Source organism: Roseobacter sp. MH60115 (assembly GCF_015644665.1).
Classification (GTDB): domain Bacteria; phylum Pseudomonadota; class Alphaproteobacteria; order Rhodobacterales; family Rhodobacteraceae; genus Roseobacter.
The window spans coordinates 512497-568927 of sequence record NZ_JADOBQ010000002.1 but is presented as its reverse complement, the minus strand read 5'-3'; the positions used below and the strand labels follow the sequence as shown (position 1 = coordinate 568927).

At 61.1% G+C, this 56431-nt stretch carries 57 protein-coding genes and 1 riboswitch (2 of these 58 running past the window's edge); of the genes, 18 read left to right on the top strand and 39 right to left on the bottom strand.

The annotated features are described in order from the left end of the window. Positions 1-3 carry the 3' end of a DMT family transporter gene (locus ISX84_RS08405; RefSeq protein ID WP_195819887.1) on the top strand. Its footprint begins 975 nt before the window's first position, so only the last 3 of its 978 coding nucleotides appear in the window; its start codon lies off the left edge, out of view; it ends in the stop codon at positions 1-3. Positions 4-19: 16 nt separating this feature from the next. Here the strand turns inward: ISX84_RS08405 and ISX84_RS08400 are convergent, their stop codons facing one another. From ISX84_RS08400 to ISX84_RS08380, 5 genes are read right to left on the bottom strand one after another with little or no spacing between them, the layout of a single operon-like run. Next, positions 20-484, bottom strand: coding sequence for a nuclear transport factor 2 family protein (locus ISX84_RS08400; protein WP_195819886.1), 465 nt, complete (start codon positions 482-484; stop codon positions 20-22). 9 nt (positions 485-493) lie between these two features. Further along, on the bottom strand, positions 494-976 hold the full coding sequence (cynS, locus tag ISX84_RS08395; protein WP_229884180.1) for a cyanase: 483 nt from the start codon (positions 974-976) through the stop codon (positions 494-496). Further along, positions 969-1874 carry an ABC transporter ATP-binding protein gene (locus ISX84_RS08390; protein ID WP_195819885.1) on the bottom strand — a complete coding sequence of 302 codons (906 nt, stop codon included), beginning with the start codon at positions 1872-1874 and terminating at the stop codon, positions 969-971. The genes cynS and ISX84_RS08390 overlap by 8 nt, the downstream gene beginning before the upstream one ends. Before the next feature lie 11 nt (positions 1875-1885). Then, entirely contained in the window at positions 1886-2719 is an 834-nt protein-coding gene (gene ntrB / locus ISX84_RS08385) for a nitrate ABC transporter permease (protein ID WP_195819884.1), read from the bottom strand. Then, positions 2719-4092 (bottom strand): CmpA/NrtA family ABC transporter substrate-binding protein, encoded by a 1374-nt coding sequence (locus ISX84_RS08380; protein ID WP_195819883.1) that lies wholly within the window; start codon positions 4090-4092, stop codon positions 2719-2721. The genes ntrB and ISX84_RS08380 overlap by 1 nt, the downstream gene beginning before the upstream one ends. 202 nt (positions 4093-4294) lie before the next feature. Between ISX84_RS08380 and ISX84_RS08375 the strand changes: the two genes are divergently transcribed. After that, positions 4295-6151, top strand: coding sequence for a sigma-54 interaction domain-containing protein (locus tag ISX84_RS08375; protein ID WP_195819882.1), 1857 nt, complete (start codon positions 4295-4297; stop codon positions 6149-6151). Positions 6152-6182: 31 nt separating this feature from the next. On the opposite strand, the gene ISX84_RS08370 is transcribed toward ISX84_RS08375, so the two are convergent. The 8 genes from ISX84_RS08370 to ISX84_RS08335 all read right to left on the bottom strand — a co-directional run bounded on the left by ISX84_RS08370 (position 6183) and on the right by ISX84_RS08335 (position 13466). Further along, positions 6183-6341, bottom strand: a complete 159-nt coding sequence (locus ISX84_RS08370; RefSeq protein ID WP_195819881.1) for a hypothetical protein — start codon at positions 6339-6341, stop codon at positions 6183-6185. Then, complete coding sequence (locus ISX84_RS08365) at positions 6338-6766, bottom strand: hypothetical protein (protein WP_195819880.1); 429 nt, start codon at positions 6764-6766, stop codon at positions 6338-6340. The genes ISX84_RS08370 and ISX84_RS08365 overlap by 4 nt, the downstream gene beginning before the upstream one ends. Beyond that, positions 6756-8000: an agmatinase family protein gene (locus ISX84_RS08360; protein WP_195819879.1), complete on the bottom strand. Its 1245-nt coding sequence runs from the start codon at positions 7998-8000 to the stop codon at positions 6756-6758. The genes ISX84_RS08365 and ISX84_RS08360 overlap by 11 nt, the downstream gene beginning before the upstream one ends. After that, a complete protein-coding gene (locus ISX84_RS08355) occupies positions 7978-8748 on the bottom strand; it encodes an ABC transporter ATP-binding protein (protein ID WP_195819878.1) in 771 nt (256 codons plus the stop codon). The genes ISX84_RS08360 and ISX84_RS08355 overlap by 23 nt, the downstream gene beginning before the upstream one ends. Beyond that, complete coding sequence (locus ISX84_RS08350; RefSeq protein WP_326838719.1) at positions 8745-9572, bottom strand: ABC transporter permease; 828 nt, start codon at positions 9570-9572, stop codon at positions 8745-8747. Before ISX84_RS08350 ends, ISX84_RS08355 begins: the two co-directional genes overlap by 4 nt. A gap of 25 nt (positions 9573-9597) precedes the next feature. Continuing rightward, a complete protein-coding gene (locus ISX84_RS08345) occupies positions 9598-10641 on the bottom strand; it encodes a putative urea ABC transporter substrate-binding protein (RefSeq protein WP_195819877.1) in 1044 nt (347 codons plus the stop codon). A gap of 79 nt (positions 10642-10720) precedes the next feature. Further along, positions 10721-10825: riboswitch (guanidine-I (ykkC/yxkD leader) on the bottom strand. Between the two features lie 458 nt (positions 10826-11283). Continuing rightward, positions 11284-12246, bottom strand: coding sequence for an NADPH:quinone oxidoreductase family protein (locus ISX84_RS08340; RefSeq protein ID WP_195819876.1), 963 nt, complete (start codon positions 12244-12246; stop codon positions 11284-11286). A gap of 74 nt (positions 12247-12320) precedes the next feature. After that, positions 12321-13466 carry an alpha-D-ribose 1-methylphosphonate 5-triphosphate diphosphatase gene (locus ISX84_RS08335; RefSeq protein ID WP_195819875.1) on the bottom strand — a complete coding sequence of 382 codons (1146 nt, stop codon included), beginning with the start codon at positions 13464-13466 and terminating at the stop codon, positions 12321-12323. Between the two features lie 52 nt (positions 13467-13518). Here ISX84_RS08335 and ISX84_RS08330 point away from each other — a divergent pair, with 52 nt between their 5' ends. Next, the gene (locus tag ISX84_RS08330; RefSeq protein WP_195819874.1) at positions 13519-14184 is read left to right on the top strand and encodes a DUF1045 domain-containing protein; all 666 of its coding nucleotides are present in this window, start codon (positions 13519-13521) and stop codon (positions 14182-14184) included. Here ISX84_RS08330 and phnN read toward each other — a convergent pair. The 4 genes from phnN to ISX84_RS08310 are packed head-to-tail and all read right to left on the bottom strand — an operon-like array spanning position 14163 to position 17037. Further along, positions 14163-14705 (bottom strand): phosphonate metabolism protein/1,5-bisphosphokinase (PRPP-forming) PhnN, encoded by a 543-nt coding sequence (phnN, locus tag ISX84_RS08325; RefSeq protein WP_195819873.1) that lies wholly within the window; start codon positions 14703-14705, stop codon positions 14163-14165. The two genes, ISX84_RS08330 and phnN, sit on opposite strands and share 22 nt — an antisense overlap. A 1-nt stretch (position 14706) precedes the next feature. Further along, entirely contained in the window at positions 14707-15387 is a 681-nt protein-coding gene (phnL, locus tag ISX84_RS08320; RefSeq protein WP_195819872.1) for a phosphonate C-P lyase system protein PhnL, read from the bottom strand. 7 nt (positions 15388-15394) lie between these two features. After that, positions 15395-16177, bottom strand: coding sequence for a phosphonate C-P lyase system protein PhnK (phnK, locus tag ISX84_RS08315; RefSeq protein ID WP_442800620.1), 783 nt, complete (start codon positions 16175-16177; stop codon positions 15395-15397). A 5-nt stretch (positions 16178-16182) separates the two neighbouring features. Beyond that, positions 16183-17037, bottom strand: coding sequence for an alpha-D-ribose 1-methylphosphonate 5-phosphate C-P-lyase PhnJ (locus ISX84_RS08310; protein ID WP_195819870.1), 855 nt, complete (start codon positions 17035-17037; stop codon positions 16183-16185). A gap of 56 nt (positions 17038-17093) precedes the next feature. On the opposite strand from ISX84_RS08310, the gene ISX84_RS08305 reads away from it, so the two are divergent. Next, positions 17094-17288 (top strand): hypothetical protein, encoded by a 195-nt coding sequence (locus tag ISX84_RS08305; protein ID WP_195819869.1) that lies wholly within the window; start codon positions 17094-17096, stop codon positions 17286-17288. A gap of 2 nt (positions 17289-17290) precedes the next feature. On the opposite strand, the gene ISX84_RS08300 is transcribed toward ISX84_RS08305, so the two are convergent. The 3 genes from ISX84_RS08300 to phnG are packed head-to-tail and all read right to left on the bottom strand — an operon-like array spanning position 17291 to position 19391. Continuing rightward, complete coding sequence (locus tag ISX84_RS08300; protein ID WP_195819868.1) at positions 17291-18376, bottom strand: carbon-phosphorus lyase complex subunit PhnI; 1086 nt, start codon at positions 18374-18376, stop codon at positions 17291-17293. Continuing rightward, the gene (gene phnH / locus ISX84_RS08295) at positions 18376-18939 is read right to left on the bottom strand and encodes a phosphonate C-P lyase system protein PhnH (protein ID WP_195819867.1); all 564 of its coding nucleotides are present in this window, start codon (positions 18937-18939) and stop codon (positions 18376-18378) included. The genes ISX84_RS08300 and phnH overlap by 1 nt, the downstream gene beginning before the upstream one ends. After that, on the bottom strand, positions 18939-19391 hold the full coding sequence (gene phnG, locus ISX84_RS08290; protein ID WP_195819866.1) for a phosphonate C-P lyase system protein PhnG: 453 nt from the start codon (positions 19389-19391) through the stop codon (positions 18939-18941). Before phnG ends, phnH begins: the two co-directional genes overlap by 1 nt. A gap of 93 nt (positions 19392-19484) precedes the next feature. Here phnG and phnF point away from each other — a divergent pair, with 93 nt between their 5' ends. Beyond that, positions 19485-20216 (top strand): phosphonate metabolism transcriptional regulator PhnF, encoded by a 732-nt coding sequence (gene phnF, locus ISX84_RS08285; RefSeq protein ID WP_195819865.1) that lies wholly within the window; start codon positions 19485-19487, stop codon positions 20214-20216. 69 nt (positions 20217-20285) lie between these two features. Next, a complete protein-coding gene (locus ISX84_RS08280) occupies positions 20286-21461 on the top strand; it encodes an alpha-D-ribose 1-methylphosphonate 5-triphosphate diphosphatase (protein WP_195819864.1) in 1176 nt (391 codons plus the stop codon). A 3-nt stretch (positions 21462-21464) separates the two neighbouring features. Here ISX84_RS08280 and ISX84_RS08275 read toward each other — a convergent pair whose 3' ends face one another. The 8 genes from ISX84_RS08275 to ISX84_RS08240 form a co-directional block, all read right to left on the bottom strand. After that, positions 21465-22079: a chloramphenicol acetyltransferase gene (locus tag ISX84_RS08275; RefSeq protein WP_195819863.1), complete on the bottom strand. Its 615-nt coding sequence runs from the start codon at positions 22077-22079 to the stop codon at positions 21465-21467. Then, the gene (gene phnE, locus ISX84_RS08270; protein ID WP_195819862.1) at positions 22076-23371 is read right to left on the bottom strand and encodes a phosphonate ABC transporter, permease protein PhnE; all 1296 of its coding nucleotides are present in this window, start codon (positions 23369-23371) and stop codon (positions 22076-22078) included. The genes ISX84_RS08275 and phnE (ISX84_RS08270) overlap by 4 nt, the downstream gene beginning before the upstream one ends. Further along, positions 23368-24198 (bottom strand): phosphonate ABC transporter, permease protein PhnE, encoded by an 831-nt coding sequence (gene phnE / locus ISX84_RS08265; protein WP_442800619.1) that lies wholly within the window; start codon positions 24196-24198, stop codon positions 23368-23370. Before phnE (ISX84_RS08265) ends, phnE (ISX84_RS08270) begins: the two co-directional genes overlap by 4 nt. A 110-nt stretch (positions 24199-24308) precedes the next feature. Continuing rightward, positions 24309-25211, bottom strand: a complete 903-nt coding sequence (phnD, locus tag ISX84_RS08260) for a phosphonate ABC transporter substrate-binding protein (RefSeq protein WP_195819860.1) — start codon at positions 25209-25211, stop codon at positions 24309-24311. A 61-nt stretch (positions 25212-25272) separates the two neighbouring features. After that, the gene (gene phnC / locus ISX84_RS08255; RefSeq protein ID WP_195819859.1) at positions 25273-26103 is read right to left on the bottom strand and encodes a phosphonate ABC transporter ATP-binding protein; all 831 of its coding nucleotides are present in this window, start codon (positions 26101-26103) and stop codon (positions 25273-25275) included. Between the two features lie 193 nt (positions 26104-26296). Continuing rightward, complete coding sequence (locus ISX84_RS08250) at positions 26297-26509, bottom strand: hypothetical protein (protein WP_195819858.1); 213 nt, start codon at positions 26507-26509, stop codon at positions 26297-26299. 131 nt (positions 26510-26640) lie between these two features. Beyond that, on the bottom strand, positions 26641-28803 hold the full coding sequence (locus ISX84_RS08245) for an esterase-like activity of phytase family protein (RefSeq protein WP_195819857.1): 2163 nt from the start codon (positions 28801-28803) through the stop codon (positions 26641-26643). Between the two features lie 86 nt (positions 28804-28889). Next, positions 28890-30485: a GMC family oxidoreductase gene (locus ISX84_RS08240; RefSeq protein WP_195819856.1), complete on the bottom strand. Its 1596-nt coding sequence runs from the start codon at positions 30483-30485 to the stop codon at positions 28890-28892. A 106-nt stretch (positions 30486-30591) separates the two neighbouring features. Between ISX84_RS08240 and ISX84_RS08235 the strand changes: the two genes are divergently transcribed. From ISX84_RS08235 to ISX84_RS08220, 4 genes are all read left to right on the top strand, one after another. Continuing rightward, entirely contained in the window at positions 30592-31824 is a 1233-nt protein-coding gene (locus ISX84_RS08235; protein ID WP_195819855.1) for a TRAP transporter substrate-binding protein, read from the top strand. 204 nt (positions 31825-32028) lie between these two features. Continuing rightward, positions 32029-32700, top strand: a complete 672-nt coding sequence (locus ISX84_RS08230; protein WP_195819854.1) for a TRAP transporter small permease — start codon at positions 32029-32031, stop codon at positions 32698-32700. Next, on the top strand, positions 32700-34055 hold the full coding sequence (locus tag ISX84_RS08225) for a TRAP transporter large permease (RefSeq protein ID WP_195819853.1): 1356 nt from the start codon (positions 32700-32702) through the stop codon (positions 34053-34055). Before ISX84_RS08230 ends, ISX84_RS08225 begins: the two co-directional genes overlap by 1 nt. A 14-nt stretch (positions 34056-34069) precedes the next feature. Continuing rightward, positions 34070-34849: an IclR family transcriptional regulator gene (locus tag ISX84_RS08220; protein WP_195819852.1), complete on the top strand. Its 780-nt coding sequence runs from the start codon at positions 34070-34072 to the stop codon at positions 34847-34849. 10 nt (positions 34850-34859) lie between these two features. On the opposite strand, the gene ISX84_RS08215 is transcribed toward ISX84_RS08220, so the two are convergent. Continuing rightward, positions 34860-36668 (bottom strand): CHASE2 domain-containing protein, encoded by a 1809-nt coding sequence (locus ISX84_RS08215; RefSeq protein WP_195819851.1) that lies wholly within the window; start codon positions 36666-36668, stop codon positions 34860-34862. Continuing rightward, complete coding sequence (locus ISX84_RS08210; protein ID WP_195819850.1) at positions 36665-37183, bottom strand: FecR family protein; 519 nt, start codon at positions 37181-37183, stop codon at positions 36665-36667. Before ISX84_RS08210 ends, ISX84_RS08215 begins: the two co-directional genes overlap by 4 nt. 275 nt (positions 37184-37458) lie before the next feature. Between ISX84_RS08210 and ISX84_RS08205 the strand changes: the two genes are divergently transcribed. Next, a complete protein-coding gene (locus tag ISX84_RS08205) occupies positions 37459-38535 on the top strand; it encodes a DUF2793 domain-containing protein (RefSeq protein WP_195819849.1) in 1077 nt (358 codons plus the stop codon). Positions 38536-38698: 163 nt separating this feature from the next. After that, positions 38699-40294 (top strand): gamma-glutamyltransferase family protein, encoded by a 1596-nt coding sequence (locus ISX84_RS08200; protein ID WP_195819848.1) that lies wholly within the window; start codon positions 38699-38701, stop codon positions 40292-40294. Positions 40295-40302: 8 nt separating this feature from the next. Here the strand turns inward: ISX84_RS08200 and ISX84_RS08195 are convergent, their stop codons facing one another. Genes ISX84_RS08195 through hutI form a run of 5 tightly spaced genes read right to left on the bottom strand, consistent with a single transcriptional unit; the run spans position 40303 to position 46543 of the window. Further along, positions 40303-41343: an aromatic ring-hydroxylating dioxygenase subunit alpha gene (locus tag ISX84_RS08195; protein WP_195819847.1), complete on the bottom strand. Its 1041-nt coding sequence runs from the start codon at positions 41341-41343 to the stop codon at positions 40303-40305. A 4-nt stretch (positions 41344-41347) separates the two neighbouring features. Continuing rightward, complete coding sequence (gene hutU / locus ISX84_RS08190) at positions 41348-43018, bottom strand: urocanate hydratase (RefSeq protein WP_195819846.1); 1671 nt, start codon at positions 43016-43018, stop codon at positions 41348-41350. Further along, the gene (hutG, locus tag ISX84_RS08185; protein ID WP_195819845.1) at positions 43015-43815 is read right to left on the bottom strand and encodes an N-formylglutamate deformylase; all 801 of its coding nucleotides are present in this window, start codon (positions 43813-43815) and stop codon (positions 43015-43017) included. The genes hutU and hutG overlap by 4 nt, the downstream gene beginning before the upstream one ends. Then, positions 43812-45353 (bottom strand): histidine ammonia-lyase, encoded by a 1542-nt coding sequence (gene hutH / locus ISX84_RS08180; protein ID WP_195819844.1) that lies wholly within the window; start codon positions 45351-45353, stop codon positions 43812-43814. Before hutH ends, hutG begins: the two co-directional genes overlap by 4 nt. After that, positions 45350-46543 (bottom strand): imidazolonepropionase, encoded by a 1194-nt coding sequence (gene hutI, locus ISX84_RS08175; RefSeq protein WP_195819843.1) that lies wholly within the window; start codon positions 46541-46543, stop codon positions 45350-45352. Before hutI ends, hutH begins: the two co-directional genes overlap by 4 nt. Before the next feature lie 78 nt (positions 46544-46621). Between hutI and ISX84_RS08170 the strand changes: the two genes are divergently transcribed. The 5 genes from ISX84_RS08170 to gph all read left to right on the top strand — a co-directional run bounded on the left by ISX84_RS08170 (position 46622) and on the right by gph (position 51518). Next, the gene (locus tag ISX84_RS08170; protein WP_195819842.1) at positions 46622-47986 is read left to right on the top strand and encodes a formimidoylglutamate deiminase; all 1365 of its coding nucleotides are present in this window, start codon (positions 46622-46624) and stop codon (positions 47984-47986) included. After that, complete coding sequence (locus ISX84_RS08165) at positions 47983-48684, top strand: GntR family transcriptional regulator (protein WP_195819841.1); 702 nt, start codon at positions 47983-47985, stop codon at positions 48682-48684. Before ISX84_RS08170 ends, ISX84_RS08165 begins: the two co-directional genes overlap by 4 nt. Positions 48685-48960: 276 nt before the next feature. After that, positions 48961-49323 carry a hypothetical protein gene (locus ISX84_RS08160; RefSeq protein WP_195819840.1) on the top strand — a complete coding sequence of 121 codons (363 nt, stop codon included), beginning with the start codon at positions 48961-48963 and terminating at the stop codon, positions 49321-49323. A gap of 63 nt (positions 49324-49386) precedes the next feature. Beyond that, positions 49387-50775 (top strand): PepSY-associated TM helix domain-containing protein, encoded by a 1389-nt coding sequence (locus ISX84_RS08155; protein ID WP_195819839.1) that lies wholly within the window; start codon positions 49387-49389, stop codon positions 50773-50775. 86 nt (positions 50776-50861) lie between these two features. Further along, complete coding sequence (gene gph / locus ISX84_RS08150; protein WP_195819838.1) at positions 50862-51518, top strand: phosphoglycolate phosphatase; 657 nt, start codon at positions 50862-50864, stop codon at positions 51516-51518. 25 nt (positions 51519-51543) lie between these two features. Here gph and ISX84_RS08145 read toward each other — a convergent pair whose 3' ends face one another. The 4 genes from ISX84_RS08145 to ISX84_RS08130 all read right to left on the bottom strand — a co-directional run bounded on the left by ISX84_RS08145 (position 51544) and on the right by ISX84_RS08130 (position 55644). Next, complete coding sequence (locus ISX84_RS08145) at positions 51544-52590, bottom strand: aldose epimerase family protein (RefSeq protein ID WP_195819837.1); 1047 nt, start codon at positions 52588-52590, stop codon at positions 51544-51546. Between the two features lie 119 nt (positions 52591-52709). Next, positions 52710-53720 (bottom strand): cytochrome d ubiquinol oxidase subunit II, encoded by a 1011-nt coding sequence (locus ISX84_RS08140; RefSeq protein WP_195819836.1) that lies wholly within the window; start codon positions 53718-53720, stop codon positions 52710-52712. 2 nt (positions 53721-53722) lie between these two features. Beyond that, positions 53723-55111 carry a cytochrome ubiquinol oxidase subunit I gene (locus tag ISX84_RS08135; protein ID WP_195819835.1) on the bottom strand — a complete coding sequence of 463 codons (1389 nt, stop codon included), beginning with the start codon at positions 55109-55111 and terminating at the stop codon, positions 53723-53725. Positions 55112-55242: 131 nt separating this feature from the next. Beyond that, complete coding sequence (locus ISX84_RS08130; protein WP_195819834.1) at positions 55243-55644, bottom strand: rhodanese-like domain-containing protein; 402 nt, start codon at positions 55642-55644, stop codon at positions 55243-55245. Positions 55645-55735: 91 nt separating this feature from the next. Between ISX84_RS08130 and ISX84_RS08125 the strand changes: the two genes are divergently transcribed. Then, a protein-coding gene (locus ISX84_RS08125; protein WP_326838718.1) for a sulfite exporter TauE/SafE family protein crosses the window boundary here: on the top strand, positions 55736-56431 show its 5' portion. It continues 111 nt past the right edge of the window; 696 of the gene's 807 nt are visible here — the first part of the coding sequence; it begins with the start codon at positions 55736-55738; its stop codon lies beyond the right edge, outside the window.

Genomic DNA, 56431 nt, shown 5'->3' with positions numbered 1-56431 from the left:
TGAGACGACACCCTGACGCTCAGAGGCCCAAGTCAGACAATCCCGGATGCGCGGCGGGACGCGGTCCCTGATCCCAGCGGAACAGTCGCTCAGATTCACGGATCGCCACGTCGTTGATCGAGGCATGCCGTGCAGCCATGTAGCCGCCCGTGTCGAACTCCCAGTTCTCATTGCCATGGGCGCGAAACCACTGCCCGGTTGCATCGCGGTATTCATAGCAAAACCGCACGGCGATGCGATTGTCACCCTGCGCCCAGATCTCCTTGATCAGACGGTACTCCTGTTCGGCTTCCCATTTCGCTGCGAGGAATTGCCGGACCTCATCGCGTCCGTTGATGAATTGGGAGCGATTGCGCCATCGTGTGTCGGGCGTATAGGCCAGCGCCACCTTGTCCGGGTCGCGACTGTTCCAGGCGTCTTCCGCCATGCGGACCTTTGTGACCGCATCGTCATAGGAAAACGGCGGGACTGGCATGCGTGTCATCGCGATCCCCTACCAGCTGTTGTACCCAAGATACTTGCCCGACATCTCGACCTTCACACGGTCGCCCTTCGGGTTTTCGATCCGCGTCACGGACATGTCAAAGTCGATGGCGGACATGATGCCATCGCCAAATTTCTCCTGGATCAGCGCTTTCAACGTCGGTCCGTAGACCCCTACGATTTCATAAAACCGGTAGATACAAGGATCGGTTGGCACCGCCTGCTCCCAGATCTTGGTCGGGCTTTCGGCCAGCACGCTCTCGGCCTCCTGCGGCAGCCCCATCACGCTGACCATCAGCTTTGCCTTATCCGCCGGAAAAGCGTTCATGCCCATGGCGGCGGAATGGGTCCAGACCGGGGACATGCCGATTTTGGCGGCGATGTCTTCCCACGTCAGACCAGCCTGCCTTTTGGCGGAGAGGATCATCGCGGTTACGTCTTCTTTCGTCATCATCTCGGTCATTCCGGGGCCTTTCATAGTCGTCTTAACCATTCACTGCGCTCAAGGCAGGTCGTCTGTCTTCGGGATCGTCTGCGGGCTCGGACTTGTCGATCCGCACGGGCACTGGCCTGTTTGTCTTGCCCGCCTCCGTCGGTTGTCCGGACATCTCCTTGGAGCGCTTGCCCAGGAACTGCACCAGATGGTTGCGGATCGCGTAGTAGTTGGGATGCTCGATGATCTCGGTCCGGTTGCGAGGACGGGGGATGGTGATCTCCACGCTTTCCGCCACGCGCGCAAAGGGGCCGTTTGTCATCAGCAGGATGCGGTCCGCCAGCAGGATCGCCTCATCGATGTCGTGGGTGATCATGAAGACGGTCTGCTCCATCTGCCCCCAGATCTTGAGCAGCTCGTCCTGGATGGTCCCGCGCGTCAGCGCGTCGAGCGCGCCAAAGGGCTCGTCCAGCAGCAAGAGCTTGGGGTGATTGGCAAAGGCGCGCGCAATCGACACACGTTGCCGCATGCCGCCCGACAATTGGCTTGGCTTGCGGTGGATGACATCGCCCTCAAGTCCGACCATCGCCAGAAACTTGGTGGCATGCGCCGCGACCTCCGCCCTGGACCATTCGGGGTGTCGGGCAGCCACGCCGAAGGTCACGTTCTTCAGAGTCGAGAGCCACGGCAGCAGGGAGTAGTTCTGAAACACCACACCGCGATCAAGACTGGGCCCGCGCACCTCGTAGCCGTCCATGGTGACCACGCCGCTTGTCGGCTCTGCAAGACCCGCGAGGATGTTCATGATCGTCGATTTGCCACAGCCCGAATGACCGAGGATCACGACAAATTCGCCTTTCTCAACCCCAAAACTGGCGTTTTCGAAGACGGTCAACTCTCCGCCAGTGCCATCGGGAAAGCGCTGTGTCAGGTTGTCGATGCTCAGGAACGGTTTCATAGGGTTTCTCTTTATTCGATGTAGGTGACGCGGCGCTGCAGGAAGCCGAACATAGCGTCCAGCAACATGCCCACGACACCAATCATGAGGATGGAAAAGATGACCGAGGTGAGATCGAGATTGTTCCACTCGTTCCAGACGTAGTAGCCAATGCCCGTGCCCCCGACCAACATCTCTGCCGCCACGATCACCAGCCAGGCGATGCCGATGGATATGCGCATCCCCGTCACGATGGTGGGGGCGGCGGCGGGCAGGATCACGGTAAAGGCCGTCTTGACCGCTCCCAATTCATGGGTCCGGGCCACATTGACCCAGTCTTCGCGCACAGCGGCCACGCCAAAGGCGGTGTTGATCAGCATCGGCCAGATCGAGCAGATGAAGATCACGAAGATCGCCGAGGCCTCGCTGTCCTGAATGATGAACAGCGCCAGGGGCATCCAGGCGAGCGGCGATATCGGGCGCAGGACCTGAATGAACGGGTTCAGTGCCTTGTAGGCCACCCGCGACATCCCGATGAGGAACCCAAGCGGAATGGCAATCAGCGCGGCCAGAAAATAGCCCGTGAGAACGCGGTAGATCGAATAACCGATCTGGATACCGATACCCTTGTCATTGGGGCCCGCATCATAGAACGGGTTCGACAGCTGTTCCCATGCCTTGGCCAGCACCTGGCTGGGTGGCGGCACCCCCGCCTTGGGCTGCCCTCCACCTGTGAGCAGTTCGTATTCGGTCAACTCGCCCACGGCTTTTTGTGCAGGGATCGACAGTTCCCATACAAAAAGCCCAACCAGCAACAGGAGGACCGACAGCAACGCCGCCCGTTTGTTCTCCGACAGCTTCTCCATCAGTTTGTCTTGATTGCGAAGCTGTCGACGTAGGCCTCTGGTGTGGCGGGATCAAAGGTCTTGCCCATGATCGTATGCGATTTGTAGGTGACGTCCGGAGCGTCGTATCCCAAGTCTTCCATCACCTTCTTCGCGTCCGCGGCGAGGTAGACCTGTTCGGCCACGCCCTTGTAATCGACATCGCCCTCAATATAGCCCCACCGCTTCATCTGCGTCAGGATCCAGACCCCCATCGAATGCCAGGGGAATGGATCGAAATCGATCCGGTCCGGCACCCGCTGCACTTCGCCCAGGCCATCGGCATAGGTGCCTGTCAGCACCTGCTGGATGACGGTAACCGGCTGGTTGAGGTAGTTCGTCGGGGCAATCGCCTCCGATATCTCAACGCGATTGTCCGGGTTTGACGCATATTGGGTCGCGTCGATGATCGATTTCAGCAGGGCACCATAGGTATTCGGCAGTTCAGTCGCAAAAGACAGAGGCGCGGCGAAGGCACAGCATGGATGTCCTTCCCAAATCTCCTTGGTCAGGATGTGGATGAACCCGATGCCTTCAAAGACGGCACGCTGGTTGAAGGGGTCCGGAGACAGGTAGCCATCGAGGTTCCCGGCCCGCAGGTTTGCGACCATCTCAGGGGGTGGCACCACGCGGATCTGAATGTCGACGTCGGGGTCCAGCCCGAATTCCGCCACGTAGTAGCGCAGCAGGAAGTTGTGCATGGAGTATTCAAACGGCACCCCGAAGGTGAAGCCTTTCCATTGCTTCGGGTCCCGTTTGTCGAGATGTTCGTTCGACAGCACGATGGCCTGACCGTTGATGTTCTCGACGGCGGGCATGATGTAGGGTTCAGCGACAGACCCCGCCCCCAGTGTCATCGCCAGGGGCATCGGCGTCAGCATGTGGCTTGCGTCATATTCCCCCGATAGCGACTTGTCGCGGGCAACGGCCCAGCCAGCTGTCTTGATGACCTGCGCGTTCAGGCCGTAGCGTTCGTAGAATCCCAGAGGCTGCGCCATGATGATCGGCGTGGCGCAGGTGATCGGCACGAAACCGATGTTCAGGTCGGTTTTCTCCGGCGGGCCGAGATTATCGAGGATGGCGGCCTTTGCTTCGTTCAGCGGAAAGACCGACGCCAGCGCAGCGGCGGCTGTCGCACCGCCTACCATGCCCATGAAGGACCGGCGGCTGACATCACTCTGGCCAAAGACGGACCGCACGATGGCGCTTTCAACGGCCTGTTCGAGCATGTCGTCGGCGGACATGCCGGATGTCGCCAGATCCTCTAACCCCGTGCAGCTGTCACAAGAGCATCCGCGCCCGTGCCGCAAATCGGTTTCGGAGGAATACGGGTTGCTTAGGGATTTCACTGTCATGGCACTCTCTCCGTCGCTGGTTTTCTCCATGCTGACGGAAGGAAGAATGCAAAAGAATAGGTGCTGTCAGAAAAAGCGTTTTCGCAATTTACGCTTAAAATCAGGGCGATACTGCCGGTTCGAGTGTGATTGATTTTACGGTTTTTCGTAAATTACGAAATGTCGTGTTGCGCGAGTGGTGCAAAGGCTGCTGACTTCTTGGATGCTTCACACTGATCACTCTTTCGATTCTTTCCTGGCTGGCGCCTTTGGCCCAACGCTTTTGATTGATCTGCAAACGGACGTCATCCTCGCCGCCACCTCCGAGGCGGTCCGCACCTTCGGAAACAGCGCTCTGGTCGGCACGCATTTTGCAGGGCGGGTAAAAAGCGACCTCGCCGACTTCGTCGTTTTCATCGATGAGGTGCTGCACCGGGGGAGCGCCTGGACGCGCAAGATCGCGCTGACCGCGCGAGAAGAAGCACCGCTGATTTGCGAATTGAACGGGCGCATCGTGACGACCGAAAGGGGAGATGCCCTTTTGCTGAACATCACGGACCTGACGACGATGGACCAACGTGCCGAAGAAACCGCCACCGCCCAAATGTACAGAAGCGGCATTTTGGAATGGCAACGGGTGCAGGCGTTCTTTTCAGAGCTTGAGCGGCAGAACCAGCTGATCCTCAATGCCGCGGGCGAAGGCATCTATGGCGTGAACGCCGAAGGCAAGACAACCTTCGTCAATCGCGCAGCACAGGAAATGCTGGGATGGACAACCGAAGACCTGATTGGCCGCGACATTCACCAGATGATCCACCATCACCGTCTGAACGGGGAGGTCTACCCGTCACATGAATGTCCGATCTACCAGTCGTTCCGGTTCGAGCAGGTCAACCGCATCGAGGACGAGGTGTTCTGGCGCAAGGACAACAAGCCGATCCGCGTCGAATATGTCTCTACCCCGATTTACGAAGGCCAGATCCTGGTGGGGGCCGTGGTGATCTTTCGCGACATTACGGAGAGGTCGGAAAACGAGCGTAAGCTGCATGCGGCCATGGATGAAATTGCCGCCCTGCGCGACCGGCTGGAGCAGGAGAACGCCTATCTTCAGGAAGCGATCAACATCGAGCGGGCGCACCACGACATCATCGGGCAATCACCCGCGATCCGTCAGGTCATCACCCAGATCGAGCTGGTGTCGCGCACAGAGGCCAATGTGCTGATCACCGGTGAGAGCGGCTCGGGCAAATCGCTTGTCGCCTCCGCGATACACAATGACAGCAGTCGCAAGCGCCGGCCCATGATCCACTTCAAAGGCGGGGCCGTCGCCCCCGAAATGATCGAAAGCGAGCTCTTTGGCCATGTGCGCGGGGCCTTCAACGGGGCCCTGCGCGATAAGCCGGGCAAAATCGAACTGGCCCATGGCGGCACCTTGTTCATCGATGAAGTCGCGGACATCCCGTTGGAGCATCAGGGCCGTCTGCTCGAAGCGTTGCAGCGCCGCGCCGTTGTCCGGCTTGGCGAAGACCGGATGCGCGCGATTGAACTGCGTGTTCTGGCCTCGACCAGCCGCAATGTGGAGCGAGAGGTTCAGGCCGGTCGCTTACGGCAGGATCTCGTTCTGTTTCTGAATGTGTTCCCGATCCATTGCCGCCCCCTGCGCGAGCGCGTGGAGGACATCCCGCCGCTGGTGGCGCATTTCCTGAAACTTGCCAGCAAGCGGCTGGGTCGCGCGGTCCCGGTTGTGACTGAAGGAATGATGCAGAAACTGCAGAAATACGACTGGCCGGGAAACGTGCGGGAGCTGGCGAATGTGATTGAACGGGGGGCGATTGTCTCGCGGGCGGGCAAACTGGTCGTGGACATCCAAAATCCCACGGCCCCGGTTGTGCGCAACTCCTCAACACTGCTGACAGAGGCCGACATCGAACAAATTCGGGTCGCCAATACGATTGCCTGCATGAAAGAGGCGGGGGGTCGCGTGTCAGGCAACGGTGGCGCGGCCGCACTGCTGGGTGTGCGACCGACGACACTTTATTCACGGCTGCAAAAGCTGGGCCTGACCGACAAGGATTGGTAGGTGGGGCTTGGGCTCCAAAGTACGCCGACCATCACCGATTGCGCAACCACCGCCGCAGGGCAATCAGACCCGCCGCCGCGATTGCGGCAAGACCCCCGGCCAGGGGCAGCATGGACGTCGCGACAACCACCTCATGATGGGCATAGGCGGGTGTTGCGCACGGCATGACCAATACGCTCAAACGTCTCATGACACCTCCGAGACCGCAGGATGCTCCTGCAGAAAGCTGCGCAGATCGGTGACATGTTTCGCGTCAAGCGATACGTAGATCAGCCCCATATTGGTGCGTTCGGTGACCATTTCGCCGGGATAGGGCAGATAGCTCAGCTCGCGCGATCCAAAGGACGGGGAGGCCGTGCCCACCTGCCATTCGGTGGTCAGCTTCACATCCACCAGCTTCATCGACGGCCCACCCCCGGGCGCGTCGATTTCCAGCGGCACGCCCGCGATGCGCAGATAGGACATCTTGTCCTTGGCGGCGATGAACCCATCGATGAACTGCTCCGTCAGCACTTGCAATTCCGCCGCACCATCGGCCTCATTCATATGGCTGTGCAGGTGGTCGGGGTGGTCATGGTTGTGGCCGATGTGGCCGTTCACGATATCATGTGGCATTGGACCACCGCTTTCCTGTGAAGTCGCCGTGGGGGATTTCCACGGGCTTGTCGATGTGCCGCTTGTGCTTGCCCATATTGCCGGAGGCCACGAGCGAGCCCAGCACATCCACGATCACCCGCGTGCCCATGAGTGCGGTAATCTCCGACTGGTCATAGGGCGGAGCGACCTCGACCAGCTCCATGCCGCAGATGCCTTCGGCGGCGACTTTTGAGGCCAGCGCCAGTGCCTCGCGCGGCAGGAACCCCCCCGGTTCCGGCCATCCGGTGCCGGGCACGAAGCCGCAATCGATGCTGTCGATGTCGAAGGACATATAGACCATATCGACCCCGTCCCAGGCCATCTCCAGCGCCATCTCGGCGGTCTTGTCGACGCCCATCTTTTCCATGTCACCCATGGTGATGATATTGGTCTCCCGCTCGCGGGCCACCTTTACCGCCTCGCGCGGGACCTGCCAGCCGCCGATGCCCACCTGCACGAGGTTCTTGGCGGGCACATTCGGCAGCAGCGTTGAGTGGAACCACGGCGTGGTGTGCATGCGCTCGTCCAGATCTTTTTCCTGAATGTCCGCATGGCGGTCAAAGTGCACGATGCCGATTTTCTTCGACGTGCACTCCGCGATCCCGCGCACGCAGGGAAAGCCGATGGAATGATCCCCGCCAATCATGATTGGCAGCGAGCCGGAGGAGGCCACATGGCTGACCGCCCGGCTGATCTGGTCGAATGTCTTTTCGATGTTGGCGGGGATCGTGAAGACGTCCCCCGCATCGCAGAGCGTCATCTGCTCGCGCAGATCCACGCCCATCTCGTAGTTGTAGGGCGTATAGAGCGCGGAGATCTTGCGGACGCCTTGCGGGCCAAACCGCGTGCCCGCCCGGTAGGTGGTGCCGCCGTCAAAGGGGATGCCCAGTACGGTGGCGTCGTAGTCCTTCACCTCGGTCACGTCCTCGGCGTAAGGCGCCTTGAGGAAGGTGTTGATGCCTGCGTAATGCGGCAGTTCGCCGCGCGCGAAGGTGGGGATGGATTTGTCCTCGATGCTGTCGGCCCCTGTGAGCCCCATGCGCAGGGCCCATTTCTTCTCCTGCTCCCAGCCGGTCTCGGGCAGATCGCCCTCGGCCTGCATGGCCTTCCAGCCCCGCAGCTTGGTCAGGTCGGGGTGATGATGCCGCGCCTCGGTGCGGCGGTGGTCACCGGGGTGGTGTGAACGAGACCTATCTGCTGGCCTGCAAAACATGCGTATCCTCCTGAAGTTTTTGGAATGGGATGCCGCCATCGCGGGCATCAAAGTCGTAAGTGATTGTCGCGCCATAGCGGGACGGGTCGTGCGGGTCCCAGCGGGGTTTGTCGAAGACAAGCACGCGGTCGCCGAGCTTGAAGGCTTCTTCCAGATCATGGGTCACCATGAACACGGTCATGCCCGTCTCCGCCCGCAGCTCTTGCAGGAAATCGTGCATCGACAGGCGCGTGCCGGGATCAAGCGCGCCAAAGGGTTCATCGAGCAGCAGCACGCGCGGCTTGGCTGCCAGCGCCTGCCCAATGGCGAGGCGTTGTTGCATCCCACCCGACAGCGTCGCGGGATAGTGGTGGGCCACATGATCCAGCCCGGTCCGGGCCAGCGTTTCATCCGCGCGTACCCTGGCGGCCTTTGATTTCTGGCCAAAAAACCGCCCCCATCCCAACCGCAGGCTTTCCCCCGCCACGATGTTGTCGCGGACGGTCATATGGGGAAAGACCGAATACTTCTGAAAGACGATCCCGCGGTCCAGGCCCGGTTCTTTGGCCGGGGGCGCATCGGCAATGCGCACCCTACCCCGGCTGGGCCGCTCTTGCGCCAGCAGCAGCCGCAGGAAGGTGGACTTGCCGCAGCCGGAGGCACCGACAATGGCCGCAAACTCGCCCTCATCGACCTCGACATTCACCCGTTCCAGAATGGGTCGGTCATCATAGCTCTGGAACACATCCTCGACCGTCACAAAGCTCATAACCCCTCCTTCGCCCAGGGGAAGAAACGGCGGGAGGCCCAACGCAGGCTCCAATCGATGACAAAGGCCAGCAGCGTGATCCAGAGGACATAGGTCAGGATCACATCCATCGCGAGGTAGCGGCGCACGAGGAAAATCCGGTAGCCGAGGCCGAGGTCGGAGGCGATCGCTTCTGCCGCGATCAGAAACAGCCATGCCGGGCCGAGCGACAGCCGCACAGCCTGTATCAGACGTGGCATCACCTGCGGAAGAGCGACACGTATCGCGATGACCCAACTGGATGCGCCCAGCGTTTGCGCCTTGACCAGCAGCTCTTCGGGGATCTCCAGGGTCCGCTGGCTGAGGTCGCGGATCATGAACGGCAAGGTGCCGACGACAATCAGCACCACCTTGGACAGCTCCCCAAGGCCAAACACAATGAACAGGATGGGCAGTAACGCCAACGGTGGGATCATCGACAGGATGGCGACAAACTGCGCAAGCGCACTGCGGACCAGTGGTAAAAGTCCAATCATCAGGCCAATGACAAGGCCGAAAAGCGATGAGATCACGATCCCTAGACCAAGCCGCTTCAGACTGGCCCATGTATCATGCCAGAACAGGATGCGCCCGGTCCGGCGATCACCTTGCGTGGTCAGGCTCACCATCGTGTCCCAGATTTTACCCGGCGCGGGCAGCAGCTTGTCCGAGGGGTTCTCGGCCAGGCGGATTTCCGAACCGATTGCATAAGCGATGAACACGGCCAGAAACGGCAGCAGCGTCAAAAAGGCCGTGAGGGCAGGGCCAGGTTTGAGATTGATCAGGCGCATGACACGTGCCGCCACACCGGGGTGCGGCGGCTCCTTTCCATCACAGGCTGCCGTCGGCGGCCATCTGCATATAGGTCGTGTCGAAGCGGAACTGCACGTTGTTGACGTCACCCGTGATCGATCCATCGGGGTAGGCAACACCCACAAAATCGGCCGAAGGTGCGCCCTCGCCCAGGATACCCTTGTCAAAAAGGAATCCCGCGACGTTTTCCATCGTCTCGGGCAACGCATCGCTTTCGGTGAACGCGACGGCCGCTTCAGGATCATAGAACATCTCGGTGGAGGCCAGCTGTGCCTGATAGCCCGCCAGATCGGTTCCCGACGCGTCGGCCATGGCGCTCAGCACGCCTTCGTCGCCTGCCGCCATCAGGCCCATGAGCTCGTACCAGGCGCCCACCATCGCCTTGCCGAAATCAGGGTTGGCCTCCAGCGTTTCGGTGTTCACCACCATCAGGTCGATAATCTCGCCGGCGATGTCCGAACTGTCAAAAAGCTTCGTCGCCTTCGGGTCCTCAAGGATGGAGGAGACAAGCGGGTTCCACGTCACCACCGCTTGCACATCATCGGTGGCGAAGGCGGCGATCATATCAGCATCGGAGGTGTTTATGACACCGCCCAGATCCGCTTCTGAGAGCCCAACGCTGTCGAGCCCACGCGCCAGCAGGTAGTGCGACACGGAGAGTTCAACCAGGTTCACCGGCATGCCCTTCAGGCTGGTCAGATCGCCATCGCCCTTCAGGATCACCGCGTCATTGCCGTTGGAATAGTCTCCGACGATCAGCGCCGTGGTATCGACGCCACCGCCCGAAGGGATCGACAGCGTGTCCATATTGGTTGCTGACACGCCATCGAATTGGCCCGCAGTATACTGATTGATCGACTCGACATAATCGTTGATCTGCACGATCTCGACATCGATCCCATATTTGTCGGCCCATTTGTCCATGATGCCGCTGTCTTCGAGATAGCCCCAGGGCATCCACCCCACATAGATCGACCACGCCACTTTGAACTCGGTCTTTTCCTGCGCAAAGGCGCTCGTGCTCAGGCAGAGCGCCATCGCGGTCACTGTCAGTTTTTTCATCTTCGGTCCCCATCTGTTTTTTTCGAATGGAATGACCGCGTGGGTGGCAAAACGGAGCGCGGGTCAAACCAGCGCAGTAGCCTCCCGGGATTTTGCCCCGCCGTGTACTGTCCGGGATTGACCGAACAGCGATATCTCTCGGACCAGACCCGTGAATGACGGCGGAACCCTAGACATCCTGCACCTTTGAGCGAACCGAAGTGTTTGCAGACAAGCAAGCGGTCGGGCGCGTTCTGAGACGGGCCGCGCCAGAACGCCTAATCAATAGGCACAATTCATGTTAATCGGCTGCTTTTCACGCGCTCTCTGGACGCTGCGTCTGTGGGTTTTGGTGTATCAGCAAGAAAGGTTGCGGGTGTTTCGATATGCAACTGGCCGGTCGAAAGCCGCTGACGCTGATTGTGCGTATCGCTTGATCGGATCAGTCTACGACGGCCAGTTTTTCGCGCAACATAAGGTGGTGTGCCTATGTTCTGTTGACCAGGAGAAATGCTGTTTGGGGGACGGCCAGTCCGTTGATCACATATTGACGACCCGGACCGCATGCTGCGGTGGCGCTACCTTTAGATGCACCAAACAGCGGCCCCGTGGGCGTGCAAACACTGTAAGATCGGGACCCCCAACACGCTCTCCGCGCGCGCCCTAACCGATCTTGACCACAACCTTGCCGGTGGCCTTCCGCGTGCGCAGCAGATCGAGCGCGGCGTTTGCCTCTTCCAGAGGCAGCACATTGCTGACATGCGGTTTGATTTTGCCCTGCACGTACCAGTTTATCAGCACCTTGAAGCTGTCCGTCAGCACCTTGGGGTTCACGCGGGTGTATCCGCCCCAATAGAAACCGATGACCGTGAGGTTCTTGACCAGAAGATGGTTGGCCGGGATCTGTGGCACGTCACCGCTGGCAAACCCCAAAGGAATGAGCCGCGCTTCGGCGTTGCACGCCCGCAGTGCAGCCTTGAACTGGTCACCACCGATCGGGTCATAGACCACGTCCGCCCCGCCCAGGCCCTTTACCACGCTGCGAATATCATCCGTCTCTGAATCGATAAGGTGATCCGCCCCCATGGACCGCGCCACCTCCAGCTTGTCCTTGCCGCGCGCCACGGCAATCACCTCTGCGCCCATCAGCTTGCCCAGTTCCACCGCCGTCAGCCCGACACCGCCGGAGGCCCCCAGAACCAGCAGGCGTTCTCCCGGTTGTAGATGGGCCTTGTAGTCCAGCGCCACATGGCTGGTGCCATAGGCGATCAGAAAGGCGGCGGCGTCTTCGTCACTCATCTCATCCGGGATCGGCACACAGATATTGGCGGGGATCGCGGCATGGTCGGCCAGCGCATCGAACCCGCAATAGGCCGCCACCCGCTGACCAACGGCCAGCCCTTCGACGCCCGCGCCCACCTCTGTGATGGTGCCGCAGAGTTCCATGCCGAGGGTAAAAGGCAGCTCCGGTTTTTCCTGATAGGTCCCCTTGATGATCAGCAAATCACCGAAGTTCAGGCCACAGGTATGGACCTTGACCTGCACCTGACCGGAGCCTGCCGCTGGCACGGGGATATCCTGAAGGCTCAGCGGTTGGCCGAGGTCGGTGACTTGCATCGCGCGCATGAAAAGCGTGTCCTTGTTAGGGTCGTATTGCGGCGGATCAGGCCAGAGCGGGCGCCGATTGACAAGAGGGGATTCTAGCTGACCCGACGACCGTTCGACCACACACCACACACGATGGGGGCCTCGCCCACCACCCGGAACCGTGTCAGATCTGCCCGCAAACCCGGCGCGATCCGCCCACGGTCGTGCAATTCGACCCCCGCAGCGGGGTTCGCTGTCACCGTCGCCAACCCGCGCGCCATGTCCCCCCAAAGCGCGCCCAGTTGTACGGCGCCTTTTAACAAGGCCGCCGGCACGTAGTCTGAGGACAGGATATCCAGTAAACCTTTTTCGGCCAGCGTCTTAGCCGCCACGTTGCCCGAATGTGACCCACCGCGCACCAGGTTAGGCGCGCCCATGATGATCCCGATGCCCTTTGCCTGGCAGGCTTCGGCAGCCTCCATGGTGGTCGGAAACTCGGCGACGTGAACCCCGTGATCGGCAGAAGCCGCAACCTGATCCGGTGTCGTGTCATCGTGGCTTGCCAAGGTGGCTCCCAGCCGTTTCGTCGCCGCGACCGTTGCGGTTTCATGTGCGTCGCCAAGCCGCGCCCGAAGGTCGGTCAGCCGGACCACATGGGCTTCGAATTCCTCGGCGCTCAGCCCCCTTTTGCCGCGCACGTACGCCTCGAACTGCGCCATATTGCGAAACTGTCGCTGACCCGGCGTATGATCCATCAAGGACACGATGCCCACCCGGTCGTCAGGGCCGAACTCCTCCAACTCCTCCGGCAAGGTTTCCGAGCAGACCTCGGCCCGCAGATGCAGGTGGTGACTGATCCGCAGCGCGCCATGACGGCGCATGTTCTCGATCTCGCTTGCGAGATTGCGCGCATAGCGGGGGAAGCGGCTGGGCGTGTCATCGACAATCGAGCCCACCCGTATGGCATCGAAAACCGTGGTGATCCCAACGCCTGCCAGTTCCGCGTCATGGGCAACGATGGCGGCGTCATGGGGCCAGTCGACCTTGGGGCGCGGCATCATGTGACGTTCGAGGTTGTCGGTATGCAATTCGATCAGTCCGGGACAGAGGTAGTCGCCTTCGCAGTCGATGGCACCGGCGGGCACGGACGCTCCGCTGTCGATGCTGGTGATCCGGTCATCGGTGATACAGACCGATCCCGTCACAACTTCGTTGGGCAGCACGACTTTGGCATTGGCGAAGATGGTTTGTGATGTCATGAGCGTGTTAACCTGACCTGAAAAACTGTGGGGAATTGGGGGATACAAACCGATGCGCTTTACCCGATACGGTGTCTATTTCACACCGCGCCCCGGCGCATTTGCCGATGCGGGCGCCGCGTGGCTGGGGTGGGATCTGGCTGCCGGACGGGCGGTTGGCACGGCCGATGATGCGGTTACGGCCCGGCCCCGCAAATACGGATTTCACGGGACCATCAAGCCGCCGTTCCGGTTGGCCCAAGACACAACCACCGAAGGATTGAAGGAGGCGCTGGAGGCGCTGTCGCGGCGCCTCGCGCCGGTGGCGCTGGACGGGCTCACGTTGTCGCGGATCGGGTCGTTTCTGGCCCTCACCCCTGTCGGAGACGTCCGAGATCTTGCAGAACTTGCAGGGCACGCCGTGCGCGACCTCGACGTCTTTCGCGCACCTCCAACCGACGGTGAACTGGCCCGGCGCAGGCAATCCAACCTGACACCCTTGCAGGAGGAAAACCTGCGCAACTGGGGCTATCCTTACGTGATGGAGGCTTTCAAATTCCATATGACGCTGACCGGCCCGTTGGCGCGGGATCAGGTGGGAAAGGTCATGGCGGACGCAAATACCCATTTTGGTGATCTGCCGCCACGCCCCTTTGTCATCGACAGCCTGACCCTGGTCGGGGAGCGTGACGGAGAGATGTTCCATGAGATTCATCGCTACACGCTGACCGGAAAATAGAGCGCTTCGATCTCCGCTATTGTGTCATCCAATGGGCGGTCATTGCGGACCTGAGTGATGCTCAAACCTTCCGGCAGCGTAGCCCCTTCGCGGGCAAGACGCTTGTCGATATCCGCCGCAGTCTCGCGGCCCCTGCTGGCCAGACGATCCGCGAGAACTCTGGGATCGGCAACCAGAGAGATCACATGCAGGTGCTCGAATTCCCTATTGGCCTCGACCAGAACGCCGCGCGACAGGTTCACAATCGCATCCCGTCCAGCAGCCAGGACATCGCGCACCGTTGCCGGAATGCCGTAGTGCAAGCCATGCGCCCCCCACGACAGGATGAACGCGCCCGCATGCTGCATCTGGTCAAACTGCCCCGATGAAACGGCTTGAAAATCTTCACCCCCGGCCTCGGCCGGTCGGGTAATGGTGCGTTTGACGCGGTGCAGGTCGGGGTGCGCCGCGCAGAGCCCGTCCATTACGGAATCCTTGCCGACGCCCGACGGGCCAACGACGGCGATGAGACGCCCCGCCACCTCAAGCCGCCTTTGGCGTGAAATCGGAGACATCGATACTGCGATCGCAGACGCGCGCCCGTGCCTCGGCGTCGTGGAAAATTCCCAGGATCGCGGCCCCACGCGCCTTGGCCTCTTCGATCAGTGACAGGACAACCGCGCGGTTGATCGGATCAAGGCTGGCCGTGGGTTCATCCAGCAAAAGCGCCGGGTAGTTATAGGCAAATCCACGGGCAATATTGACCCGCTGCTGCTCGCCCCCCGAAAATGTGGTGGGGCTGAGCGCCCAGAGGCGTTCTGGGATATTGAGCAACCCCAGCAGCTGTTCCGCCCGTGCCATCGCCGCCTCCCGTTCCACCCGGAGCATCAGCAGCGGTTCAGCCACAACTTCCAATGTCGGCACCCTTGGGACCACACGCAGGAACTGGCTGACATATCCCAGCGACTGACGGCGCAGCGCGAGGATGTCGCGCGGGGCGGCGGTGGCCAGATCGACCCCATCCACCACAATCGCGCCCCGATCCGCCAGATAGTTGCCGTAGACCATGCGCATCAGCGTGGATTTGCCCGCGCCCGAATTGCCCGTCAGCGCCACACATTCACCCGGTGAAACCTGCAACGCCGCCCCCTGGAGCACGGGAATGACGGTACTGCCCTGATTGTGCAGAACGAATTGCTTTGAGACGTCTCTGAGTTCGATCATCTTGCCCTCATACCTGCAAAACCGAGCTGACCAGCAGCTGGGTGTAGCCATGTTGCGGATCATCCAGCACCTGATCGGTCAGCCCGCTTTCCACCACATACCCGTCTTTCATCACCATCAGCCTGTCCGCCAGCAACCGTACGACGGCCATATCATGGGTCACGATCACCGCCGACAGCCCCATTTCGCGGACCAGCCCGCGCAGCAAATCCAGCAGCCGCGCTTGCACGGAGACATCGAGCCCGCCCGTGGGCTCGTCCATAAAGACCAGACGCGGGCCGGTGATCAGGTTGCGCGCGATCTGCAGCCGCTGCTGCATACCGCCGGAAAAAGCTGTGGGGCGATCATCGATACGGTCCTCGGCAATCTCGACCCGGCCCAGCCAGTCCACCGCGCTGTCCCGGATCGCCCCGTAGTGCCGCGCGCCCACGGCCATCAGCCGTTCGCCGACATTACCGCCAGCAGAGACATTCATCCGCAGCCCATCGCGCGCGTGTTGATGCACAAAGGCCCAATCGGTCCGCCCCAACATGCGGCGCTCTGGCTCCGACATTCTGAGGGTATCCCGCAAGCCGCCGTCGCGACCTGCAAAAAGTACCTCGCCACGGTCCGGTGTCAGATGCCCGGCCATGCAGTTCAGCAAGGTCGATTTGCCCGATCCGCTTTCCCCGACGATCCCCATCACCTCGCCCGGGAACAGATCGAAACTGACCTCTGCGCAGCCGATGCGGACGCCGTAGAATTTCGACAGCCCCCGGACCGACAGCAGCACGTCGGTATCCTGCATCATGTCCTTCATGACGGCACTCCTTCCGCCCCCACATGCCCCTGCGCGCGGCGCGTGGTGCAAAAATCAGTGTCCGAACAGACGAACATCCGGTTGCCCGCATCATCCATGATGACCTCGTCCAGATAGCTGTTGTCCACTCCGCAGAGCGCGCAGGCCCCATCCGCCTTGCTGGCCTCAAAGGGAAAATCCTCGAAATCCAGGCTCACGACCTTGGTAAAGGGCGGTACCGCGTAGATGCGTTGCTCGCGTCCGGCGCCGAACAGCTGGATCGCCGGGCTGTGCAGTTTCGGGTTGTCGAACTTGGGAATGGGCGACGGGTCCATGACATAGCGATCCTGAACCATCACCGGGTAGGCGTAGGCCGTGGCAATCGCACCGTGCTGGCTGATGTCTTCATAAAGCTTGACGTGCATCAGCCCGTATTCCTCAAGGCTGTGCATCTTGCGGGTCTCCACCTCAGACGGCTCCAAAAACCGCAGCGGTTCCGGGATCGGCACCTGGTAGACAAGGATCTGCCCCGCCTCCAGCGGCGTCTCCGGGATGCGGTGCCGGGTCTGGATCACGGTCGCCTCCCGCGTCTCTTCGGTGACCGCCACCCCGGCGGTGCGTTCGAAAAACCGCCGGATCGAGACCGCGTTGGTGGTGTCATCCGATCCCTGATCGATGACCTTGAACCTGTCTTCCGGCGTCATCACCGCCGCAGAAACCTGCACACCACCGGTGCCCCACCCGTAGGGCATCGGCATTTCGCGGCTGGCAAAAGGCACCTGATAGCCGGGCACGGCCAGCCCCTTGAGGATCGCCCGCCGGATCATCCGCTTGGTCTGCTCGTCCAGATAGGCAAAATTGTAGTCGGTCATAGTGCTGCCTCTTTTGGACGCGAAGATACGCGTCGATAGAAATCGAAGGAGACGATATGGAAGGCGACATGATCGGCGGCATCGTGATCGGCGGCATTCTCGCACTGTTGATGCTGCGCTCTGCGGTGATTATTTTCTGGCCCGGCAGCGAGTTCGCCACCTGGTGCGAAAACACATTCGATTTCGTCGATGACGGCCCCACAATGTCCGATGGTTCCGACGCAGGCGATGGCGGAGATGGCGGCGACTGACGTCATTCCGCAGCCTCCTGCAAACCGGTCTGAGCTTCTGCGCGCATCTTGCGCACCAGTTCCAGCTCGGCCTGAAAATCGACGTAATGGGGCAGCTTGATGTGCTCCAGAAACCCCGTCGCCTGGATGTTATCCGCATGATAGAGGACGAATTCCTCGTTCTGCGCGGGCGCGCCGACATCGTCTTCGCCCAACTCCTTCCACCGCAACGCCCGGTCCACCAGCGCCATGGAAATGGCTTTGCGTTCCGACTGTCCAAAGATCAGACCATAGCCGCGTGTGAACTGCGGGGGTTCTGTCTTTGAGCCTTTGAACTGGTTCACTGTCTCGCACTCGCTGACCTCGATCTCTCCGATCTCGATGGCAAATCCGAGTTCGGGGATCTCCATCTCGACCGGCACGGTGCCGATGCGCAATTCCCCGACAAAGGCGTGGTTGCGCGCGTATCCCCGCTGCGTCGAATAGGCCATGCCGAGGATGAACCCCTCGTCACCTCGCGTCAGCGATTGCAACCGCAAGGGCCGGTCGGCAGGCAATTCCAGCGGCGCGCGAGTCAGATCGGGCGGGATCTCATCATGCGCCTCTTCCTCTTCGATCAGCCCTTCGGTGTTGAGAAAATCCATGATGTGGGGCGTGGGCTCAGTGCGCGGGGGTGCTGTTTCGGCCTCTGGCACTTCACCATCCGCCATCAGTTTGAAATCAAGCAGACGGTGTGTGTAGTCAAAAGTTGGCCCCAGCACCTGCCCGCCCGGCGCGTCCTTGAACGTGGCGGAGACCCGTCGCACGCAAGACATCTGCCCTGTATCAATGGGGCGCGAAGACCCGAACCTTGGCAAGGTCGTCCGGTAAGCACGGATGAGGAAAATCGCCTCAATCAGGTCCCCCTGCGCCTGTTTGATCGCAAGCGCTGCAAGATCGGGATCAAAGAGCGAACCTTCTGCCATCACGCGATTGACCGCGAGGCTCAGTTGCTCGCGGATTTGTGCCACGCTCAACTCAGCAACGGACGTATCACCACGCCGCTTTTCCGCCAGCAGCGCATGCGCGTTGTCAATCGCCCGCTCGCCCCCTTTTACCGCAACATACATCAGCGCACCTGTGTCGATCTGGGCAGCGCCGCGACGCGGTTGCCATGGGTGAGAAACATGTCCACGCCAAGCGGATAGAGCCGCGCATTGGCCTGCGAAAACGCGATATCGGGCACGGTGAGATGTACCTCCGCCTCGATACCGGGCCCTGAGAGATACGCGCCCTGCGGCGCCAGTACGGGCATTTCCACGATCAGCGTGGCGGCCCGGTCCGGGTATTCCGCCGTGCCGATGGCGTAGTCTTGATGCGGCGCCAATGCCTCCCAAGACCCCAGTGCGAACATTGCCTGATCAGCGGCGACAAAGGGTGCGCCGGTATGGAAGGTGATCCACTCCCGCACGTCTTGAGCGTCATGCGCCCCCGCCAAGTGGATCGGTGTGTCCGGATCGCAGAGGGTCAGCAACAATACGGACGCGGCAGGGGATAGCGGTGCAGGCCCCGCCGCACCGGTCAGCGTTTCGATTGTGCCGGGCATCGCCATGGTGCGCATCGCGGCGCGAAACGCGATGGCCGCGTCTCGTGGCGCTTCGGCAAATCCGCCCTCAAGCATTTGTGCCTGCATCAATCCTCTCCTCGCACCAGTGTGAAGAACTCCACCTTTGTCGCGGCAGCCTTGGCAGCCTTTACCTCTGCCGCGCGCTGCGCCTCGCACGCCAGTGGCGTCAGAATAGCGGCCCGCACCTCCGACGCCCGATCAGTCTGCATCAGCGCATCGATCAGCGCGGCGGTGACCGCCTTGGCCTTATCGCGCCCCTGCACATAGCCATGCCCGACGGTGCCATCCGCCAACTTTGCAGCACAACGGGTCACGGTCATCTCACCCAGATTGAAGGGGGCACCGGTTGCGCCCGTACGCCCCTGCACCATGACCGCCCCCTGTTCGGGTGCGCGCAGAAAACTGTGCTCGGGCGCGTATCCGGCTTCGGACCAAAGTGCTGCGAGACGGTCTGACGGGGCCTTGGCCAGAAGGCTCATCCAGGTCTTGCGGTCGTTTTTGCGGGCTGTGTCGTTCATGCTAGACAACTCTTCGCCTTTACTATACAACTAGACAAATATACCGCGCTACGCCGCTAAACACAATCCCGAACCCTGTGAATGTTTCGTGACATGACCACCGATACCCCTTCGAGCAAAACGCCCATCTGGCGCGCGATCTGCACAACGCTGACCAATGAGATTGCCGAGGGTATTTACGCAACGGGTGACAAGCTCCCGACAGAGGCGGCCCTGTCCCGCCGGTTCGGGGTCAACCGTCACACGGTACGTCACGCGCTTTCTCGCATGGCGACCGAAGGACTGGTGGTACCGCGGCGCGGGGCCGGTGTTTTCGTGACCGGCACCCCGACCGACTATCCCATCGGCAAGCGGGTGCGCTTTCACCAGAACATCACTGCCGCCGGGCGCACACCGGCAAAGAACGTGCTCGACGTGATCACGCGGCGCGCGACCGCCAGGGAGGTCGAGGCGCTGTCACTTCCGGCGGATGCACTGGTGCATTGCTACGAGGGTCTGTCGCTGGCCGACAGCATGCCTTTGGCGCTGTTTCAGAGCGTCTTTCCAGCGGACCGGTTCGAAAACCTGCCCAGATTTCTCACTGACAAATCCTCCGTCACAGCCGCGCTGCAGGCGCATGGGGTCACTGACTACACGCGGGAGTGGACCCGCCTGACCGCCAAACGCGCGACCGCAACGCAAGCCGGACTTCTGCGCATCGAAGAGGGCGCACCGATCCTGAGATCTGTTGGCATGAACGCGGATATGGACGGCGCACCCGTGGAATATGGGCGGACCTGGTTTGTCGGCGACCGCGTGACGCTCACGCTCGACACGCCGGACTAGGCTGTCACAAAGCTGTCGCCCTTTTCTGCCATGCATTGGAAAAACGATTCACTGAGCAGCGATAATCTGATGGCACTTCCCCCTCTCACCCTGACGGGCGCGACCGTTCTCTGGCCGGATGGATTGTCCAAACGCCCGGTTTCGATCCGGGACGGGAGGATTTCGGAGGCGGGCGGCAGTGCAATCGATCTCAGCGGTACATATGTCCTGCCCGGGATTGTCGACCTGCATGGCGATGCCTTCGAGCGCCAGGTTGCACCGCGCCCCTCAGCCGTCTTTCCGCTGGATCAGGCGCTGCGCGCGACGGATTGCGAGGCGGCGGCCCATGGGGTCACCACGGCGTGGATGGCGCAGTCCTGGTCATGGGAAGGCGGGCTGCGCGGACCGGACGCAACCGCGCGGCTGCTCGACGCACTGGAAATCTACCGGCAGACCGCGCTGGTCGATCTGCGTGTGCAGCTGCGCATCGAGACCCACACCATCGACACGCTCGATACGCTGAAAGATGTGATCGCCGCGCATGGTGTGGATTATGCCGTCTTCAACGACCACCTGCCCGAGGCACGGCAGAAGTCACGCACAAACCCCGAGGAAATCCTGGGCTGGGCGAAAAAGGCCGGGCGCACGCCGCAGGAACACATGGCGGTCGTGGACGGCGCCTTTCTGCAAAACCCCAAGGTGCCACGATACCTGTGCAATCTTGCCGCCTTCTTCGATGCACAAGGCATCCGCTATGGAAGCCACGACGATGCCAGCGCGGAGACCCGCGTCTATTTCAACGAGATCGGGGCGAAAATCTGCGAGTTCCCCACATCGCAGGCCGCCGCCCGTGCGGCGCGCAGCCTCGACAATCCGATCCTGATGGGAGCACCCAACATAGTGCGCGGTGGGTCACAATCGGGCAATGTTGCAGCACTGGACCTGATTCGTGCCGGGCTCTGTGATGTGCTGGTGTCTGACTACCACTATCCGTCAATGGCCCAGTCGGCCTTTGCCCTTGTTGAGACAGGCACGCTTGATCTGCCCGCAGCCTGGGCCCTGATTTCCGCGACGCCTGCAGCTGTCATGGGCCTATCCGACAGGGGAACGCTTACGGTTGGCAAGCGTGCTGATCTGGTTGTCGTGGACAAGAAAACGCACCGCATCACCGCCACCATTTCGGGTGGCCGCCTCGCACATCTGAGCGGTGAGACAGGCCAGCGCTTTATCTCGGGTCTGGCAACTGTCGCACATGCGGCGGAATAGCTGCTACGTCTCGTATTTCTCCAGGAATGCTTCGGCAGACAGGGTGCGGAAATCATCCAGCGTATTCCTCAGCGCCGCATGGTCCCAATCCCACCACGCCAACGCAATCAACCGCTCTGCAATCTCTTCAGGCTGACGACGGCGGATTGGTTTCGCCGGCACGCCTACAACAATCGTGTAAGGCGCCACCGATTTCGTGACCACCGCCCCAGAGGCGACAACCGCGCCGTGGCCAATCTCCACCTCCGGCTTGATCTGCGCGTTATGCCCGATCCAGGTATCATGCCCGATCCGTGCCCGCCGCGCGCGACGTCTGGCGAACCAATCGGCATCCTGCGCGGCGTCCTCCCAATAATCCGCCGACCGGTACATGAAGTGATGCAGCGACGCCCGATCCAAGGGGTGATCCGTGGCTCCGATGCGCACGAAACTGGCGATATTGGCAAACTTGCCGATCTCCGCATTGGCGATGTCACAGAGGCGGTCGCAGTAGGAATAATCCCCGAAGGTCGTGTAGGCCACGCGGCTGCCCTGACCGATCTCGATGTAGCGGCCCATCTCGACATCGACGAGATCACATCCATCGTGGATGACCGGTTTCGCAGCCGTCAGTTTCACGCAGGTTTCCCGTGGATCAGGCGGCGGCGCAGCCAGCCGGAGAGCGTGTCCATCACCATGACCATCAGCACGATCAGAACGATGTAATAGGTCACCTCTTCCCAATCCTTCTGCGTGATGATCGCCTGCGTCAGCAGCAAGCCGATGCCGCCGCCGGTGATGGCCCCGATGATCGTGGCCGACCGCACGTTGGATTCCAGATAGTAGAGGATCTGGCTGAGCAGGATCGGGGTAACCTGCGGGATCACACCGAACCGGTAGCGTTGCATCGGTTTTGCCCCGGTAGACCGGATGCCTTCGATCTGCTTGTCATCCACGTTTTCCAACGCCTCGGAGAAAATCTTGCCGAAGGTACCGGAATCGGTGATGAGAATGGCCAGCGCACCGGTCAGTGGCCCGGGCCCAAAGGCGCGGCTGAGCACCACCGTCCAGATCAGCCCATCCACACCGCGCAGAAAGTCAAAGAGCCTGCGCGCAGCAAAACGCGCCGCCCCCAGTGGGGTGAAATTGCGCGCGGCCAGAAAAGCCAGTGGCAGGGCAATCAGGGCTGCACCGACCGTTCCCAGAAAGGCCATCAGGATGGTCTCAAAGATCGCCCAGGCGACATCGGAATGGCGCCACATCTTGTTGGTCCAGAAATCCTGCCAGATCGCCCCGGCCTCGCCGGAGACCGCATGGCCCAGCACCTCGCCCAGACCCATCCCGTGGTAGGGGCTGTCGAGGGTGAAGAAGAAAAGCTCCCACCCGGTGAAATAGCGAAAGACTTCCGACCGATTGCGGGTGATCGTCAGGCGCCCGGCCGCGGTCGTGATGGTCAACCGGTTCTTGGAGGCGTTGATCCAGTCCGGCACGTCCCCGCCCGGCAGCCGCGCGTTTACGCCGCCGCGCCCGGGGTTTGCCGTGACCAGACCGTAACCCGGAATGTCATAGCGGATCTCTTCGGGTCCAAAGAGGACTATGTGGCCCTCGTCCAACAGGATCTCGGTTGTCTCGCCAAGGGTCACCCAGGAGGGGCCGGTACCGGCGTCATAACGCCCCTTGCGTTCGCCTTCGATGGCGATCTGAATGTCGCCACTGCGGTTGTCGCGCGTCACATGGGTTTTGTAGCTGTAGCTGTCAGACACAAGAATGCGGGCATTTTTCGTATCCGCCGTGCGGATCATCTCGGGCACACCGAAGGCGAAGAAGATATAGACCAGATAGGCCAGGACCATCGCCGGGATCGCTGCCGCCACAAGGCGTTTGCGCCGGAAGAGGCCCCGCGTTTCGGTCAGGATTGCAGCGTTGCTCATGTCCGGGCTCCCGTGGTAAGCCGGTGGCGCGCGTAAGACGACAGCTGGTCAAAAAGAACGATGGCGGCGAAAAGCAGGATGAAGATTGCCGCCGCTTCGTCGAACTTGCCCTGCCCCCAGCTCATCGCGTTCTTGAGGTCATAGCCGATGCCGCCCGCCCCCACGAAGCCGAGGATGGCGGAGGCGCGGATGTTGATCTCGAAGCGCAGCAAAGCATAGCTGAGGTAGTTGGGGGCCACTTGCGGGACGATGCCCAGCATCATCCGCTGCGACCAATTGGCCCCGACGGAGGCCAGCCCTTCGACCGGTTTCAGGGAGGCGTTCTCGTTGACTTCGGAGTAGAGCTTGCCAATCGCCCCGGCGGTGTGCAGCGCAATGGCGATCATCGCGGGCACGGGTCCCGCCCCCAGCACGAAGATCAGAACCAGCGCGATCACGATTTCAGGGATGGCGCGGAGAATATCGCTGACCCGGCGAAAGAGCCCGACCAGAGAGGGCCAGCGCGCCAACCCGCGTGTGGACAAAAGCGACAGAATCGCGCCCGCCATTACCCCCACCAGCGTGGCAGCGGCGGCGATGTTGATCGTTTCTACCAGTGATGGAAAGTACTTGGCGAAATGGCCGGGCAGCAGATGAGATTTCTCCCAGGCCTCGCCGATCACCTCCACCGGAAAATCAAAGACATTGTCGATGCCGTTCCAGAATCCGCCCGCATTGCGCGCATCTGCGGTCATGAACCCTGCGATCAGCAAGGCGACAAACAACGCCAGCATTGCGCCATTCCACATCCGCCGCGTGCGGATCAGGCGCGCATAGCCTGTCTGCATCTCGGACAGGCTGCCTGCCTGAAAGGTTGTATCCGCCATCTTTCCCCCGCATGAAGTAAAGCGGGCCCTCGGGAAAAAGGGCCCGCTTTGTCGTCATGAAAAAAATCGAATTAGTTTGCCTTTGCCTTGCGGGCTTCCACGATGGAAACGTAGGCGTCATGCGTGATGGGGTCGAAGCCAAGGCTCTCGCCTGCAGCAACACCGTAGGCGCAATCCGCATCCGCTTCATGCAAACCGTCGACCAACGCCGTCATCGTGGCCTTGACCTCTGCCGGCATGCTGCTGCGCAGCACAATCGGGCCTTCCGGGATGGGGTTCGAGCGCCAGATTTCGACCAGATCGTTCATATCCACGAGACCGGCATCCACAGCCTTGCGCAGGGCGCCAGAGTTATAGCCGTCTTCCCAATTGCCCTGACCGTCGGCCCAGGTCACACCGGCGTTCACGTCCCCGTTGTTGACGGCGACGATGGTCTGTTCATGACCACCAGTAAATTTCACTTCCCCGAAATAGTCGCCGGAGTTCATGGTCTTGCCGGTTTCCTGCGGAATTTCGATGGAGGGGATCAAGTAGCCCGAGGTGGAGTTCGGATCGCCGAAGCCAAAGACCTTGCCCTGCATGTCGTCCAGCGAGGCAATGCCACTGTCTTTGCGCGCGAACCCGATGGAGTGATAGCCGTACGAGCCGTCCAGATTGATTTTCACCAGCACAGGCTCCACCGCTTGCGGGTCTTGAATGTGGACGGCAGCGTAGGACGACGCACCGAGCCACGCCATATCCAGCGTGCCGCCGAGCAGGCCCTGAATGACGCCGTTATAGTCGGCAGGTGCAAAGAGCTTTGTCGGCACGCCCAGCGCTTCTTCGGTATAGGCGCGCAGGCATTCATTGGAATTCAGACGATCCTGGGCGTTTTCGCCGCCGAGGATACCGATCCGGAATTCGCTGATCTCCTGTGCAAATGCCCCGGATGTCAGAGCTGTTGTCGCCACCAGGGCGCAGATCACTTGTTTCATTGTGCTGGTCTCTCTTGGTTGTCGCCCGCCCGGACGGGCTGGGCCGTTGAAGTGGAGGGGGTCAGACGTCGGCGAGTGCGCGCAGCTGCGCGGCTTCGAACGCGTCGGAACGATCAAGCTGCTCGATCTCGGTCGAGGTGGCGCTTTCTGAAAAATCCGCATCGGCGCCGTAGATATCGCGCGCCGCGGCGGTGCTCAGCTGGCCCGGGGTGCCGTCAAAGACGATCCGGCCATCGCGCATCCCGATGACCCGGTCACAGTAGCGCCGCGCGGTGTCCAGTGTGTGCAGGTTGGCGATGACGGTGCGCCCATCTTCTTCGTGGATACGGCGCAGGGCCCGCATGACGACCTGCGCGTTCATCGGGTCCAGCGAGGCAATGGGCTCATCTGCAAGGATGATCTTGGGGTCCTGCATCAGCGCCCGCGCAATGGCGACACGCTGCTGCTGTCCACCGGACAAGTCTTCGGCCCGCTTGGCCGCATGCTCGGCAATGCCCAGACGGTCCAAAATGGCAATCGCCTGGGTGATATCTGCGTCCGGAAAGAGGTTGAACATCGTCGCCAGAGTGGAGCGTCTGTTCAGCGTGCCGTGCAGCACATTCGAGACCACATCCATCCGCAGCACCAGATTGAACTGCTGGAAAATCATGGCGCATTCGGACTGCCACGCGCGCTTGGCAGATCCGCGCAGAGAGGTCACGTCACGCCCGTTGAACAGGATCTTGCCATCGCTGGCATCGGTCAACCGGTTGACCATGCGCAGCAGGGTCGACTTACCTGCGCCAGACCGCCCGATGATGCCGATCATGGATGGTTTTGTGACTTCGATACTGGCCGCGTCCACGGCCGTGTTCTGCCCGAATGTCTTGGTCAGATTATCAATCTTAAGCATCGTATCCCCCGACGTTGAGGGGTGCTTACGGATTGGTCATGAACCATGCATGACAGAAATCACAAGGTTTTATGACAGCCTGTGGACCAATAAAACACGGGGTCGCTAGCGCTTTTGGGCCCTCGCAAGCCACGTCCCCTACAGATTGTGCCGGAGCATTCTTGTCGCACTCACGCGGCGCCGAGCGTCCAGCTCAGATATCGGAGAAGCCGATGCGTTGAAGGGCGATTCTCGCGTCATCACGCTCGGTCTGCGTGCCAAAAAGCAGATCGTTGTTGAGGCTCGTGACCACCCGGCTCAGCGAGCGCTCTTTCACACATTTACGCACAAACGGAGCGATTTCGCCATCGTCGAGACCCATCACATTACGCGACATTTTGCTTTCGGAAATCGTCTCGTGCTTCATAGCGTCCCCCGCCTCTGCGATTCTCTGACAAAAGATTAACGGCCCCGAGACACGCCTGTCACGCAAAGTTTAACGGCGTCCCACGCATGTCGCGCAGAACGCCGTTGAATGCTTTGTCTTTGAGCGATTTTTTATTTTGCAACCGCACCGATGCTGAAGAACATCGTTTCGCCGGAATGGTCGTCAACGCCGTCATTGTCGGTGGAAATCCAGGCTGTTCCATCGGACATAATCGCCAGGCCCTCGACCTTGTCGAGCACGTATCCACCGGTAGATGTCAGGTCAGGGATCAGATCACGCACCAATGTCTTGGAGACAACCGGCAAGTCTGAGCCGAGCGCCGCCGGGACCATCTCCGACAGAGGCACAGAATAGACTTTCTTGGTGACAGCGTCGCCTGCATGCTGATTGTCGCGCTCGATGATATAGACGTGATCGCCGTGCACGCTCATATCGCTCAGACCGACCCAGCCCTTCTCTGGCGCCGCCTTGGGATAGAGCACGGCCCCCCAGTCTTCGGTTTCCAGATTGTAGGAAACCAGCTTGACGTGGTCCTTGGGGTCGTCTTTCCACTCCCGCTGTACCGGCATCCACAGCGTGTCACCGACCAGCGTGATGCCTTCGAAACCGAACCGTTTCTCCACCGCCATCAACTCCGGCGGCAGGCCGACCTCTTTCTTGATCTCGCCCTTCGCGTTCACCTTATAGAGCGCATGTGGAATGACGCGGCCTGTCCGTCCTTCGGAGGCGACCCAGAAGTTACCGTCGCCATCCAGAACGACACCTTCCATGTCGAGCTTCTGTGCGGGCATGCCGTTGCGGGTCACGTCGATGGCTTCAACAATCCGCGCCGGAGTGGAGGCGGGATCGATTTTGAAGATGCGGGGCTGGTAGCCATAAAAGCTATCCGAGACTGCGTAGATCATGCCCTCACCATCGGCGACCATACCGGAAATCGCGCCCCAGCCGGTCAGTTCGCCCATGCCTTCGGAGGTGAGATGTGGATAGGCCGCAGGGCCTTCGGCGTACTGATAAACCATCACATGGGCGCGGGCAGCACCGTCTTCCAACCCGTCAAACTCATTCGCTGTCGCCAAGAGACCGCGCTCCGGGATGGCCACGGCCCCTTCGGGAGAGATACCCGACGGCAACAGCTGTTTGAGCACTGGTGCGGTCGGGTCGGTCACGTCATAAACCGCCACGACTGATGCGCGCTCGGCCATGACAAAGACGTAAGGTGTGCCATCGAAGGTGCCGAACTCCATACCCTCAGGCTCAGCCCCTTTGCTGTCGGAGCGTTTGTCAGGATAGTGTCCGATCTGGACAATAGCATGCTCAAGCGACGCGCCGCTTTCCCAAACCAGCGTACCGTCCTTGCGAAAGACGGTCATGCCACGCGCACCGCCATCCATGTCGCCCTCATTGGCGATAGCAAAGTGATCGTTGTCGATCCACTGCACCCCGTCAGGTTCGCGCAGACGCCCCGGCTGGCTTTGATCGAACGTGAGCGCCGCGCGTTCGTCCTTGGTGTCGATCCCCTCCAGATCAACCGCCCCGGCGGAGAAATGTGAAACCAGACCGCCATCCCGTGCGACCACGGCGATGTGGTTGTTTTCCTGAAGCGTGACGACGACCTCGCCCAAATCGTTGATGTCAACGAACTCCGGCTCTGGATCTTCACCCGCAACATCGGCCAGACCGGTCAGGCTGGCACGGCGCATGGTGGCGCACTCAAGCGTGCCCTCCACCACGTCAATCATCACCAGATCACCAGCGGGCATCTGCGGCACACGACCGTCCCCCAGATCCTCGTCGCGTTCATTCTCAATCGCAATCGCGATGAAGGAGCCATCTTTGGCCCGCGCCGTGCTGTCGGGCTGCCCGCCGAGATCACAGCTCGCCGTGATGCTCATATCCGCAAGGTTCACGGCTTTCACGAAACCGGAAGGTGCGGTGTAGCTTTCGGATGTATTGACGCCGACAAAGGCGGTGTTGCCGATGACCGAAACCGCAGTGGGCTCCCCATCCACCGCCAACGTGCCTTTGGGCGCAGGTGCCGTCGGGTCGGTGATGTCAATCACGCCGATAACGCCCGCCGGGCTGTCGGTGTAGACAAGGGTCATGCCATCTGCTGTTGCGTCTATGATCTCCGCCGAGGTTTCATCTGGCGCAGCACCGTCGAAATTGGCAGTCACCGGGAAGGATGCGACACGGTTGAAATTCATGTCTGCATGGGCGGGTGCGATCGCAGCAGTCGCGAGAAGCGTGCTGGTCAGCAGCAGATGTCTGGTCATTGGAAACTCCTTGGTCTTGAGATGCGCGCAAGGGCGCAGGCTCAAGACACAGGGAGATGACAATCATGTATCAGTTTTATGAACTCTCACGACCCAGCAAGCATCAGGTCCGAGGCCTTCTCTCCGATCATGATGGCGGGTGCATTGGTGTTGCCGGATACGATTTCCGGCATGATGGAACAATCGGCGACCCGCAGGCCCTTGATCCCGTGCACCCGTAGCTCAGCATCGACCACGGCATCCTCGCCCGAGCCCATCTTGCAGGTGCCCGTCGGGTGGTAGATCGATGCGGTGTTGCTGCGCGCCCAGTCCAGCGTCGCGTCATAGTCCTCCATGTCGAGGCTCGCATGCGGGCGGTATTCCTCGGAGATTTTCGAGGTCAGCGGCGCGTGGCGCGCGATCTTGCGCGCGATATTCACGCCAGCCACCACCGTGCGGCAATCGGTTTCCGTGGACAGGTAGTTCGGAATGATCTTCGGATACTCCCGCGGCTTCGCCGATGTGAGCCTGATTTCACCCTTGCTTTCAGGCCGCAGCTGGCAGACCGACATCGTAAAGGCAGAGAACTTATCCGCCCCCTTGCCCGGGTTTTCCGCCGACAGGGGTTGCACGTGGAACTGGATGTCCGGCGTTTCCATATCCTCGCGGGTTTTCAGGAAACCGGTGGCGAGACTGGCTGCCATCGTCATCGGCCCGGCCCGGAACATCAGATATTTCAACCCGATCTTTGCCTGACCAAAGAGGCTGGAGACCTCATCATTCAGCGTCGGCTCATTGCACTTGTAGACAAGGCGCGCCTGCAGGTGGTCCTGCATGTTCTTGCCGACGCCTTTGAGATCCTTCTTGACCTCGATGCCATGCTCGGACAGCTGCTCTGCTTCACCGATGCCCGACAGCATCAGCAGTTGCGGTGAATTGATTGCCCCGCCGCATAGCACGATTTCGCGGCGCGCGGTCACGGTCTGCACGTTGCCACTGCGGTCGGTATAGCTGACGCCGGTTGCGCGGCCTTCCGATATCTCGACCTTATCGACCTGCGCATGGGTGACGATCTGCAGGTTAGGCCGCTTTTTCACCGGATTGAGGTAGGCCACAGCCGAACTGCACCGCCGCCCATTGCGGGCCGTCAGTTGGAAAAAGCCCACACCTTCCTGATCGGCACCGTTGTAATCGGGGTTGAATTTGTAGCCTGCCGCCTGTGCCGCCGCCACCCAGGCATCGGTGATCGGGCGCTGGATGCGCATGTTGGAAACCGACAGCGGACCTTCGTCCCCGTGGAACTCATCCGCCCCGCGTTCATTGTTCTCTGCGCGTTTAAACAGGGGCAATACATCGTCCCAGGCCCATCCGCTATTGCCCATTTGCCTCCAACGGTCGTAGTCTTGTGGTTGACCACGAACGTAGAGGAGGCCGTTCAGGGAGGAAGACCCACCCAAGACCTTGCCGCGTGGCCACTCAATGGAGCGCCCGTTGAGACCCGGATCGGGCTCGGTCTTGTAACACCAGTCGACAGACGGATTATGGATTGTTTTGAAGTAGCCAACGGGAATGTGAATCCATGGGTTCAGGTCCCGACCGCCCGCCTCAAGTAAGATGACCTTGTTGCTCGGATCTGCGCTCAACCGATTGGCCAGAACGCATCCGGCAGACCCTGCACCGACGACGATAAAATCAGCTTCCACTTCGACCTCCCAGACCACTGCAAAAAAACTCTATGCAAAAAGAGATAAACATACTAGTGTTTTTTGGGACTACTAGTCTCAATAAATGACATTCAGGGAGGAAGTCATGGGAATTTACGACAAGCTAAACCATATTTCGCGCCGGGACCTGTTCCGGGTCGCGGGACGCTACGGGATGAGCTCGACGCTGCTCGCCGCGGGCAGCTTCGGGGGGGCGATGAGCCTTGCAAACCTGGCTAGTGCGGCAGAATCGACCTATGAAAAACGCTTCGCAAAAGAAGCAAAATTTACGCTGAAATTTGGCGCTGCGGGCTTCAACGCACGCAACCTTCTGATCGAACGGGCCGGTGCTCTGGAATTTGCACGGGATCTTGAGAGCCGCACGGATGGTGAGATTCGCGTTGAATTTATCGGCGACAACCAGATCTGTGGCCAGGTATCCTGCGTTGAAAAGGCCCAGCAGGGAATCGTCGACATCTACGCGGCGTCGACGCAGAACTCCGCAGGTGGCGCACCCTATCTGAACGTTCTGGACTATGCGTTCATGTTCCGGAACCGGGCGGATCAGTACCACTTCCTCTATCACCCGAAATCTCAAGCGCTGCTGCGTGAGCCCTATGAAAAGCGCCACGGTCTGAAATTCCTGTTCAGCCACGCTGAATTGCGCGGCATCCAGTTGGGTCTGTCCTGGGAAGACAAGCCGACCGTCACCAGCATCGAAGAGCTGTTCGGCACGAAAAACCGCGTCACGGGCACACAGCTGGGCCGTATCGCGATGACCGCACTGAACCTGAACCCGGTGCCGGTGGCCTGGGAAGAAACCCTCGACGGTCTGAAGCAGGGCCTGATCGATGGTGCGGAAACATGGGCGTCCGCCGTGGCTTACGCCAACATGTCGCCGGTTGTGTCCCAGTCGGTTCACCTCGACTTCTTCTGCGGCACAGAGCACACGGCAATGAACGCCGGTGTCTTCGACAGCCTCGGTGGCGAGTTGCAGGATGCGGTGATGGAAAGCTCCTACTGGAGCCAGGTCCACGTTCAGGCGGCAAACGAAGCCGCGCTGGTCAAGACCGTTGGTCTGTCCGATCCACAGCTGCCGAACACCATCTTTGCACAGAACAACGTGCGCAACGCCTTCCTCTCCAAAGAAGAGCGTCGCAAGGCCGAAGAAATGTGCTCGCCAGAGTTCCAGCCACAATTGTGGGAAGACTGGCGCTCGCGTCTCAACGGCTGGTCGGGTGGTCTCGACACGTATCAGGAAATCTACGACATCGCGCGTGAGATTGACGAAGATACGCTGCCAGAGAACGTGGAGCCACGTCGCTGGTGGAAGGCCTAAATCCGGCTCGACGTCTAAATTGAGCCGGTCCGAACAACACGGGCCGGCTTTTTTTGATCACTTTCAGATGTGTCGGGATGTGACGTATCGGGTCTCTCACGGAGGGGGATTCCCGGATTGAAATCCAGCAGATGCGGAAAGTGCTTTGATCTGGTGGCCGTCTTCGGGCAGCATCGGGTGAGAACAACATAGGGAGGGGGCCAGATGTCTATTTTGGCGGATATGGGCACCATCGTCACGGCGACGCTGAGTGGCGATATTAATTTCAGCGTGGTCCAGGCTTACAGGTCGCCGGCGGCATGGTTCGTCTTTGGACCGCTAACCGTGATCGGCGCCTTTCTGGTGCTTTTTTTATACAAGAAGATACCGTGGCTTGATCGACATCTGGAACGCACGATCATCGTGTATACCTACATCATCATTGCCACGATCATCTTTGTCGGCGTGATCCAGCGGTTCGTGTTTTCGGCACAGGTCCCCTGGTCGACGACCATTCCGCCTCTGCTGTTCATGATCATGGCGTGGTACGGATGTTCCTATAACGTCAAACTGCGCACCCACCTCAGCTTCAACGAATTCCGCACCAAGATGGGGCCAAACGGGCAATTGACCTGTCTGCTGCTGGACAATCTGCTGTGGTTCGTCTTCTGCATCATCGTTGTCACCACGACGGCGCGTGTGACCGTGAACACCTATGACAACTTCGCCATCGTATTGGGAACGGATAACGTCATGCGGTGGTGGTTCATCGTCACGATGCCGATTTGCTTCGTCATGATGGCGGGACGGGTTCTGGAGAACCTGTTCGAAGATCTCGAAAAATATCGCAAAGGCGAGCCGTTGATTGAGCAAGCCGTTATCGGGGGGGATGTCTGATGTCTGACGGAACGTGGATTACACTTATCTCCCTTGGGGTGACCTTCCTCTTCATGCTGGGCACGCCGGTTTTGCTGATCATCTTCTACTGGGTTGTCGGCTGTAGCTTCGTGCTCGACCTGACACTCGACAACACCGGATCGGAGATGCTGAACGTCTTCAAGGACGGGTTTGCCCTCCTGGCGATGCCGCTCTTTATCCTGACCGGGGATTTGATCAACAAGTCAGGCATCGCAAAACGATTGTCCGACTATGCATACGCCTGCCTGGGCTGGTTGCGCGGCGGTCTGGCGATGGCCTCCATCGGGGCCTGCGGCCTCTTTGCGGCGATCTCCGGATCGAACTCGGCAACCACCGCGACCATCGGCTCGATGTTGCACCCGGAAATGGTCAAGGGCGGCTATGACGAGCGCTTCTCAGCGGCCACGGCGGCTGCGGGTGGTACCGTCGGGATTATCATCCCGCCATCGATCATCTTCATCGTCTACGGCTTCCTGATGAACCTCGAAGTGGGGCAGTTGTTCCTCGCGGGCATCATCCCCGGTGTCTTGATGGTCCTCGCCATGATGTCGGTCTGCTTTGTGGTCTGCACGATCAACAAGTGGGGCATTCTGACAAACCTCAGCATCACCCGCATGACCAAAACGGCGATTGGCGCGTGGCTTGGGTTCTTCGCCATCGGTCTGGTGCTTTGGGGCATCTATACCGGTAAGTTCTCGCCCACCGAAGCGGCGGGGGTTACCGTTGGCTTCGGGATCATCGTTGGTCTGATCAGCTACCCGCTGAACAAGCTGATGGGGAACGACTCCACCATTCCCGTGGATGAACGAACATTCGGCTCCATGGTTGTGGTCGAGGGGTTCACCCTGCCGGAAATCCCCTCCATCGTCGTGCGGTCTGCACAGATCACCGGCATTCTTGCGCCGCTGATCGCGGTCTCGGTCGTCATGCAGCAAATCCTGTCGCTCTTGGGCGCACAGGAAACCATCGGTGGGTTTGTGACCAGCATGGGCGGATATTACCCGGTGCTCTTTACGGCCATGGCGATGGTGTTTATTGCAGGAATGATCCTTGAAAGTCTTCCGGTAACGATCATTATGGCTCCGATCCTCGCACCTATTGCGGCGTCCGTTGGCGTCGATCCGATCCACTTCGCGGTCATTTTCCTGGTGGGGGCCTCCATCGGCTTCATCACCCCTCCATATGGCCTGAACCTTTACGTGGCGTCGGGTGTCACAGGCGTTCCCTATTTCCGCCTGCTCAGATATTCGACAATGTATCTCTTCTCGCTCCTCGCGGTTTGGATACTGGTTGCAATGGTGCCCAATCTGGCGCTTATGCTTCTGCCGACTTAACAGAACGATTGAGCATGCCGGACGATTTAGCAAACCAACAGCAGGGCCAGATCCCAACCAACCTTCGGTTGCTGGTCCTGCTTGAGGAAGTTGCAAAAGCCGGGGTGCCCGTTACGCCAACGGCACTGAAGGATACGCTTAATCTGCCGAAACCCACCCTGCACCGGCTGTTCAATACCGCAGAGGCAGAAGGGTTCCTGCAAAGAGATATCGACGGCCGGTCCTACGGGCCCGGCCCTCGTATGAGACAGCTGGCGGTGCACACCGTCTCCTCCCAACGCATCCGCACGGTAAGGCTGGCGATCCTGCGCAGCGTCGCCGAAAAGATCGGCGAAACCTGCAACATCGCGACGCCTGATCGCGACGGGATGACGTACCTGGATCGGGTCGAGACGCATTGGCCGCTGCGCATCCAGTTGCCTGTGGGCACCCAGGTCCCGTTTTACTGCACGGCAAGCGGCAAGATGTATCTCTCTTCCCTGCGGCCTGCCTATTTCGACCGCTACCTCTCCGCCGCCGCCCTCGACAGTCACGCGCCGGGCACGATCACCGACAAGGATGCGTTGAAGACGGAAATCGAAATGACCCGCAAGCGCGGGTATTCAACGGACAATCAGGAATTCATGGAAGACATGGTGGCGATTGCAGTGCCGATCCTTGATGATCGCAAACGCCTGGTCTCGACCCTCTCGGTGCACACACCGCTGCAACGGCACGACATTGCCTCGCTTGGCCACCACATCGAGGACCTCAAAAAGGCCGCCCGCGAGCTGACGGCATTGATCAGCAGCTGAGCGGGCGACCTCAGGCAGACCAGAAATGGACTGTGGCCCAGCCTTCGCGCCCGCGGACGGGAACGGGTTTGACGCGATCCGCGGGTCGCGGCAGCTCTGAGGCAGAAACCTCCAGAAGCGCATCCGTGGCGGCGATGATGGCCCCTTCGGTTTTTGCGATTTCCAGCAACCGGCTGGCGAGGTTCACGCTGTCTCCGGCGACCGATACCTGCTGATGCCGGTCCCCGCCTAACCGCGACAGGATGACGTCGCCGTAGTGCAACCCGATGCGGCATCCGACCGTGTAATCTTCTTGACCAAGCGCGCGGACCGCCTCGATCAGCGCAAAAGACGTTCTGAGCGCCTGATCTGCGCTATTGCCTTCTGCGTCGGTCATGCCAAAGACCGCCAGCGCCCCATCGCCCATATAGTTCAAAACCACCCCCCCTTCGGTCTCCACGGCCTGCGCAGTGATCTGATGGAAGTGTTTGAGCAGATCCTGCGTCCGCGCAGGGCCCAGCCATTCCGACAAATGCGTGAAGCTGCTGAGATCGACGAAGAAAACAGACAGTGACTTGGCCGTGGGTTCCCTAAGAAACGAAGGGTCATCCGCAATCATTTCCGCAAGGGCCGGTGATTGGAACCGCTTGAGAGCGGCAAGGGCTTTTGCCCCGCGATTGGCCTTGCGTTTCTCGGTGTAGTATCGCGCCATAACCGCCCCGGCGAGCGGTCCGGCAGAAGCAACCATCGGCACGGCAGCGCCCAACCAAAGCCCGGCGGAGAAGGCAACAACGACCACGCCCCCCCAGAGCGCCAACAGACCAAGGGCGAGCGGGACACCGGCGGATAGCGGCAGGATCAGCACAAGCAGGGTGCCCACCAGCGCCAGGGCAAAACTTGCCCCCACATCCACACCACGCGTTGTCGCGTCGCGGCGCAGTGTCTCACCGCCCAGCATCTGCGACACGGCTGTCGCCATGATCTCCACGCCCGGCACGCTTTCATCAAAGGGGCTGGGGAAGCGGTCCCCAAAAGCCGTTGCTGTGTACCCCAGAATGACCGCCTTGCCCGCCAGCACATCCTGCAGATCACCCGACAGGACATCCATGGCAGAGTAGGTCGGGATGCTGCCGCGCGGCCCGACCAACCTCAGCGGCAGGTTCAAGCCCACATCGAGCGGCAATTCCACAGCGCCCAAGGCCAGCTGATCCTCGGAAATCACCGGCTCGGCCTCGGCAAATCGCGCGGCAATGCGCAGCGCAAACGACGGCTCAATGCCCTGATCCGTTGAAAACACCATCGAGACATAGCGCGGCACTCCGGTCGCGTCCGTCGACAGGTTGACAAGACCTACGTCCGAAGCATCGGCAAATGTCGGCTGGGGCCGCAAAACACTGCTGGGCCGGGCGATGGGCGATGCCGGTGCATCATCCGCAAAACTGCCACCTGCGGCGATGACCATGGGCGCGGCCCTCAGAGCGGCGGCAAGACGCGAGTCCACATCCTCGGCACCCGCGTCCGCCAGGATCACATCCAGACCGATCACTTTTGGCGCAGTCGCGACAATCGCGTCAATCGTGTCAGCCAGCAGCAGCCGATTTGCGGTTGTCCCCTGCGTTGCGGCCAGTGTCGCATCGTCGATGGCCACGATCACCACATCCGGCGCGGGTGCCACCGTCCCAAAAAGGGAAAACCGAATGTCAAGGAGGGCAGCCTCCAACCGGTCCAACCCACTGGCGCGGGCTGACCAGTGGGGGGCAGAGATCATCGCGGCCCAGACTGCGGCCGCGATGATCATCAGAACACCGAAGAGGACCGGCGCCCGACGCGCAGAATTCATCGCGCGAAACGAGCCAGTAGTGCCTCTGCACGCTCATCAGCCCAGCGCTGAACCTCGGGCGTCAGCCCCGGGCCCACATCCACACCATCCCCTGCCGTCAGCAGGAGCGGGTCACCGCCTGCGTCCAGTTGCGCCACCGAAACCTCGCCTTGGACCACGAAAACGGATGTTTTCTCTGGCGTGACATCGACCACATAAACGGTCCCTCGGACCGCCGCGATGGCATGGGGTGTTCGGATCTGTGGACGGGCGGTGCCCGGTTCGACCTCGATCAACGCCGCACCGCCCTCAAGGTCAATGATCTCGGGTGCGCTATCGGACGACGGATCTGAAAACCCCATCTGCGCCGCCGCTTCCAGTTCGATCACGATACCGAAAGCGCATGTGAGCACCTGGCGGTCGGGATCAGACGCCGTTGTGACGTCGCAGTTTTGTGGAACCTGTGTCTGCGCCCCGGCGGCCCCAGCAAAACAGGCCAGCACGACAAGCGCCATGAGAGAACGTATAAGTGTCATCATTAAAACTTTTCCATTGTAATTCTTGTGCTGATGCCCTGGTCAATCTGACCCGAATGGCAGCAGCGAGGACCACCCACAGGTGACCACCATGCGTTATATCAGCAAATTGCGGATGGCTAAAGACGGCATCCGGAATTCTGCCGATTGGCCGCGCGATCGTCGACAGGATGCCGGACCGGGGCGGACCTTACCCTTGCGCACGGTGGTTTAAGGCCGCCGCAAGACATTTGGCACACCCTCGGCCCGATCAGAATCTTCTCATGGGAATTCCAATGGCCGATACCTCCAGCTGCCTGTCTTTGCCCTTCATCCAGCCCAGTCAGGCTCAGAAGCACGTCACTCACAACGAAGCCCTGCGCATTCTGGATGTGCTGACCCAGCTGGGCGTCCTGAGCGACGATCAGCCTGCGCCCCCTGCCACACCTGCCGAAGGCGACCGCCACATCGTGGGTGATGCGGCGACGGCAGCGTGGTCGGGGCATGATGGTGAGCTTGCCCTGTTCGAGAACGGTCTGTGGCAGTACTTTCAACCCAAGGCTGGCTGGCGCGCCTATGTCACGGGTCGCGAGACGATGGTGGTCTATGACGGGACGGATTGGATTGATCTGGACAGCGACGAACTGCAGGAAATCGAAGCCTTCGGGATCGGCATGGTCGCCCTGCCCACGGCGCCGTTCTCCGCCAAGCTGAACGCGGCACTGTGGACCGGGCTTTACCAAGCCGACGGCGGCGACGGCAACATGATCTCCACGCTGAACAAGGAGACAACAGGCGGCGACGCCGGTTTCGTCTTCCAGCAGGATTTTGGCACACGCGGCCTCTTTGGGCTTTTTGGCAGCGACAATCTGCGATTGGCCACATCCGCCAATGGGGTCGATTTCCGCGACGGCCTGATCGTGGATGCCGGGACCGGCGTGGTGGAGCAACCGAACCTGCCTCGGTTCAAGGCAACGACAAACTTCGACAACTATACGGCTGCAGATGTCTGGACGACCCTTGCGATCAACAGTGCGGAATTCAATGATCAGGCAGCGCTGAATGCCGGGACAAATCAATTCGTGGCCCCGGTGGCAGGCAGCTATTTCTTTGGCGCCTCCCTGACGTTCAAGCAGAATGCGTCGGCCCAGTCGCGGATGCGCGCGCGGTTGCTGTTGAATGGGACAGATGTCATCACCGGGTCTTTGGGCGAGGTCACAGGACCGCATGTGTCGGAACAGACAACCCTGACGGTGCAGAGCATGGCGCTGCTCGCCGCGGGCGACACGGTCGAGGTGCAAGGTCAACTGCGCGGATTCGATGGCTATTTCAAAGCCGATGACACCGCCTTTTGGGGCTTCAAGGTCGGCTGAACCCGTCCGGGCGCGCAGGTCACTGCGTCAGCAGTGCACTTTCTTTAATAAATCGCGACGCGGTGTGGGTTGACCTTGCCGCGCGCAATGGACCAGATCATGGCAAAGCCGCAGTCGTTCCCAAACGGCTGCGGCATCATCCCTTTTGCCTCAGAGGTCTGCCATGAAACTCCGCGCGACGCACCCCTACCCTTCCCGCCGTTCGGCTGTCGCCGCAGATAACATCGTGGCCACGTCGCACCCGCTGGCGGCTCAGGCAGGCCTCCGCATGCTGGCGCAGGGCGGCAATGCGGTTGACGCGGCCCTGGCAGCGGCCATTGCGCTGACCGTCGTGGAGCCCACCGGAAACGGGATCGGATCGGATGCCTTTGCAATTCTCTGGGACGGGGCGCAGTTGCACGGTCTGAATGCATCGGGCCGCTCACCCGCAGGATGGACAGCGGAGCGTTTCGCAGGGCGCAAGAAAATGCCTTTTCGGGGCTGGGAGAGCGTCACCGTGCCCGGTGCCGTCTCCGCCTGGGTCGAGCTGTCTGATCGGTTCGGCAAGCTGCCTTTCGAAAAGCTCTTTGAACCTGCCGTCGGCTACGCTGAAGATGGATTTCCGGTCTCCCCGGTCATCGCGGCCCTCTGGCGACGGGCAGCAGATGAACTGGGGGATCAGCCCGGCTTTGCCGAGACCTTCATGCCCGGCGGGCGGGCCCCACGGGCCGGGGAGTACTTCGCCAGCCCCGGTCATGCGCGCACCCTCCAGCTGATCGCAGAGACCAAAGGTAAAGCGTTCTACGAAGGCGGGATCGCCGCTGAAATCGCGGATTTCGCCCGCCAACATGATGCTGTTCTGACCCGCGCGGACATGGCCAATCACACGGTGGACTGGTGCGGCACAATCGTGAAATCTTTTGACGACAATATCTTACATGAAATCCCACCCAACGGGCAGGGCATCGCCGCCCTGATGGGCTTAGGTATTCTCGGCAACACGGAGATCCGCGAGATGCAGGCCGATGACCCGCGGGCCCTGCATCTGCAGATCGAAGCGATGAAGCTCGCCCTGCGCGATGCGGAAAGCTATGTCGCCGATCTCGATCACATGCAATCCATCACAGTCGATGATCTGCTGGATGACGAATATCTTGCGGCACGGTCGCGTGAGATCGACCTGGCCCGCGCGACCGACTTCAGAGCGGGCGCGCCCAAGCAGGGCGGCACCGTCTATCTGACGGCAGCAGATGCCTCGGGCATGATGGTTTCCTTCATCCAGTCCAATTACGCGGGCTTCGGGTCAGGGGTCGTCGTGCCCGGCACTGGCATTGCGCTGCAAAACCGCGGGGCGGGGTTCAGCCTCGATCCTGCGCATCAGAACCATGTCGGCCCGAATAAACGCCCCTTTCACACCATCATTCCGGGGTTCCTGATGGGACCGGACGGGCCAAAGATGAGTTTCGGCGTCATGGGTGGGCCGATGCAGGCGCAGGGGCATGTGCAAATGGTACTGCGCACCCAGCTTTTTGGACAGGACCCGCAGATGGCGGTGGATGCCCCGCGCTGGCGGGTCACCGATGGGCTCGGGGTTGCCTGCGAGACCGCGATGCCCGAAGCGACCGTGGAGGCGTTGCGCGCGATGGGGCATCAGATCACGCTCGAAGCGCCGGACAACGCCTTTGGCTTCGGCGGCGCGCAACTGATCCACCGGCTACCCGGACGCGGATATGTCGCGGGGTCCGACCCCCGCAAGGACGGGGCCGCCGTGGGGTTCTGACCAGCGGATCACTCCGCCATCTGGGCATCCACCGCGCGTTCCTCGTTGATCATCGCCTGAAGCTGGCGCCGGAATCGCAACTGCCCGCCATCGATGGGCAGATCGATATGCGGCGTGCGTTTGTTTGCCATGCCCTTTTGCACCGCGTTCAGAATAGCGCGGTCCTCTTCAAAGGCATGCTGAACGTCCTCGCTCATCATCCGGGACAGTGCCGCGTCGTCGGGCCGGATGTTGCGCAACTGGAACCAGTAGTAGCGGGTCGTGCTTTCCGTCGTCGGTGTCATGAAATTGTAGCTGTCCATGATGAAGACATCGTCATGCAGCCCGCCCTCCGGCCCGCCGGTGCCCGCAGGGGTAAAGATCGCCTTGATCAGCGCGTGGGACGGATAGCGGACCTCATAGTGCTGCAACCGGTCGCAATTGCCCTCAAAGCCGATGACTTTCTTGTAAAACGGCGCGGGCTCCACGTCCATCATCCAGCGGTGCACGATCACGCCGTCATCGGTCTTGGTGACCCGCAGCGGTGCATCCCGGGTCGCACTCTGGCCAAAGCTGCTCGCGTGTACCCAAGCCACATGCGTCGGATCCAGCAGGTTGTCGCACATCAGCAGGTAGTTGCAATCAAGCTCCATCGCCGCCCCGCGATTGATACCCCAGGCCGGATCTTCATAATGGTCGATCTCGAAAATCTCGGAAGGGTCTGCCAGCGCCGGATTGCCCATCCAGATCCAGACCAGACCGTATTTCTCCTGCAGCGGATAAGCATGCACCCGGGCCTCCGACGGAATGCGCCCGCCGCCCGGCGCCCAGACGCAATGGCCCGCGCAATCGAAGGTCAGCCCGTGGTACCCGCATTCCACGGTGTCGCCCTTGATCCGCCCCTTGGAGAGCGGCAGTTTGCGGTGCGGGCAGGCGTCTTCAAGGCCCACCAACTCGCCGCTTTCGGACCGGAAGACGCAGATATTTTCCCCCAGAACGGTGATCTGCTGCAAGGCACGCGTCACCTCGTGATCCCAGGCGGCCACATACCACGCGTTCTTCAGAAACATCTGCCTACTCCCGGAATATCCCCGGCAAATTCAACCCCTGTTCGCGGGCGCAGTCCAGTGCAATCTCATATCCTGCATCCGCGTGGCGCATCACCCCGGTGGCCGGATCGTTCCAAAGCACATTGGCCAGTCGCCGGTCGGCGTCTTCGGTGCCGTCACAGCAGATCACCATGCCGGAATGCTGCGAAAACCCCATACCGACCCCACCGCCGTGGTGCAGCGACACCCACGTCGCACCACTTGCCACGTTCAGCATCGCGTTGAGCAGAGGCCAGTCGGAGACCGCGTCAGAGCCGTCTTTCATCGCTTCGGTTTCGCGGTTGGGCGAGGCAACGGAACCACTGTCGAGATGGTCGCGCCCGATCACCACCGGGGCGGACAGCTCACCGCTGCGGACCATCGCGTTGAAGGCCAGCCCCAGCTTGTGCCGCTGCCCCAGCCCGACCCAGCAGATGCGCGCGGGCAGCCCCTGAAACGCGATCCGGTCCCGCGCCATATCGAGCCAGTTGTGCAGATGCGGATCGTCGATCAATTCCTTCACCTTGGCGTCGGTCTTGTAGATATCCTCCGGATCACCCGAAAGCGCGCACCAGCGGAACGGCCCCACGCCTCGGCAAAAGAGCGGACGGATATAGGCGGGCACGAACCCGGGAAAGGCAAAGGCATTCTCCAACCCCTCCTCCAGCGCCACCTGCCGGATGTTGTTGCCGTAATCCAGCGTCGGCACGCCCGCGTTCCAGAAATCGACCATGGCCGCTACATGGATTTTCATGGAGGCGCGCGCAGCTTTCTCGACCGCTTTGGGATCGCTCTCCTGCTTGGCGCGCCATTCGGCCACGCTCCACCCCTGCGGCAGATAACCGTGGATTGGGTCATGGGCGCTGGTCTGATCGGTTACGATATCGGGATGCACACCGCGCCTTGCCAGTTCAGGGAAGACATCCGCCGCGTTGCCGATCAGCGCCACGGATTTCGCCGCGCCCGCCTTGGTCCAGCGGTCGATCATCCCCAGCGCGTCGTCCAGCGACGAGGTCTTTTCATCCACGTACCGCGTGCGCAGCCGGAAATCGGCGCGGGTCTCGTCACATTCCACGGCGAGACAGCAAGCGCCCGCCATGACCGCCGCCAGCGGCTGCGCCCCGCCCATCCCGCCCAAACCGCCCGTCAGAATCCAACGGCCCGTCAGATTGCCATCATAGTGCCGGCGCCCCGCCTCCATGAAGGTCTCATAGGTGCCCTGCACGATGCCCTGCGTGCCAATGTAGATCCACGATCCGGCCGTCATCTGGCCATACATCGCCAGCCCGCACTTATCGAGATCATTGAAATGGTCCCAGGTGGCCCAGTTCGGCACCAGATTGGAATTGGCGATCAACACCCGCGGCGCATCCTTGTGGGTGCGGAAAACGCCGACCGGCTTGCCCGATTGCACCAGCAGCGTCTGATCCTCGTCGAGGTCTTTGAGGCTGGCGACGATGCTGTCAAAGTCCTCCCAAGTGCGCGCCGCGCGCCCGATCCCGCCATAAACCACCAGTTCATGCGGGTTCTCGGCCACATCCGGATGCAGGTTGTTCATCAGCATCCGCATCGGCGCCTCGGTGAGCCAGCTTTTGGCGGTGATCTCCGGCCCGGTGGGGGGAAAGACGTCGCGGATGTTGTGACGCGAGGAATTCATCGGGAACCTCCAAGGGTTGGGACAAGGGCCGTCAGCATGGCCAGAATATGAGTAAGGTGGTGCCGCAATCGGGCAGTCTTGGCAGGGTCGACCGTCCAGGGTGCCGCTTCGTCGGTCAGATAGGTGGACTGCGCCAGTTCCATCTGGATCGCATGCACGCCCTCCGCCGGGCGCCCATAGTGCCGCGTGGTCCAGCCGCCCTTGAACCGACCGTTGACGACGGTGCTGTAGCCGGGAGCCGCGCAGCAGATGTCCTGGACAGCCTGGGCGATCTGCGGGGCGCAGGTCTTGCCATCGTCCGTCCCGATGTTGAAATCGGGCAGCACGCCGTCAAAGAGAAAAGGAATGCGTGAGCGGATCGAATGGCAGTCGAACAGGATCACCGCGCCGTGTTTCTGACGCAGACGTGCAATCTCGGACGTCAGGACCGCGTGGTAGGGGGTGTGAAACGCGGCCCGCCGGTCCGCCACATCTGCGTCCGTTGGCGGCGTCGTCCAGATCCCCTGCCCGTCGAAATCTGTCAGCGGCACCAGCGTTGTTGTATTCTGTCCGGGATAGAGGCTGTGGCCATCGGGATCGCGGTTCGCATCGATCACGTAGCGGTGAAACGCCGCCCGCACTACCGTCGCCTGTGGCAGCAGCCCGTTATAAAGCGCATCTACGTGCCAGTCGGTATCGGCCAGCGCCTTTCCGGTTTTATTCAGCGTCTGCGCAATCTCCGGCGGCACCTCAGTACCGGCGTGCGGAAGACCCAGCACGATCGGGGCATCGCCACGGGTGACCGTCACGGGGGTCATTCCGCGTGCCCTTTCACGAAATCAGGCAGATCCACCGCTCCGGTCAGCGCGCCGCCCGCCACCATCGCTGCCGCCGCCTCGATCAGCGGCGCCATGTAGCAATCGTCGCTGATCTCCGGAACCTCCCGGCGCAGCACATTGATCACACGCCGCAAGGGGTCGCTGGTCTGGAGTGGCGCGCGAAAGGCGATGCCCTGTGCGGCACAGATTGCCTCCACCCCAAGGATGACATTCAGGTTGGCATTCATCCGCACCAAGCGTCGCGCCGCATGTGCGGCCATACTGACGTGGTCTTCCTGATTGGCCGACGTCGGCGTGCTGTCGGTGGTGCAGGGGTTGGCAAGATGTTTGTTCTCGCTCATCAGCGCAGCCGTTGTGACCTCAGCGATCATCAACCCGGAATTCAGCCCCGGATCGGGTGTCAGAAACGGCGGCAGATCAAAGGAGAGCGTCGGGTCGACCATCAAGGCCACGCGCCGCTGCGCAATCGCGCCGATCTCCGATATGGCCACCGCGATCTGGTCTGCGGCAAAACCCACCGGTTCGGCGTGAAAATTCCCGCCGGAGACAATCAACCCCTGTTCCACCAGCACCAGTGGATTGTCGGTCACCGCATTGGCCTCCACCTCCAGCGTGCGACCGGCGGCATGCAGAAGGTCCATCGCCGCCCCGGTGACCTGCGGCTGACAGCGGATGCAATAGGGGTCCTGCACCCGGGTGTCGCCGTCGCGGTGGCTTTCACGGATCTCCGATCCGGTCATGAGCGCGCGTTGCGCCCGCGCGACGGCAATCTGACCGGCATGCCCCCGCAACGTGTGGATGGCGTCCTGCAACGGCGCCGTGGATCCCATGATGGCATCGGTGGAGAGCGCCGCCGTGACCACGCAGGCGGCCGCGTTCTGCCACGCACCCCAGAGGCCCACCAGTGCGCAGGCGGTTGAAAACTGCGTGCCATTGATCAGCGCCAGACCTTCTTTTGGACCCAGGATGATCGGGGCGAGACCTGCCTTGCCCAGAGCCTGCCGGGAAGACATGCGCTCCCCGGCAAAATGCGCCTCCCCTTCGCCGATCATGGTGGCGGCCATATGCGCCAAAGGTGCCAGATCTCCCGAAGCCCCCACGGAGCCTTGCGACGGGATCACCGGAACAACGTCACACTCCAGCATCCGTTCAATCAGGGCCGCGGTTTCAAGCGCGATGCCGGATGCCCCGCGCCCAAGCGACAGCAGTTTGAGCACCATCATCAGCCGCGTTGTCGCCAGATCCAGCGGATCACCAACGCCGCAGCAATGGGACAGGATAAGGTTGCGTTGCAGCTTGGCCGTGTCCTCTGCCGCGATCTTGACGCTGGCCAGTTTGCCAAAGCCGGTGTTCACCCCGTAGATCGCGACGTCATCCGCTGCGGCCTTGGCCACAAGTGCGGCAGCCGCCTCGATCTGCGGATGAGCGGAGGGGGCGAGCACAGCGGGAGCGCCGCTTGCCCAGATATGGTGAAGCTCGTCCAGGGTTGCAGCGCCGGGCGTCAAAACCACCGTCATGGCGCACCGTTGAAAAAGCGCGCATGCAACGGATTGAAACCGATACGATAGGCCAGTTCCGCCGGGTGCCGAACGTCCCAGATGCACACATCCGCACGCATGCCTGCTACGACCCGCCCGCGATCCGACGCCCCGAGCGCCTGGGCGGCATGAGCCGTAACCCCCAGCAGGGCTTCCAAAGGGGTCATGCGGAACAGCGTGCAGCCCATGTTCATCGCGAGCAGCAGCGAGGTCATCGGCGATGATCCCGGATTGCAATCCGTGGCCAGCGCCATGGCCACGCCGTGATCCCGAAACGCCTGCACGGGCGGCTGTTGTGTTTCGCGGAGCGTGTAAAACGCGCCCGGCAGCAACACGGCGACCGTACCCGCCTGCCCCAATGCCTGAGCATCCGCATCGGTTGCACACTCCAGATGGTCGGCAGAGAGTGCGCCAGCACGGGCTGCCAGTTGCGCGCCGCCACTTTGGGAAAGCTGTTCCGCATGCAGTTTGACCGGCAGACCGAGGTCTTGCGCCACATCGAAAACCCGCGCGATCTGCTCTGTGTTAAAGGCAATGCCCTCGCAAAACCCGTCCACCGCATCGACCAGCCCTTCTGCATGGGCCGCCTTGAGCGCTGGCAGACACTGTTTCTCCAGATAGCGGTCCGGGTCACCGGTGTACTCCGCTGGCACAGCGTGAGCACCCAGAAAACTGGTGCGCACCTCGATGGGGCGTTTATCCGCAATCGCCCGCGCGACACGCAGCATTTTCAGCTCGGTTTCCTGATCCAGCCCGTAACCGGATTTCACCTCAATCAGGGTGACGCCCTCGGCCATCAGCGCATCCACCCGGGTCAGGGCATCAGCCAGCAGCTGCGCGTCGCTGGCGCCACGGGTCGCCGCGACGGTGGAGACGATCCCGCCGCCCGCCTGCGCAATCTCTTCATAGCTTGCACCATTCAGTCTCAGCTCGAATTCCGACGCGCGGTTGCCGCCAAAGACCACATGCGTATGACAATCGATCAGCGCCGGGGTGACCAATCGTCCGCCAGCATCATAGGGCTCCAGATATCCGAACGTCTGCGGCAGTTCAGCCTCCGGCCCCACCCACGCGATCTGCGCACCGTCCAGGGCAATCACAGCCTCTTCGATAAGACCGAAACTGTCGGATCGCGCAAGCGTGGCAACCGTGGCGTTCCGAATGAGCATGAGGCGCGACTCGCTTGTATTGATGTGTGTTTAATGATTTTATGTATGTACATAATAATTCTGTCAAGCGAGACACATATGCTGCAGATCTGGGCGCAACAGGCGCTTCTTCCCAGCGGCTGGGCGCAGGATGTCCTCGTTTCAGTCACCGATGCGGGGACCTTTTCAGAGATTGTGCCAAATGCGCGCGCCCAAGGCCTGCAAGTCGGTATTTTGCTACCAGCCCCGGTCAACGTGCATTCCCATGCCTTTCAGCGTGCCATGGCGGGATTGACCGAGACACAAGGGCCCGACGCCCGGGACAGTTTCTGGACATGGCGCCAGTTGATGTTCCGCTTTCTGGATCGGCTGACCCCGTGGCACGTCGAAGTAATCACCGCTTTTGTGCAGATGGAGATGCTGGAGGCCGGTTACGCGACAAGCGCCGAATTCCACTATCTGCATCATCAACCGGGTGGGGCGCCCTATGACACGCTTTCGGAAATGTCCGAACGTATCATCGCCGCAACTGCTCAATCCGGCATCGGATTGTGCCTTTTGCCGGTCCACTATCAGTTTGGCGGGTGCGATGGGCGCGCGCTGACCAGCGGACAAATCCGTTTCGGCAACGATCTTGATCGTTTCCAGCGGCTATGCGGCGGGGCAAAGGACGCCCTGGAACACCTGCCGGCAGATGCTTCTATCGGCGTGGCACCGCATTCCTTGCGCGCGGTCGGCGCGCGGGATCTGCAAAACTACGCATCCCTCTTCCCTCAAGGGCCAATTCACATGCACTTGGCCGAGCAACTGGCCGAAGTTGAAGAGGTCCAAGCCCATTGGGGGGCGCGCCCGGTCGAATGGGCGCTGCAAAACATGGGTCTTGATGATCGCTGGTGCCTGATCCATTGCACGCAGATGAACCCTAACGAAACCGCCGCATTGGCAAGGACAGGCGCGGTGGCGGGCCTCTGCCCGATCACCGAAAGCAATCTGGGGGATGGTATTTTCGACGCTGCGGGCTGGCTGCAGGCCCAGGGCAAAATGGCCATCGGTTCCGACAGCAACATCCGAATTTCCTTGAGTGAGGAGATCCGCACGTTGGAGTACACCCAGCGCCTGCGCGATCACAGCCGCGCTGCGCTGGCCATGCCGACCCGTTCCACCGGGCGGCACATCTTTGATCAGATCTTGCAGGGGGGCGCTCGGGCAACGGGGCGTGAAACCGGGCGGCTGGAAGCAGGCGCGCTGGCAGATATGCTGGCGCTGGATGCCGGTTCGGTTCACTTGGACGGTCGCGCGGGCGACGCCGTTCTGGACACATGGTTTTTTGCGGGCGATGACCGTCTGGTCACAGATGTCTGGTCGGCCGGGCGACAGATGGTGAAAGAGGGTCGACATGTGCACCGCCAGAGCATTCTGGGCGCCTATCGCCGCACACAGGTTGAATTGAGAGACGCATTGTGAACAGACCCGCCTTCCGGAACTGGCAGACCGTACAGGAAGAGGTGCTGCGGCGCATTCACGCGCGGGAATGGAAGCCCGGTGATCTGATCCCCAACGAAGCGGACCTTGCTGAAGAGTTCGGCTGTGCGCGGGCGACGGTGAACCGTGCCCTTCGGACCGTGGCAGAAAGCGGACTGCTGGACCGACGCCGCAAGGCGGGCACACGCGTTGCATTGCAGCCCGTGGCCAAGGCGACCATCGATATCTCGCTCATCCGGCAGGAGATCGAAGCGCGCGGGCAAAAATATGGATATCAGTTGATTTCACGCAGGCTGCAAGAGCCGCCCGCGCAGGTCAGCGGCGCATTGCAGGTCCCGATGACGACACGCATGTTGCACCTCAGCGCCCTGCACCTTGCCAATGACGCGCCCTATGCGGTCGAAGATCGCTGGATCAATACCGCGACGGTGCCGACAGCCGTGAACGAAGGTTTCGAGACGATCAGCGGCAACGAATGGTTGTTGGCAAATGCCCCCTATACCCACGGCGAGATCGCCTTTTCCGCCGCTGCCGCGACAAAAGAGGAGGCCCGGCTTTTGGGGTGCCCCCTGCACGCGGCGGTTTTTGTCATCGACCGGCTGACATGGGATCACGCCGTCTCGGTCACCAAAGTCAGGCTGACCTTCGCGCCGGGCCATCAACTGCGCACGGCCCTCTGACGCCACTTGGACAAGCATTGCCCTTGAATGGATACGGGTGCCCCGATGATATCTCAGGCCGCCGGGTGTTGTCCCTTCAAACCGACATCAGCCTCATCACGTTCTGCCGATGGAGGATGGCGAACACTAAATCCTCGCCGACACGATTACCCGCGCGACAATTTGCGACTTGATGCCAGCCTGACCTCTGCAATCATCGACAAAGCGCCCGCGGTCCCCTTTCGCGATCCTGAACTTTTTCTGGTGCCATGCCCGCTTCTGCAATAGAGGGAATTCATGCCCGCCGTGTTCCGCCTCTTTGCCAAGCTTTGTCTCACGGCAACTCTGCTCGTAGCGATGACGGCCATTGGCTTTGCGCATCGTTCATCACAGCCGCCGGTGGATCCCGATCTGCTCGCCTTTCTCGACGCGGGCGGCACGCTTGAAGAGCTTTGCGGTCTCACGGGCGACGCCCCGGGGCCAAGCCAGAACTGCGAGGCCTGCCGTCTGGTGGACACCGTCGCCTGCCCGCCTCATGCATCGACAGCACAACGCGAGATCCCGGTCACCACCCAACGCATGCGCGTCATTGCGCAACTGCGTCATCACGCGAAACCTCTCGACCCCACCCGGCTGACGCGCGCGCCACCCCAGGCCTGATCTTTCACCCTTTCTTGAGATCACACCCGCGCCGCGCGCGGGCCATTAGGCTTGGAGCATCCCATGACCACACTCACTACCAATGCGCCGCTGGATACCGGCGCAAACAAACTCTACTTCGCCGCCTGGCGCTGGCATTTCTATGCCGGGCTGTTCGTTATCCCGTTTCTGACCATGCTTGCCCTGACCGGTATGGCAATGCTGTGGATCGCCTGGATTGACGGGCGAGACGGCGAACGCACAGCCGTTGCGCCACAAGACGCGGTCTCCGCGATTTCGGTACAGGCCGACGCAGCCGTTCAGGCCGTTCCCGGCGGCGAGCTGATCCAATATGTTGCCCCGCGGACACCGGATGTGGCGGCTCTCTTCCGCGTCGATCACGGCGACGAGGCCACGATGGTCGCCGTCGATCCCTATACCGCGACCGTGATCGACACCTTCCCGCGCCGCAGTGGCTGGTACGACTTTGCCGATAACCTGCACGGCAATCTGATGCTGGGCGTGACCGGCGACCGGATGCTGGAAACCGCCGCCTCACTTGCCATGGTGCTGATCGCGACCGGGTTGTACATGTGGTGGCCCCGCGGCACCGGCTGGCGCGCGGCGTTGTTGCCCAACCTGACCCGTGGGCGCGGTTTGTGGAAATCGCTACACGGCGTTGTCGGCATCTGGATCTCACTCATCCTGGTGTTTTTCTTGATCTCCGGGCTGTCCTGGGCGGGCATATGGGGTGGCAAGATGGTCCAGGCCTGGAGCCAGTTCCCAGCCGAGAAATGGGATGCCGTACCGCTGTCGGATGACAGACATGCCAGCATGAACCACGCCCGCCGCGAAGTGCCCTGGGCGCTGGAACTGACCCCGATGCCGGTGTCCGGCAGCGAGGCGGGTGTGGCGGGTGTCAACGCTCCTCTTGTGACGCTCGACACCGTTGGCGCGTTGGCGCGCGAGATCGGATTTGACGCGCGCTATCAGCTGAACCTGCCGCAGTCAGCAACCGGCGTCTGGACGATCAGCCGAGATTCAATGAGCACCGACAGCACCGATCCAACCTCGGATCGCACGGTGCATATCGACCAGTACACCGGCAACATCCTCGCCGACGTACGGTATGAGGATTATTCGCTGGCCGGGAAAGCCATGGCCGTGGGGATTGCGCTGCACATGGGCACCCTTGGCCTCTGGAGCGTGCTTGCCAACACGGTCGTCTGCCTGAGCGTCCTGTTTCTATGTGTCAGCTCGGTCGTCATGTGGTGGAAACGCCGCCCAGCGGGTGCAAACCGTCTCGCCGCCCCGCCCTTTCCCCGTGAACTGCCGCTCTGGCAGGGCGCGGTGCTTGTGGGTCTCGGCGTGTCGATGGCCTTCCCGATGGCAGGCATTGCCCTGCTGACGGTGCTGGCGCTGGATGTGTTCATCCTGTCGAGACTACCACAGCTGCGCCGCGTGCTGACTTGATTGTCCGGGTGCGCAGCGAACACTTCGCCTGCGCACCCTTCCCTTCCGCGCTTGGCATCCTGAGCGGTTCCGGGATATGCGGGCGCATGACCCAAAAGACGGCGCTCATCTTCGATCTGGACGGCACGCTGGTGCACAGCGCCCCCGACATGCAGGTGGCCGTGAACGCGGCCTTGGAGCCGCTGGGACGCGGGCCGCTTGATCTGGCAACCATCATCTCATTTGTCGGCAACGGGGTCGAAGTTCTGATCCGTCGCAGCCTCATGGCAACCGGCGGCACCGACGATGACACGCATAAAGCTACGCTGTACCGGTTCCTGACTGTTTATGAGGCGAATGGCGTTGCCCTGACGCGGCCCTATCCGGGCGTGCTGCAGCAACTCGAGCATCTTGCGGCAGCGGGCGTGACGCTTGGTCTCTGCACCAACAAGCCAACCGGACCGGCGCGTCATATCTGCGAGGTGTTGGGACTGTCGCCCTTCCTCAGTTCAATCATTGGGGCGATGCCCGACCAACCCAAAAAGCCCGATCCCACCTCACTACGAAAATGTCTGGACGCGCTGGGTCAGTCTCCGACGCAAGCTCTCTACGTGGGCGACAGTGCCATTGACTACGCGACGGCGCAGGCCGCGGGGGTGGATTTCTGTCTGTTCACCAAAGGCTATCTGAATGCCGACATTCCGACCGACGGGCCGGTGCTGCGATTTGATGACTGGTCGGATTTGAACCTGTTTCCGGTGTGACAGGCGCGCGCATCGCTGTTGCCGCTCAGCGCGACGGCGCGTCAGCTGCGAACTGAAACCGCATCTTGTGCCGATAAGTCTCGCCCGGACGCAACAGGCAATTCGGAAAATGCGCAAAGGTAGGAGAGCCGGGAAACTTCTGCGTTTCCAGGGCGATGCCCGCGAATTTGCACAGCGACGTTCCGTTTTTGCCGGACATCCGCTCATGCAGGTATCCTCCGGTGTAGACCTGCAGTCCGGGCTCGGTCGTGCTGATCTGCAGGCTGCGCCCGGACACCTGGTCGTGCAATATGGCGCTGGCATGCCTCTGGTCGCGCGGTGTTTCCAGACACCAGTTGTGGTCATACCCACCGCCTTCGGAAGACGGACAAAGCGCCGAGATATCCTGCCCAATGCGCTTGCCCAGACGAAAATCAAACGGCGTATCCGCGACGGATAGAATTTCGCCCGTGGCCAGCAGTGCATCATCCACCGGTGTGTAGAACCCGGCGTCAATCTGCAACTCATGGTCCAAAACCGGCCCCGTGCCTTGACCGGACAGGTTGAAATACGAGTGATGCACCATGTTGACCAGCGTGGTTCTATCGGTATCCGCCGTCATCTCGATCTCAAGCGCGCCCTCCGGGGTCAGGTGATAGCGACTTGTCAGGTTGGAGCGCCCCGGAAAGCCCATCTCGCCCTCTTCGGAGGTGGCCGAAAAGGTCACGCTGTTGTCGTCGAGCGCGGCAATCCGCCAGACCTTGCGATCAAACCCCGCCACACCACCGTGCAGGTGGTTGGTGCCCTCATTCGCGTCGAGATGGATATCTTGGCCTTCAATCTCGCACCGGGCACCTGCAATCCGGTTGGCATATTGCCCGCAGGTGGCCCCGAAGAACGCGTCCGACGCGACATAGCTTTCGAGATCGTCAAAACCCAGAACGACATCAGCCAGATCGCCCTTGTGATCAGGCACCCACAGCTCCGTGAGCCGTGCGCCGAAGGTGATCAGCCGTGCCTGTAGACCACCATTGGAGAGGGTGACGGCCTCGACCGCGTGACCGTCGAGATGCCCAAAGATTTCCGTATGCATGCCGTTCAATCCGCTATCGTTTCTGCGCAACCCTAAGACCCTGCGCAGAAAAGAAAAAGCATCTCTTGGCACTGAACGTCAGAGGTGGCACCGGTTCAGGTCGCTATGCCGCGCGCGGTCTAGTCGTACCGTAGCTCTGTCGCCTTGCCGCGGAAGATATAGTAGGACAGCGCCGTGTAGCCCAGAATGGCCGGCAGCACGAAAAGCGTCCCGATCAGGATGATGAACAGGCTTTCCGGCGCAGCGGCGGCGTCGTAGATCGTGATCTGTTCGGGCACCACGTAGGGGTAGAACGAATAGGCCATGCCTGTGAAGGCCAGCGCAAAGAGCGCCATCGCCGCTGCAAATGGGCTCCAGGCGGTCTTGTCCCCGACCTGCGGCAGCTTGTGGATACGCCAGAAGAGGTAGAGCACCAGAGCACCAGAGAGGATCGGCATCGGCGAGAGGTACAGGAATTCCGGCAGGCTGAACCACTTGTCAAAAATACGCGGGCTGACAAAAGGCGTGGCGACGGAAATCGCACCGATCCCAAGGATCAGGCCCCAGATACCGCCCTTGGCCCAGCCAACCGCGCGGGTCTGCAACGCGCCTTCCGTCTTGGCAATCAGCCATGCCGCCCCGATAAAACTGTACCCAACGGTCAGGAAGACTGCAGTGAGCAGCGCAAAGGCGACATGGCTCAGCGTCCAGGTCAGCCCCATGACATACATGCCCAGCATGAACCCCTGGCTCATCGACGCCATCAGGGAGCCTGCGAAGAACGCCGCGTTCCAGCGTTTCTTTTGGGACAGGGGGGCCTTGGCGCGGAATTCAAAGGAGACGCCGCGCAGGATCAGCCCGACGAGCATGATGAAAACCGGCAGGTAGAGCGATGTCAGGATGATCCCATGGGCGGGCGGGAAAGCCACCAGCAGGAGGCCGATGGCCAGCACCAGCCATGTCTCATTTGCATCCCAGAAAGGCCCGATGGAGGCGACGAGGCGGTCTTTCTCCTGCTCGTCCGCCAAGGGCATCAGCAGGCCAACACCGAGGTCGAACCCATCCAGGATGACGTAGATCAGGATGGACAGGCCCATTAACGCCGCGAAAGTCCATGGCAGCCAGATGGCGGGGTCTCCGAAATAGGTCATTGCTATTCTCCCGCATGCAGGGCGGCGACTTCAGCCTCGCCGCCGCGTGGATAAACGCGAGACGACAGGGGTTCGCCGCGCGAGGCCTTGCGCGCCAGATAGGTGATCACACCGATGTAGGCCACGATCAGCACGGCGTAGATCACCAGGTAGCCAATCAACGTGCTCAACACCATGCCGGAGGGCACATCGCTGACCGCGTCCTTTGTGCTGAGCACGCCCTGCACCAACCACGGCTGACGCCCGATTTCGGTGGTGTACCAGCCCGCCAGCGTGGCGATCCAGCCGCTGAAACTCATCGCGGCAAAGGCATAGAGCGGCACGTCCGGCATCGCGCCCGCCCCGTAGCGACGCAGCAGGTAGAGGCCCGCCCATGAAAGCGCAAGCATCGCCATACCGGTGGCCACCATGATGCGGAAGCTGAAGAACACAGGCGCCACGCGCGGGTGCAATGGCGTACCATCCTCCGCGACGAAGTCGTTGAGGCCCGGCACCACACCATCCGCTTTATGTTTCAGGATCAGGGACGCGCCATTCGGGATGCCAATTTCAAAGCGGTTTTCGCGGGCCTCTTCATCGGGAATGGCAAAGAGCACCAGCGGGATATTCGGACCGGTCTCCCAGTTACCTTCCATCGCGGCCACTTTTGCGGGCTGATGCTCCAATGTGTTCAGCCCATGGAAATCGCCCGCCAGGATTTGCAGCGGGATCAGGCCCGCCGCCGCGACGATGCCTACGCGCAGGGTCGTCTTCACGCTCTCGGCCCGGTCACCCCAGAGCAGCCTCAGCGCGGAAATACCCGCAATCAGAAACGCCACGGTGAGACCGGAGGCGAGCAGCATATGGATCAGGCGGTAAGGCATCGACGGGTTGAAGACGATGGCCCACCAGTCGGTGGCAAAGACCACGCCATCGCGCAGCTCATAGCCCTGCGGCGTGTGCATCCAGGAGTTCAGCACGATGATCCAGAAGGCCGACATCGTTGTGCCGAAAGCCACGAGAAACGTCGCCAGCGTATGCACCCACGGCTTCACCCGCGAGGCGCCAAAGAGCATGATGCCGAGAAACACAGCCTCGAGGAAAAAGGCCGTGATCACCTCATAGGCCAGCAGCGGCCCCGCGACGTTGCCCACGGTTTCCATGAACCCGGGCCAGTTGGTACCGAACTGGAACGACATGGTGATGCCGGACACGACGCCCATCGCAAAGGACAGGGCAAAGATCTTCACCCAGAACATGTAGGCGTCCATCCACTTCCGCTCTCCCGTCACGCTGAAGCGCAGCTTGAAGAACAGCAGCATCCAGCCCAGAGCGATGGTGATCGTCGGGAACAAGATATGAAACGAGATATTGGCCCCGAACTGGATGCGGGACAAAAGCAGCGTGTCCACAGGAATGACCTCTTTCTAACGTCAGAATTGCCTCTGATGCGACACAAGTAGTTTCTGAAGGCTGAATTTCAGGTGCCGTGCGACGAAACGCGCAGCCAGCGCGTGGGCCAAGTCAGAGGTCGGCAGGCTGTTCAGTCTTTGGGTGGCTCTTTCTCGACCGGGCCGCCCTGCTCCGCCCAGGTGGAAAAACCTTCTTTCAAATGGGCCGCCTCGAACCCCATATCGTGGAGAGTCGCCGTGGTCAGCGCAGACCGCCAACCCGACGCGCAGTGAAAGACAAATTTCTTATCCTGCCCGAATATCTCTTTGAAATAAGGGCTTTGCGGGTCGGCCCAGAATTCGATCATGCCGCGCGGCGCATGAAAGCTGCCCGGGATGAACCCACTGCGCTGCCGTTCGCGCATGTCGCGGATATCGACGATAACGACATCCGGATCATCCACCATTGCGATCAGGTCCTTGGTCTCGATCTCTTCAATGCGGGCACGGGCGTCTGCGACCATTTGCGCAGAGCTGGTCTTCAGTGGGGACATGGGTCGGCTCCTTCATGACGGTGAGATATCGCAGGCAGCCTGTCACAGCGACGGGCGGGCGACAACGCGGCAAAGGCGCAATTGACACCTGGTGACGTTTCAAGTGACCTGTGCGGGCGCGCCCGATGCCACAGCAGGACCAACCCCTTTGGACTACATCACGACCCTCTTTGTGGCGAGCGCCGCCTTTCTTTTTGCCGGAGCCGTCAAGGGGTTGGCCGGGATCGGCATGCCCACCGCAGCCATTGCCCTGATGACGCTGCTGCTGGACCCGCGCACGGCCATTGCGCTTGTCCTGTTTCCGATGATCGGGTCAAACGCCTGGCAGGTCTACCGCGCCGGAGAGCTGGCGCGCACCATGCGCCGCTACGCGGTCTTTGCCGCGGTGCTGTTGGCAGGCGTAACCGCGACGGCCTTTGCCACACAGGACACCGGCGACCGGGCGCTGCTGGCCATTCTGGGTCTGGTCATCCTGTTTTTTGTCGCCGTGTCCTGGCGCGGGTTGGTACCGCCCCTGGCTGCGCGCTTTGACCGGGCAGCACAGGTCGGGTTTGGGCTGCTGGCCGGTGTCGTTGGTGGCATGACTGCAGGATGGGGCGCACCCCTGGCGATGTACCTGGCCACCAAGCAGGTGGACAAAGACGAATTCGTGCGGGCCACCGGTTTTCTGATTTTTGTGGGTAGCCTGCCGCTTTGTCTTGCCTACATCCAGCTGGGCTTCATGACCGGCCCGCTTGCCGGGGTGTCCGCAGCGATGCTGGTCCCCACGCTGATCGGGTTCAGCATG

Coding starts and splice junctions, on each gene's coding strand:
- ISX84_RS08400 (WP_195819886.1), bottom strand. CDS start 484: ATGACACGCATGCCAGTCCCGCCGTTTTCCTATGACGATGCGGTCACA.
- cynS (WP_229884180.1), bottom strand. CDS start 976: ATGGTTAAGACGACTATGAAAGGCCCCGGAATGACCGAGATGATGACG.
- ISX84_RS08390 (WP_195819885.1), bottom strand. CDS start 1,874: ATGAAACCGTTCCTGAGCATCGACAACCTGACACAGCGCTTTCCCGAT.
- ntrB (WP_195819884.1), bottom strand. CDS start 2,719: ATGGAGAAGCTGTCGGAGAACAAACGGGCGGCGTTGCTGTCGGTCCTC.
- ISX84_RS08380 (WP_195819883.1), bottom strand. CDS start 4,092: ATGACAGTGAAATCCCTAAGCAACCCGTATTCCTCCGAAACCGATTTG.
- ISX84_RS08375 (WP_195819882.1), top strand. CDS start 4,295: ATGCTTCACACTGATCACTCTTTCGATTCTTTCCTGGCTGGCGCCTTT.
- ISX84_RS08370 (WP_195819881.1), bottom strand. CDS start 6,341: ATGAGACGTTTGAGCGTATTGGTCATGCCGTGCGCAACACCCGCCTAT.
- ISX84_RS08365 (WP_195819880.1), bottom strand. CDS start 6,766: ATGCCACATGATATCGTGAACGGCCACATCGGCCACAACCATGACCAC.
- ISX84_RS08360 (WP_195819879.1), bottom strand. CDS start 8,000: ATGTTTTGCAGGCCAGCAGATAGGTCTCGTTCACACCACCCCGGTGAC.
- ISX84_RS08355 (WP_195819878.1), bottom strand. CDS start 8,748: ATGAGCTTTGTGACGGTCGAGGATGTGTTCCAGAGCTATGATGACCGA.
- ISX84_RS08345 (WP_195819877.1), bottom strand. CDS start 10,641: ATGAAAAAACTGACAGTGACCGCGATGGCGCTCTGCCTGAGCACGAGC.
- ISX84_RS08340 (WP_195819876.1), bottom strand. CDS start 12,246: ATGCGCGCGATGCAAGTCACCGACCTCGGCCAACCGCTGAGCCTTCAG.
- ISX84_RS08335 (WP_195819875.1), bottom strand. CDS start 13,466: ATGACATCACAAACCATCTTCGCCAATGCCAAAGTCGTGCTGCCCAAC.
- ISX84_RS08330 (WP_195819874.1), top strand. CDS start 13,519: ATGCGCTTTACCCGATACGGTGTCTATTTCACACCGCGCCCCGGCGCA.
- phnL (WP_195819872.1), bottom strand. CDS start 15,387: ATGATCGAACTCAGAGACGTCTCAAAGCAATTCGTTCTGCACAATCAG.
- phnK (WP_442800620.1), bottom strand. CDS start 16,177: ATGATGCAGGATACCGACGTGCTGCTGTCGGTCCGGGGGCTGTCGAAA.
- ISX84_RS08310 (WP_195819870.1), bottom strand. CDS start 17,037: ATGACCGACTACAATTTTGCCTATCTGGACGAGCAGACCAAGCGGATG.
- ISX84_RS08305 (WP_195819869.1), top strand. CDS start 17,094: ATGGAAGGCGACATGATCGGCGGCATCGTGATCGGCGGCATTCTCGCA.
- ISX84_RS08300 (WP_195819868.1), bottom strand. CDS start 18,376: ATGTATGTTGCGGTAAAAGGGGGCGAGCGGGCGATTGACAACGCGCAT.
- phnH (WP_195819867.1), bottom strand. CDS start 18,939: ATGCAGGCACAAATGCTTGAGGGCGGATTTGCCGAAGCGCCACGAGAC.
- phnG (WP_195819866.1), bottom strand. CDS start 19,391: ATGAACGACACAGCCCGCAAAAACGACCGCAAGACCTGGATGAGCCTT.
- phnF (WP_195819865.1), top strand. CDS start 19,485: ATGACCACCGATACCCCTTCGAGCAAAACGCCCATCTGGCGCGCGATC.
- ISX84_RS08280 (WP_195819864.1), top strand. CDS start 20,286: ATGGCACTTCCCCCTCTCACCCTGACGGGCGCGACCGTTCTCTGGCCG.
- phnE (WP_195819862.1), bottom strand. CDS start 23,371: ATGAGCAACGCTGCAATCCTGACCGAAACGCGGGGCCTCTTCCGGCGC.
- phnE (WP_442800619.1), bottom strand. CDS start 24,198: ATGCAGACAGGCTATGCGCGCCTGATCCGCACGCGGCGGATGTGGAAT.
- phnD (WP_195819860.1), bottom strand. CDS start 25,211: ATGAAACAAGTGATCTGCGCCCTGGTGGCGACAACAGCTCTGACATCC.
- phnC (WP_195819859.1), bottom strand. CDS start 26,103: ATGCTTAAGATTGATAATCTGACCAAGACATTCGGGCAGAACACGGCC.
- ISX84_RS08250 (WP_195819858.1), bottom strand. CDS start 26,509: ATGAAGCACGAGACGATTTCCGAAAGCAAAATGTCGCGTAATGTGATG.
- ISX84_RS08245 (WP_195819857.1), bottom strand. CDS start 28,803: ATGACCAGACATCTGCTGCTGACCAGCACGCTTCTCGCGACTGCTGCG.
- ISX84_RS08235 (WP_195819855.1), top strand. CDS start 30,592: ATGGGAATTTACGACAAGCTAAACCATATTTCGCGCCGGGACCTGTTC.
- ISX84_RS08230 (WP_195819854.1), top strand. CDS start 32,029: ATGTCTATTTTGGCGGATATGGGCACCATCGTCACGGCGACGCTGAGT.
- ISX84_RS08225 (WP_195819853.1), top strand. CDS start 32,700: ATGTCTGACGGAACGTGGATTACACTTATCTCCCTTGGGGTGACCTTC.
- ISX84_RS08220 (WP_195819852.1), top strand. CDS start 34,070: ATGCCGGACGATTTAGCAAACCAACAGCAGGGCCAGATCCCAACCAAC.
- ISX84_RS08215 (WP_195819851.1), bottom strand. CDS start 36,668: ATGAATTCTGCGCGTCGGGCGCCGGTCCTCTTCGGTGTTCTGATGATC.
- ISX84_RS08210 (WP_195819850.1), bottom strand. CDS start 37,183: ATGACACTTATACGTTCTCTCATGGCGCTTGTCGTGCTGGCCTGTTTT.
- ISX84_RS08205 (WP_195819849.1), top strand. CDS start 37,459: ATGGCCGATACCTCCAGCTGCCTGTCTTTGCCCTTCATCCAGCCCAGT.
- ISX84_RS08200 (WP_195819848.1), top strand. CDS start 38,699: ATGAAACTCCGCGCGACGCACCCCTACCCTTCCCGCCGTTCGGCTGTC.
- ISX84_RS08195 (WP_195819847.1), bottom strand. CDS start 41,343: ATGTTTCTGAAGAACGCGTGGTATGTGGCCGCCTGGGATCACGAGGTG.
- hutU (WP_195819846.1), bottom strand. CDS start 43,018: ATGAATTCCTCGCGTCACAACATCCGCGACGTCTTTCCCCCCACCGGG.
- hutG (WP_195819845.1), bottom strand. CDS start 43,815: ATGACCCCCGTGACGGTCACCCGTGGCGATGCCCCGATCGTGCTGGGT.
- hutH (WP_195819844.1), bottom strand. CDS start 45,353: ATGACGGTGGTTTTGACGCCCGGCGCTGCAACCCTGGACGAGCTTCAC.
- hutI (WP_195819843.1), bottom strand. CDS start 46,543: ATGCTCATTCGGAACGCCACGGTTGCCACGCTTGCGCGATCCGACAGT.
- ISX84_RS08170 (WP_195819842.1), top strand. CDS start 46,622: ATGCTGCAGATCTGGGCGCAACAGGCGCTTCTTCCCAGCGGCTGGGCG.
- ISX84_RS08160 (WP_195819840.1), top strand. CDS start 48,961: ATGCCCGCCGTGTTCCGCCTCTTTGCCAAGCTTTGTCTCACGGCAACT.
- ISX84_RS08155 (WP_195819839.1), top strand. CDS start 49,387: ATGACCACACTCACTACCAATGCGCCGCTGGATACCGGCGCAAACAAA.
- gph (WP_195819838.1), top strand. CDS start 50,862: ATGACCCAAAAGACGGCGCTCATCTTCGATCTGGACGGCACGCTGGTG.
- ISX84_RS08145 (WP_195819837.1), bottom strand. CDS start 52,590: ATGCATACGGAAATCTTTGGGCATCTCGACGGTCACGCGGTCGAGGCC.
- ISX84_RS08140 (WP_195819836.1), bottom strand. CDS start 53,720: ATGACCTATTTCGGAGACCCCGCCATCTGGCTGCCATGGACTTTCGCG.
- ISX84_RS08130 (WP_195819834.1), bottom strand. CDS start 55,644: ATGTCCCCACTGAAGACCAGCTCTGCGCAAATGGTCGCAGACGCCCGT.